Here is a 57,671-nt window from a genome sequence, read left to right on the forward strand (position 1 = left end):
ATCACCAGATCAACGGCGAGCAGCACGAGGGGCGGCACCCATGGGGCATCGGTCATGCGGCTGAGGCTAGCTTTCTGTCAATCTGACAGAAATAGCCGCGAGGTAAGACCTACAGTCCCAAGGTGGCCCCTGGCCCGGCCGTCAGTGAAGGATCAGCTCGTACTCGACCTGCTCGATCGGGTTGCCGTCACCGAAGTCGTGGCCGCGGACCGCACCTGACTCGGCGAAGCCGCTCTTGGCGTAGAAGCGGCGCGACTGAGGCGTGTCACGGAGCGTCCACAGATGGATCCGCCTGAAGCCGTTCTCGCGCATCCTGTCCAGGGAAGCGGTCATCAGGGCGCTCGCGACACCACTTCCCCAGCCATCGGGATGCCCGTAGAAGCCGAAGATCTCCGTCGACTCCGGCCGCGTCGGCGATGAGCCGAAGTAGGAGAAGGCCAGCGGTCGCCCATCCAGCGCGGCCAGCATGACGGTGTCCTTGCCCTCGACGAGCACGTCATGCCATTTGTTACGCCGGTGTCTTACCGCCTCCGCGAAGAATTCCGGAGGGAACAAGTCGGCATAGGCGGCACTCCATGCCCCCGCGTGGATCTCGCCCACTATATCCCCATCGCCAGGTGACGCCGGGAACACGGTGAAGTCTCTGGTCACAAGATCACAGTACTGGACCCTGACTATAGGAGTCGATCTTGAGCCGTGCCGCAGTGCCGAGTCGCTGGCCGCCCGGTTTCAAGCCTGAGGTCTCCCGAGCGGCGTCACGGCTCGTCGTCCTGTCGGTCGCGCTGCCAGAGGCGTTCGCCGTCCTCGATGTGCTCGGTCGGTGTGAGTCCGATCCGGGCGGCCACGGCCATGGAGGCATGATGGCTGGGATGGATGTGGGCCTGGATCCGGGACACTGCCCTGGCGTCGAGCCACGCGACCAGGGCGGTCGCGGCCTCGGTGGCGTAGCCCTGACGCTGCCAGGACAGGCCGACCACCCAGGCGATCTCCGCGCGTCGTCCATCGTCCATGACGGTCGCCTGCATGGTGCCGACGGCCTGACCGTCGGAGCGGCGGCGGATGATCCAGTTGAGCCACTCCTGCCGGCCGTCCGGTGACCGTCCAGTGGCGATTCGGCTATAGCGCGCTCGCAGGTCCGGCAGGGTCGGCGGCGATCCGCCGATGAACGCGTACAGTTCGGGGTCGCCCAGCACCTCGGCCATGTCGGCGGCGTCCGCCATCGTGAGCGGGGTCAGCGCGATCCGCTCCGTCGCGATTCTGTCGTCCTGCCGGGTCGCCAGGTGGTAGGCCCAGCCCGGCTGCCAGTCGAAGGGGTCGCCGACGAGGTCCTCCAACGGCAGGCCGTTCAGCAGGTGGTCCAGGGCCCACCGATTGGCCCTGTGCGCGATCACGAGGACTCGGGCGCCGGGGAATGCGGCAGCGAGGTCGTCGAGAAAGGCGCGGGTGCGGGTGACGACCTGCCGGTAGCTCTCCCCGCCTGGCCACGGCACATCGATGTGCGCGGCCCGTTCGGCGGCGAGCCGTGCGACGGGCATCGCGGTCATGGTGCCGTAGTCGCACTCGCGCAGTCGCGGGTCGTGGCGGATCTCGATGTCGTGGCCCGCGAACGCGATGCGCGCGGTCTCCACAGACCGGTGCAGGTCGGAGGTGAAAACCACCGCGAGCCCGTCATCGCGGCGCCGGGCGCCCAATTCGGCGGCCTGCTCCCGGCCTCGCGCCGAGAGCTCGCCGGGCAGTTGGCCGGTGGCGATCTCGGCCTCGTTGTCGGTCGTGGTCGAATGCGTCTCATAGATGATCGTCACCGCCACAGCGCCTCCCAAATCCGTGTTCCAACCGTGGTTCACCTGCGAGAACTCAGCGACTCAGGATCTCGTCACGTCATACCGGACCACGCCGAGTCTTGTCCGTGCCCGGACCGGCCGCCAATTGGATTTCCGTGAGACGACCTCATGTGACCGCCACCCTGGTGATTCTTGGTGTTCCGATGCGCACGGCCTTTCTCATCTCCGAACCGGCTCTCACGGCATACGTCGAGTCGCTCCCCAAGGACGACGACTCCGTGTGGGTGGACAGGTTCGTGGGCCTCTTCCCCATCCGGAGCGTCAATCGGACCGGGAATGCCGTCCTTCTTGAACGGGCAGGTTAAGGACCTCCCGGTCTCCACGGCAGACCACCTGTCCGGCAACTGGTACGTGACCTGCACCGACTTCGACTGACCTCGCCAATGGCGACCGAGGGCCACAGGCCTGCCGGTTCCGCTGAGTCGCCGGGGGGTATTGCTTCTTGGTTCACGTATCTATGATGTGAAGGGCGACAGAACACAAGATACAGCGGAGGCGTCATGTCCGTACCGACGGGTGCCGAAACGCTCCTGATGGAGCTCATGATGAAGACCCCGGAGACGGTGCGGGACCCGTACCCGCACTATCACGCGCTTCGGGCGGCCGATCCGCACTATCGGCTGGAGATCCCCGGGCAGGGGTCGGGCTGGGTGCTGACCACGTACGACGACTGCCGGTTGTCGATGAAGAGCCCGGCGTTCGACAAGTCGGGCGTACGGCCGAAGCTGGGCAAGGAGCGCGGAGACGAGCGGATCAGGACCCTGCTGTTCCTCGACGGGCCGGAGCACACGCGGCTGCGGGGGCTGATCAGCAGCGCCTTCACCCCGCGCCGGGTGGAGAAGCTGCGGCCCAAGCTGGAAGCCCAGGTGGCCAAGCTCATCGACCCCATGCGCGAGAGCGTCCCGGCCGGTGGCGGTGAGGTCGACCTGGTCAAGGCGTTCGCGCATCCGCTGCCGATCGCGGTCATCGGCGAGCTGGTCGGGGTGCCGGAGGAGGAATGGGCGCGGCTGCGCGAGCTGACCAAGCGGGCCAGCACGGCCGTCGACACGGTCTACATCCACGACCTCGACATGCTGCGCGAGGCGGACGCGGCCATGACCGAGATGGAGGAGTACTTCACCGAGCTGCTCGAACAGCGGCGCAAGGACCCGGAGGACGACCTGATCTCGGGCCTTTCGACGGTCGAGATCGACGGCGACCGGCTCAGCGTCGAGGAGCTCGTCTCGGTGGTCGTGCTGCTGTTCAGCGCCGGATTCCACACGATGACCGACCTGATCAGCCTCGGCACGTCGGCGCTGTGCCAGAATCCCGAGGAGATGGCCCGGCTGCGGGCCGACCGGTCGCTGCTGGCTCCGGCGGTTGAGGAGTTCCTGCGGTACGACTCGCCGATCCAGATCACCGGCCGTAGCGTCATTCAGGACACCACGCTCACCGACGGCACCGCGATCTCGGCGGGGGAGCAGATCGTCGTGGTGATCGGCGCGGCCAACCGCGACCCGGTCAAGTTCAAGGACCCCGACAGGCTCGACCTGACCCGCTACGCGGGCGCGCAGCCCGCCGAGCCGCCGTTGTCGTTCGCGTGGGGCGCCCACCATTGCCTCGGCGTGCAACTGGCCCGGCTGGAGGGGACGCTGGCGTTCGGCGCGCTGCTCGACACGTTCGCCGACATCCAGCTCGCCTCGCAGGACTTCGACTACAAGGCGAGCGGGATGTTCCGGGGGTTCAGCACGCTGCCGCTTCAGGTCGTGCCGAGCTGATCGACGAACTGCAGTCGTAGCTCACTGGTGTACAGCTCGCCCTCGGCGTCGGCCAGCCAGGTCTCGCCGGGGGCGGGCGACATCTCGCTGAAGGTGACGGTGGCCCCCGGCGTCTCGGCGGCGGACCGCACCAGCTGCGCCAGGTTGGCCACCTGCACCTCGCTGCCGAAGTCCGCGAACACCGGCTTCGGCTCGGTGCTGATGGCCGCGAACAGGATCCTCGGCAGGCCGGTACGGCGCAGCCAGCGGTGCGCGGCCACGAACAGCTCCTGGTCGCTCGCCCCGCGCGTCCACTCCAGATCCGCGACCGGGAACGAGCGCGACGCGCGGAACAGCACGAGGCCGTCGATGGTGACCCGGGGCGTCCGCTCGTGCCCACGGACCACCAGCTTGAGCAGGTCGACGATCTCGTTGACCGTCCACATGCCGCAGATCTCGGCCACGTCGAACCAGTGCTCCGAGCCGGGCACGCCCGCTTCGAGCCGGCCGTCGGCGGCTCGCCGTACGCGCAGGCCGCACAGTGGCAGCAGCCGGTCGGTGTCGGGCGCGGGGTACTGCGACACGCAGAGCCACCAGTCGTCGGGTCCCTGCCCGGCGTATGCTCTCGCGACCACCTTGGGGAAGTCCTTGACCGGGCTGAGCATCACCCGCCCGCGCGGGATGATCGTGTCGAACATGCGCCGCCGCTCGACCGGGTCGGGATGCGACCACGACATCGCGCCGCACTCGATCGGGCTGTAGGTCGAGTGCGCCTCGCCGAGGATCGCGTAGAACTCGCCGCGCGCGAACGCCTCCGGGTCGGTCGCGGCCACATGGAGGTCGACGCTGTGGATCCGGCCCCAGGTCCAGCTCGGCGCGGACGCGGGGAACGCCGCGCGGACCAGCGGCCCGAGCGCCTCGCTGGTGTGTGCGATCTCGGGGGCGTCGGTGTCCATGCCGAGCAGGTCACGCCAGCGTCGGGTGAACTCGGCCATCAGCCGGTCCAGCGGCCGGTCGCCGGGGATGAACACCTGGTCGGCGACCGAGAAGACCAGCTCGTTGAAGCCGACGTCCGCGCCTTCCGCGCCTTCCGTGGTTCCCGAAGCGGTCGTCAAGGCGTCGAAGGCGTCCGACAAGGTGGCGCGCAGGGCACGCGCGGCCTCTTCGGCGAACCAGCGGAACCCGGTCAGCAGCAGTCCCAGCGGCTCGGTCACCGCTTCCAGCACCTGCGGGCCGAACGACACCTCGACGTCGCGGGTCGCCTCCAGGTACAGCAGCCGCCGCCCGCCGTACGCCTGGCCGGGGCGGCGGCTGGGGTCGACGCCGGTCAGCTCGGTGAAAACGGTCTCCAACTCCTGCATCCGGGTCACCAGCGCGGCCGGCTCGCGGCACTCGGCGACCGCGCCCACCGCGGCCTCTATCCGGTCGAGCCTGCCGAGCGCCGCCGCGCGGACCCGCGGGTCGCCGATCCGGCCGAGCCGCTCACGCAGGTCCACCTCGGCGCGCTGACGCAGCGAGCATTCCAGGTCCCAGAAGGCGAGCTGCCTGCTCACCAGTCCCTCGATGGCGGCGAAGACCTCTTCCTCCTCGTACGGCAGGGCGGCGGCCACCTCGCGAGCGCTCCGCGTGTGGTCGAGGAGCGCGAAGACCGTCGCCTCGAGCGGCTCCAGCGTGACCGGGCCGCCCAGGGTGAGCAGCGTGACGCCGTCGCCGGCGAGGTGGCAGGCGTGGTGCGGGCGGGGCGCGACCCACGGCCGGATCTCCGGGTCACGGCCCATGACCTGGGCGAGCGTGTCGACCGCCCACGGCTCGAGGAACACGCTGCGCGAGCCCGTCACGGCCGCGCCCGGTTTGATCCGCAGCGGTTCGCCCTCGTCTCGCAGGGCGAACCAGACACTCGGGCCGAAGAAGCCGATGGTCTCGTTCTTGGCGCAGTAGCGCGTCCAGTACTTCGCCAGCAGCCGCTGCCGCTTGCGCAGGCGCTGGTTGCGAGGGGTGTCGCGGCCCGTCTCACCCAACGGCACGATCATGGACTCGACGACGTCCGGGTTCTGCCAGGCGATGGCCTCCAGGACGTCGGCGCGGCGGGCGACCGCGGCCAGCCGCTCGTTCTGGCGCTCTCCGGCGGCCTGGGCCGCCTCGGTCAGCCGGGCCCGGGCCGCTCCGGTGTCGCGACCCTGTTCCTCCGCGTCGAGCAGTTCGCCGACGGCAGTGACATATGCGTCATCGGACAGGCGCAGCAACTGCCCGATCGGGAATCCGGCGCTGCGCAGGACCCCCTGGGACCATAACCCGAAGTTTTGAGGGAGGGAGATCAGCTTGCCGGAGGATGCTCCAGTATCACCGTACATGCCGTCAATCTAGGTAGCCGTTCCGTCGTTGTCTAGATTGTTCTATCTTTGACTAGATAACAGATACAAGATCAATTGGAGGGCGCGGCGATGGCGGACCTTGGGCTGGACACGGACGTCGAGCAGCTCGATGACCTGCGCTTCCGTGCGGTGCTTTCGGAGGACTGGAACGTTTGGGGGCCCATCGGGGGCTACCTCGCCTCGGTCGCGCTCCGCGCGGCGGGCCGAGCCTCGGGGATGGCCCGGCCGGCGAGCATCAGCTGCGACTTCCTCAACGTCGCGCGGTTCGAGGAGGTCGGCATCGAGGTGACCCGGCTGCGGTCCAGCCGGCGGACCGAGGCCCTGCGCGTCAGCATGACGCAGCGCGACCGGGCCGTGCTGGACGCGACGGTGTGGGCCGCCGCGGGCGATCTGGCCGGGCCGGACGAGCGCCTGGCCGCGGCGCCCGACGTGCCCGAGCCCGAGCGGGTGCCGACCATCGAGGAGCGGGCCGCCGAATGGGGGCAGATGTCGTTCCCGCAGCTCGCCAACTGCGAGACCCGGCCGGTTTCGTGGTTCGAGGGCATGCCCGGCGGCTTCGGCGAGGTGAACATGCGCGGCTGGATGCGGTTGCGCCCGCGACCGGTCTTCCCCGGCGACCTGTGGCTGGACGCCTGCCGCGCGCTGCTGCACATCGACACCTCCGCGTTCCCCGCGGTGCTGCTCGCCTGCCCGCCCGGGGTGCCGTTCTTCGTCGCCCCCACCATGCAACTGCAGGTGTCGTTCCACGACGCGGCACCCGAGGCCGAATGGCTGCTGGTCGAGGGCTACGGCATGTCCGTACGGCACGGTCTGGCGGCCGGCCGGGCGGCCGTGTGGTCGCCCGACGGGCGCCTGATCGCGACCGGGGCCCAGCAGATGCTGTGCCGGGTGGTGGAGACCGAGCAGTTCGGTGAGTCGGCCCCGCCCACCAACGCTAGGTCGTAGTCCGGGCGGTGAACCGCCGTACCGCGAGGAGGGCGCACAGCGCGCTCACGCCGAGCGTCCACGCCAGCGTCTGCAGCAGCGGGACGGCCACCGGGCCGCCGCTGGACAGACCGATCATCGCGTTGTCGGCGACCGACAGCGGATTGGCCCGGACGACCGGCCGCACCACCGACGGGAAGTTCTCCACCGGCACGAACCCCGACGACAGGAAGAACAGCAGCAGCGTCGGCCCGTTCAGCGCGTTCAACGGCCCGAGGTCGGTGCGGGCCGCCAGCGCCACGAGCACCGCCACCCACGACATCATCATGGCGAACAGCGCGAACACCCCGAAGTACGCCAGCGCCGCCGGCGTCCCCTGGGTGAACCTGAACCCGGCGGCGTACGCGACGGCGGTGGCCACCACGGCCGTCAGCAGCCCCGAGCAGACATCCCCCGCCACCCGGCCCACAAGCACGGAACCGAACCTGATCGGCAGGGTGCGGAACCGGTCGAGCATGCCGTCGTTCAGGTCGCGGTAGAACCCGACCGACGCCAGGCCCGCGCCCAGCGTGGCCGTGGAAAGAACGATCAGCGGCGCCAGGCGGCCGATGTACCCGAACGTCCCGGCCGAGTCGCCGATCAGTCCGCCGAGCAGCGCCAGCATCATGAACATCAGGATCAGCGGCATGACGAGCGCGCTCAGCACGCGCGCCGGGGAGCGCAGGAACCGGCGCAGGTTCCGGCCCGCCATCAGCGAGGCCTGCAGCGTGAAGGTCATGACATCCTCCGGAACGCCGTCATCGCCGACCAGAAGAACAGCAGGGTCAGCCCGGCGATCCAGGCCACGGCCTGCCACACCGGCGCGTACGAGGGACCGCCCGCCGCGAGGGCGCGCAGCCCGTCGGCGACGGCCGTGAACGGCGAGAGCCGCACGACCGGCTGCAGCCAGCCGGGAAAGCCCTGCACCGGTACGAACGCGGTCGAGAAGTTGATGAGCGGCAGGAAGGGCACGAACAGCATCGCGGTCACCGCGTCGACCCGCCGCATGGCGATCCCGAACGCGCCCGTTCCCGTGGCCAGGGCCACCCAGAACGCGAGCGCGAGCAGCAGGAACCCCAGCGCGCCCAGCGGCCCGCCCTCGAACCGGAACCCGGTCAGCAGCCCCGCCAGCACCACGACCAGCACCGAGATCGCGGCCGGAAGCAGGTCGGCGGCGAGCCGTCCCGCGAGGATCGCCCCCCGATGGATGGGCATCTGCCGGTAGCGGTCGAACAGCCCGCTGCGCTGGTCTCGCCACGCGAACTGGCCGGTCGCGATCGCGCCGAGCCCCATCGCCTGGACGACTATCCCCGGCGGGAAGAAGGCGCCGAAGTCGACGCCGCGGCTCTCGAGCAGGTTGTGCAACACCACGTAGAACGCGACGAAGAACAGCAGCGGGTTGACGACCGCCGCCACCAGCCCCTTCACGTTGAGCACCCGAAGGTTGCGCGCCGCCAGCACACCCGCGCCCCGCACCAGCCCCGCGGCCGGGGTCGCCGCCGTCATCGCGCGCCTCTGGCGTCGGCGGTCAGGGCGAAGAAGGCGTCGTCCAGGGTGGGGCGGCGCAGGGCGATGTCATCGGGCTCGATGCCGGCGGCGTCCAGGATGCGGACGGCCTCGGTGAGGGTCCAGGTGCCCTTGGCGGGGACGACGATCGCGTCGTCGGCGACGCCCGCGTCCGGCAGGCTCGGTCGCAGCGCCGCGAGCGCCTGGGCGCGGACCCCCTCGTCGGCGATCATGACGACACAGAACGAGCCGCCGACCTGGGCCTTCAACATGTCCGGGGTGCCTTCGGCGATGACCCGGCCGTGGTCGATGACGACCACCCGGTCGGCCAGGGCGTCGGCCTCGTCCAGTTGCTGCGTGGTGAGCAGCACGCTCACGCCGAGGTCGCGCTGCTCGCGGATCAGGGCGTGCAGCTCCTGGCGGCTGCGCGGGTCGAGGCCCGTCGTCGGCTCGTCGAGGAACAGCACGGGACGCCGCACGACCAGGCCGACCGCCAGGTCGAGGCGGCGGCGGGTGCCGCCGGAATAGGTGCCCGCCGGTTTGCCGGCGACCTCGCCCAGGTCGAACCGCTCGACCAGTTCGTCGGCGCGTTTCCTCGCCTGGGCCGCCGGCTCGCCGAGCAACCGGCCGAAGAAGACCAGGTTCTCCCGGCCGGTCAGCAGCTCGTCGACGGCCGCCGACTGCCCGACGACCGCGATCTGTCCCCGTACGGCCGGGGCCTCGGCGACGACGTCGTGCCCCATGACCGTGGCGCGGCCCCCGTCGGGGCGGATCAGGGTCGTGAGACATCCGATGGTGGTGGTCTTCCCGGCCCCGTTGGGGCCGAGGACGGCGACGACGTGGCCCGAGGCCACCTGGAACGAGACTCCCGCGACGGCGTCCACCTCGCCGTACCGCTTCCGCAGACTCTCGACGTTGACCGATATCCCTTCCATGGCAGGAACGATATGTGGGTTTGTGGCGCAAATACTAGAGTCAAATAGCAGATAGCATTATCCGGCTCGCATGCTCGCCGATCATCGCGCAGGCCAGCGCGGTGGGGGCGCGCAACGGCACGGGGACGACCGAAGCGTCGGCGACCCGCAGGCCGTCGACGCCGCGCACCCGCAGCCGCTCGTCCACCACCGCCTCGGCGTCGGTGTCCGGGCCCATCGCGCAGCCCCCCTGCAGCGACCAGCGGCTGGTCGTCGTGTGCGTGAGCAGCCCGTCGATCCGCTCGTCGTCGGCCATCGTCGCGTCGTCCACCAGGCCGAACCGGTCGACGTACGCGGTGAACTCGGCCCGGTTGGCCATCTCCCACGCGTGCCGCAGCGCCGCCCGCATCCGGGCCAGGTCGCCCTCGGCCGAGTAGAAGTTCAGCTCGACGAGCGGCTGGTCCTTCGGATCCGGGCCGCGCAGCGTGATCCGGCCGCGCGAGGCCGGCGCGAGGTCGCCGACGCTGACCATGCTCAGCAGGTCACTGCCGATCATCGCGGCCAGCGGCGGGATGTCGATCCCCGAGAAGAACACCAGATACAGTGACCCGTCCTCGTATCCGGGGATCCGGTCGCGCCCGGCGACCTGGTTGGTCTCCCACCAGTCCGCGCCCGCGCTCGCGGCCGGCACCACGGGGATCGCGGCTCCGGGCTGGTCGATGACGCGGCGCCCGACGCCCGGCGCGTCGAGCACCACGTCGATGCCGAGGGTCCTCAGCTCCCCGGCCGGGCCGATCCCGGACCGCAGCAGCAGCGCCGGGCTGTACGGCACGCCCGCGCACAGCACGACCTCGCGGCCCGCGATGAACTCGCCGTCCACCTCGACCCCGGTCGCCCGGCCGCCGGCGACGACGACCCGGCTCACCTCGCAGTCGCCGCGCACCGTCAGGTTGGGGCGCGACCTGGCGGCGTCGAGGAACGCGGTGGCCGACGAGACCCGCGACCTGCCCGCCCGGCTCTGCGGGTAGATTCCCACTCCGGCCGCGTCGGGGGCGTTCAGGTCGGGGAGGTCGGCATGTCCGCAGGCCCGTGCCGCCGCGAGCAGCGCCGCCGCGCCCGGCGCCAGCTCTGACGCGGTCCAGCGCGTGATCGGCAGCGGTCCCCCCGACCCGTGGTACGGCTCATGCCCGAACTCGGCGTCGGTCTCTATCGCCCGGAAGGACTCCAGCACCCGGTCCCAGCCCCACACGGGCAGGCCGAGCGCGGCCCACGCGGCGAAGTCGGACGCCGGAGGCCGGATCGCGCCGCGCGCGTTGGTCTGCGACGACCCGCCGACCACCCGGCCGCGCGCCACGATGCCGCGCCGCTCGCCGACGAGGGCGGCCTCCAGCCCCCAGTCGTAGCGCGGGTCGAGCACCTGGAACTCCTCGCGCAGGGCCGGCGGCAGGCTCGCCGCACCGGCGAAGTCGGGCCCGGCCTCCAGCAGCAACACGTGTCGTGCGGGGTCCTCGCTCAGCCGGGCCGCGAGCACCGCCCCGGCCGTGCCCGCCCCGACGACGATGACGTCGTAGCCGGTCACGGTCAGCCCATCGCCGGGTGATAGGTGCCGAAGCTCCACACGTTGAGCTCCGGGTCGCGGACGGCGTAGCCGGTGCCGCCGTAGGACTCGTCGCGGAGCTCGCGGACCACTTCGGCGCCCGCCGCGACGGCTCGCTCGTAGTGCGCGCCGATCTCGTCGGAGCCGAGGATGACATACACGCCGGCGGGGCCCATGTCCACCGACAGACGGTCGTCGTCGCCGTCGGAGTGCGGACCGAGCATGATCATTCCGGTGCCGTGGGTGAGCTGGGCGTGGCCGATCTGGCCGGAGTCGTCGCGGGCGACGAACACGGCGGCGAAACCGAGCGCGCCGGTCAGCCAGTCGATGGCCTTGTCGACGTCCCGGTAGCGAAGGGTCGGGATGATCGTGGGTGCAGGTGAGCCGCTCATGTGTCTCCTCCATCGTCGGAGCCAGCAGACATCAGATACGAGATAGCTTAGTGTTTGCCGGGTGAGAGGGTCGCGGACAATGCGGCGGAGAATCCGGCTCGCCGTGGACGCCGTGGGTGGCGACCTCGGCCCAGAGCCGGTCGTGGAGGGCGCGCTGCGCCTGGCCGACCGCTACGAGATCGTGCTGGTGGGGCCGCGTGACGAGCTCTCCCGGGCGGCGGGGGGCAGGTTCGCGATCCTGGACGCGCCCGAGCGAGTGGCGATGGACGACGACCCGATCGCCGTCACAAGGGCCAAACGGCGCTCGTCGCTGATGGTGGCCGCGGGCGCGGTCGCCGGTGGGTTCGCCGACGGAATGGTGACGACGGGCAACACGGGCGCGGCGGTGCTCGCCGCCGCTGTGCGGATGCGTCGCGCGCCCGGCGTGCTGAATCCGGCGCTGGCCACGCTGCTGCCCGCGCCGGGCGCGTCCCCGACCGTGCTGCTCGACGTGGGCGCGGCCACGGCGTGCCCGGCCAGCTGGCTGGTCCAGTTCGCCGAGCTGGGCGCCGCGTACGCGCGGCTGCGCCTGGGCGTGGACCGGCCCAGGATCGGACTGCTGTCCAACGGGGAGGAGACCGTGAAGGGCGGTCCCGTGCAGCGGTCGGCGGACGTGCTGATCGCCGCCCTGCCCGAGCGGGTCGGGCGATATGTTGGCCATGTCGAGGCGTACGAGCTGTTCACCGGGCGAGTGGACGTGGTCGTGTGCGAGGGACTCACCGGGGACATCACGCTCAAGACCTACGAGCGGACCCTGGACGCGACAGCCGAAGTGGCGCTGGCCGCCATCAGGACCACGCTCGGCGACGCGGCGAAACCGGTGACATCGGCTGTGTCGTCGGCGATCCGGGCCCAGCTGGCCGCCGAGCCGGGCGCCGTGCTGCTCGGCGTGCGGGGGGTGTGCGTGGTGGCGCACGGTGCGGCGAACGCGGCCGACGTGGCCGGGGCGATCCAGGTCGCGGCGAGCTGCGTGGAGCTGGACGTGGCGGGTCAGGTGCCGAGCTGGGCGACCGGCGCGCCGTCGTCGCGGGCCACGGCGGTCGCGGCCGAGACGTAGCCGGACAGCAGCCGGGCGGCCGTGTCGTCGTCGAGCCGGGGCGTGTAGAACAGGACGGCGCGCAGGCCGCGGCCGCGCGGCGCGATGGCCAGCTCCACGCCGAAGCGGCTGCCGATGCCGTCCGGCACGAGCAGCTCGAACTCCAGCCCCGCCGCGCTCGCCGTGAAGTCCAGCTCGGCCATCATCTGGAACACCACGTCGTCGACCCGCCCGCCGCCCGGGCTCGTCGCCGCCTCCAGGGGGAGGGTCTGGTACGGATGCTCCTGGTAGGCGAGGGCTCCCGCGACCGTCGCGTGCGTGGCGCGCACCAGATCGGGGAATCTCATGCTCTCGCCGAGCCGGGTCCGCAGCACCACCATGTTGGCCAGGAATCCCACAGTGCCACGGGACTCGGGCCGGGCGCGGTTGGCGAACAGCGAGGCGACCGGCAGGTCGTCCTGCCCGCACGCCTGCCGGAGGACGGCGTAGTAGAGGGCCAGCGCCACGGTGAACAGCGTGGTCCCGCAGTCGCGGGCGATCTCGCGCAGGCCGTCCACGACGTACGAGGGCAGATCGGCCGTGACCATGCCGGGCGTCGCGCCGGGCGGCGGCTCGCGATAGGGGAGCCGGGGGACCCGCAGCCCGGACAGGCGGTCCCGCCAGTAGTCGCGATGCCGGTCCAGACCGGGCCCGTCGCACAGGTCGCGCTGCCACTCGACGAAGTCGCGGTACTGCCACGAGGGCGCGGTCAGGTTCGCGGGCCGCCCGAGCGCCCTGGCGTAGCGAAGGCGCAGCTCGGCGAACAGGACCCCCGTGGACCACGCGTCGGTGACCAGGTGGTGCAGGTTCAGGCAGAGCGTGTGGTCGGCCGGCCCGGCGCGCCACAGGGTGGCCCGCGCGGGCCACGACGTGACGTCGATGGGTCGCGCGAGCTCGGCGTCGACCGCGGCGTCGTCACATGAGCCGACCACGGTCAGCGGGAGCGGGCGGGGCGGGTGGACGACCTGCCTCAGCGCCGGACCCCGGCCGGTGAACGTGGTGCGCAGCGACTCGTGGGTCTCGGTCAGGCCGTCCAGCGCGGCCTGGAGCGCCGCGATCTCCAGCGGGCCGCGCAGCCGGCACAGCAATGGGCAGTTCAACGCGCCGTGCCCGGGGCGGTAGTGGCCGATCATCGCGAGCAGCCGCTGGCCGATCGACGCCGGTACCTCGATCACCATGGTGACTGTAGCAAACAACATACAAGAAACAAGATGGAAAGTCTGGTGTCCGGCTCGCGGGTCTGGTTATCTGGGCTTCATGTCCGGCTTGTCGGTGACCACCCCGGTTCAGGCGTGGCTAACCTGGAAATACGAGTCAGAGTCCCCTACGGTGCTGTCGCTGTACGAGCGGGCCAAGCAGGCGCAGTGGAACGCGACGACCGATGTGGACTGGAGCATCGACGTGCCGTTCGGGTGCCCGCTGCCCGACGACTCGTCGTTCGCGATGGCCTCCTTCGCGTCGTCCCCGCTGGCGCGGCGCGGCCGGCCCATGTGGGACACCTTCCGCTGGGAACTCCAGTCATGGATGGTCAGCCAGTTCCTGCACGGCGAACAGGGCGCGCTCGTCGTCGCGGCCCGGCTGGTCGAGGTCGTGCCCGACCTGGACAGCAAGTACTACGCGGCCAGCCAGGCCGCCGACGAGGCCAGGCATGTGGAGGCGTTCTCCCGTTACCTGAACGAGAAGGTGCCGGAGCCGTACCCGATCACGCAGCCGCTGCGCGAGCTGCTGGAGGACCTGCTGTCCGACTCGCGCTGGGACATCACCGCGCTGGGCATGCAGATCATCGTCGAGGCGCTGGCCATGGCCGCGTTCCGGCTGGCGCACAGCACGTTCCACGACGATCTGATCTGCGACATCACCCGGCTCGTCGCCCGCGACGAGGCCAGGCACGTGACGTTCGGCGTCATGTCGCTGTCCGGGATCTACCGGGAGATGACCACGGCCGAGCTGGCCGACCGCGAGGACATGGTCCTGGAGGCCGCGGTGCTCATGCGGCGCCGGTTCCTGCTCGAGGACGTGTGGGAGCGCATCGAGGTCGACCGCGCCGAGGGCGTCGAGTTCGCCGCCCACGACGATCTGATGGTCAAGTACCGCCAGGCGGTCTTCTCCAAGGTGATTTCGGCGCTCAACAACATCGGGCTGCTCACCCCTCGCGTGCGGGACGGCCTGGAGAAGCTTGAACTCATCGGGTTCGCCGATCGGGCGCTGCGCCCCGGCTACCGCAGATAGGGCGGCACATGCTCAGTATCGACGGGATGCGCGGCGACATCGCCGAACGCCTTGGTGAGCCGGTGGAGCGCATCGGGGACCACGACGACCTGCTCGGGCTCGGGCTCGACTCCATCGGGCTGATGAGGCTGGCCGCACGGTGGGGCAAGGCCGGGTCGGGCGTGACCTTCGCCGACCTGATCGAGCACCGCACGCTGGCGCAGTGGTGGGAGCTGATACTCAAATCGGGCGGCGCCCATGAAGACGACGCCCGGGAGCCGGTGGCCGAGCCCGCCCCCGAGATCGACGAGACCGCGCCGTTCGCGCTGGCCACCATGCAGCACGCGTACTGGGTGGGGCGGACCGACGGCCAGGTCCTCGGTGGCGTCGGCGCCCACTTCTACAACGAGTTCGACGGTCACGATGTGTCGCCCGAGCGGCTGGACGCGGGGGTGCGGCGGCTGGTGGCGCGGCACCCGATGCTGCGCTGCCGGTTCCTGCCCGACGGCAGCCAGCAGATCATGGCGGACGGCACCTGGCCGGGTCTCACCGTACGGGACCTGACGGACGTCGCCGACCTCGACGGGGAGCTTGAGCGGATCCGCGCGGAGTTGTCGCACCGCAAGCTCGACGTCGGGCGCGGCCAGGTGTTCGACGTCTCGCTGAGCCTGCTGCCCGGCGGGGCCACCCGTGTCCACGTCCAGATCGAGATGCTGGCCGCCGACGCGCAGAGCTTCCGCACCCTGCTCGGCGACCTGGCCGCCCTCTACCTGTCTCCCGGCGAGGACCTGCCGGCCATCGGCTACAGCTACCCGCGCTACCTCGCCGCGTACGCCGCGAGCACCCGGGCCGACTACGAGCGGGCGCGTGACTACTGGGCCGGGCGGCTGGCCGAGCTTCCGGGCGGCCCGGAGCTGCCGACCGCCGTCGCGCCCGAGCGGCTGGCCGACCAGCGGATCACCCGCCGGTACGTCACGGTGCCGGCCGAGCGGTGGGACAGGCTCGCCGCGCGGGCGCGAGAGCACGGCGTGACGCTGTCGATGGTCTTCCTGACCGCGTTCGCCGAGGCGCTCGCCGCCTGGAGCGCCACCGACCGGTTCGTGCTCAACCTGCCGCTCTACGACCGGCGTCCGCTTCACCCGGACGTGCAGAGCCTCGTCGGCGACTTCACGAGCCTGCTCCTGCTGGACGCCGACATGTCGGGCGAGGAGAGCTTCGCCGCCCGCGCCGCCGCCATCCAGCGCCGGTTCGCGACCGATGTCGCGCACAGCGCGTACTCGGGCGTCGAGGTCCTCCGCGAGATCGCACGCGGCCGCGGAGCCGTCGCCGCGCCCGTGGTCTTCACCAGCGCGCTGAGCCTGGGCGAGTTGTTCGGCCCCGACGTGTGCGCCTGCTTCGGCACCCCCGGCTGGACCATGTCGCAGACGCCGCAGGTGTGGCTGGACTGTCAGGTGACGGAGCGTGAGGGGGGGTTGTTCGTCAATTGGGACGCGGTGGAGGAGTTGTTCCCGGCGGGTGTGCTGGATGGGATGTTCGGGGCGTTTTGCGGGTTGGTGGAGTGGCTGGCGGAGGGTGACTGGTCGGGTCCGGTTCCGGTGTTGGTTCCGGCGGGTCAGGTGGTGGTGCGGGAGGCGGTCAACGCTGGGGTGGGTTCGGTCGGTGGTGGGTTGTTGTATGCGGGGGTGTTCGAGCAGCCGGCTGATCGTCTCGCGGTGGTGGGTGATGGGGTGTGGGTGACGTTCGGGGAGTTGCGGGCGCGGGCGTTGCGGTTGGCGGGGTGGTTGTCGGCTCGGGGTGTGGGGCCGGGGGATGCGGTGGGGGTGTGTGTTCCGAAGGGTGTGGGTCAGGTCGTGGCCGTGTTGGGGGTGTTGGCGGCTGGCGGGGTGTATGTGCCGGTGGGGGTGGATCAGCCGGTGTTGCGGCGGGAGCGGATTTTTGCGCGGGCGGGGGTGCGGTGTGTGGTGGATGAGGCCGCGTTGGGGGTGGATGCGGAGCCGTTGAGCGGGCCGGTGGTGGTGCCGGATGAGCAGGTGGCGTATGTGATTTTCACGTCGGGGTCGACGGGGGAGCCGAAGGGTGTGGAGGTGGCGCATCGGGCGGCGATGAACACGTTGGTGGATGTGCGGCGGCGGTTCGGGGTGGGTCCTGGTGATCGGGTGCTGGCGGTGTCGGCGCTGGATTTCGATTTGTCGGTGTTCGACATTTTCGGGCTGCTGGGGGTCGGGGGGGCGGTGGTGGTGATCGACGAGGACAGCCGCCGCGATCCGCAGGTCTGGCTCGACCTCATCCACCGCCACGACGTCACCATCTGGCAGACGGTCCCCGCCCTGCTCGACATGCTCCTCACCGCCGCCGAGGACGACCCCGGCCGGGGGCTCGGCAAACTGAGGATCGCCCTGCTCGGCGGCGACTGGGTCGGCCTCGACCTGCGCGAACGACTCGTGGCCCGGAACCCCGGCGCCCGCCTGATCGCCCTCGGCGGCACCACGGAGACCGCCATCCACTCCTCCGTCTTCGAGGTGCGCGAGGTTCCCGCGCACTGGACGTCGATTCCGTACGGCGTGCCGCTGGCGGGTCAGGCGTTCCGGGTGGTGGACGGGCGGGGGCGGGACTGCCCGGATCTGGTGGCGGGGGAGTTGTGGATCGGCGGCGCGAGCGTGGCCGAGGGTTACCGGGGCGATCCGGAGCGCACGGCGGCCCGGTTCGTGGAGTATCGGGGCCTGCGCTGGTATCGGACGGGTGACCTGGGGCGGTACTGGCCGGATGGGACGCTGGAGTTCCTGGGCCGGGCGGACTTCCAGGTCAAGATCGGCGGGCACCGGATCGAGCTGGGCGAGATCGAGGCGGCGTTGAAGAGCCACCCGGACGTGGGTGACGCCGTGGTGGTCACGATCGGGGAGACGACCCGCAAGCTGGCCGCCGCGCTGATCACGCGCGGGGAGATCGCCGGGTTGGAGGACCACCTGGCGGACCGGCTGCCGCGGTACATGATTCCCGAGCATGTGATCGTGCTCGACGCCTTCCCGCTCAGCGCCAACGGCAAGATCGACCGGCCGGCGGTCGCCCGGCTGCTTCAGAGCCGTGTCGCGGCCGCGGCCGTCACCGCCGGGCCGCCGCGCGGCAAGGTCGAGACCGCGCTCGCGGAGATCTGGGCCGAACTGCTCGGGAGCCCGGTCCCCGACCGGGAGGCGAGCTTCTTCGCCCTCGGCGGTGACAGCCTGCTCGCCACCCGGCTGCTCGGCCGGATGCGGCGGGCCGGCCTCTACGGCGGCTCGCTGCGCGAGCTGTTCGAACACCCTCGTCTCAAGGACTTCGCGGCGCTCCTGCGCCCGGGCGCGCCGGCCACCGCCACGGCCCCGCTGGAAGCGGATCCGGCGAACCGCTACGAGCCGTTCGACCCGACGGATGTCCAGCGGGCGTACTGGCTGGGGCGCTCGGCCGAGTTCGCGCTGGGCGCGGTCGGGTCGCACTGGTACTGGGAGTTCGACGGCGCCGACGTCGACGTCGACCGGCTGGAACGCGCCTGGAACCTGCTCATCGCGCGGCACGAGATGCTGCGGGCCGTCTTCGACGCCGACGGGCGGCAGCGCATCCAGCGGGCCGTGCCGTACGTGACGATTCCGGTGACCGACGGCGGCGAGGACGAGCTCGCGGAGATGCGCGAACGGCTGTCCGCCCGCATTCCCGACCCGGGGCGGTGGCCGCTGGCGGCGATCGAGGCGGTCCGGCACGGCGACCAGGTCAGAATCGCCTTCAGCTTCGACTTCATCGTCCTGGACGCTCTCAGCATCGTCATCGTCTTCACCGAACTCGCGGCGCTGTACGCCGACCCCGATGCGGCGCTGCCGCCGCTCGGTGTGTCGTTTCGCGACTATTTGCTCAGTGTCGCGCCCGACCCGGCCGACCGGGATTACTGGGCGGACCGGCTGGCCGAGTTGCCGCCGCCGCCCGAGCTGCCGCTGGCCGTCGACCCCGGGCAGATCGGCACGCCGCGCTTCACCCGCAGGGAGGTGAAGATCGACGCCGGGCAGTGGAAGGCGCTGCGCGAACGGGCCCGCGAGCACGGCGTGACCCCCGCGTCGGTCCTGGCCACCGCGTACGCCGAGGTGCTCGCGGCGTGGAGCGCCCAGCCGTCGCTCACGCTCAACCTCACCCTGTTCGACCGCCGCGACGTTCACCCCGACATCCACCGGATCCTCGGCGACTTCACCTCGCTCCTGCTCGTCCCGCACCGGCCCCAGACGGGTGACATGGCCGGTGACACGGTCGTCGACCTCGTCCGGGGCCTGCAGGAGCGGATCTGGGACGGCATGGAACACGGCTCGGTGTCGGCCATCTGGGTCCTGCGCGAGCTGGCCCGCCGCACCGGCAGCCCCATGGCGTCCATGCCGGTCGTCTTCACCAGCGCCCTCGGCGTCAGCGACGAACTCGCGGGTGAGCTGCCCTTCGGGCGGCAGATCTGGGGCATCTCCCAGACGCCGCAGGTGTGGCTGGACTGTCAGGTGACGGAGCGTGAGGGGGGGTTGTTCGTCAATTGGGACGCGGTGGAGGAGTTGTTCCCGGCGGGTGTGCTGGATGGGATGTTCGGGGCGTTTTGCGGGTTGGTGGAGTGGTTGGCGGAGGGTGATTGGTCGGGTCCGGTTCCGGTGTTGGTTCCGGCGGGTCAGGTGGTGGTGCGGGAGGCGGTCAACGCTGGGGTGGGTTCGGTCGGTGGTGGGTTGTTGTATGCGGGGGTGTTCGAGCAGCCGGCTGATCGTGTCGCGGTGGTGGGTGATGGGGTGTGGGTGACGTTCGGGGAGTTGCGGGCGCGGGCGTTGCGGTTGGCGGGGTGGTTGTCGGCTCGGGGTGTGGGGCCGGGGGATGCGGTGGGGGTGTGTGTTCCGAAGGGTGTGGGTCAGGTCGTGGCCGTGTTGGGGGTGTTGGCGGCTGGCGGGGTGTATGTGCCGGTGGGGGTGGATCAGCCGGTGTTGCGGCGGGAGCGGATTTTTGCGCGGGCGGGGGTGCGGTGTGTGGTGGATGAGGCTGCGTTGGGGGTGGATGCGGAGCCGTTGAGCGGGCCGGTGGTGGTGCCGGATGAGCAGGTGGCGTATGTGATTTTCACGTCGGGGTCGACGGGGGAGCCGAAGGGTGTGGAGGTGGCGCATCGGGCGGCGATGAACACGTTGGTGGATGTGCGGCGGCGGTTCGGGGTGGGTCCTGGTGATCGGGTGCTGGCGGTGTCGGCGCTGGATTTCGATTTGTCGGTGTTCGACATTTTCGGGCTGCTGGGGGTCGGCGGGGCGGTGGTGGTGATCGACGAGGACAGCCGCCGCGATCCGCAGGTCTGGCTCGACCTCATCCACCGCCACGACGTCACCGTGTGGAACACGGTTCCCGCGCTGCTCGACATGCTGCTGGTGACCGCCGGTGACCGCGACCTCGGACGGCTCTCCCTCGCTCTCGTCTCCGGCGACTGGGTCGGCCTCGACCTGCGCGAACGACTGGTGGCCCGGAACCCCGGCGCCCGGCTGATCGCCCTCGGCGGCGCGACCGAGGCCGGAGTCTGGTCCAACTTCCACGAGGTGCGCGAGGTTCCCGCGCACTGGACGTCGATTCCGTACGGCGTGCCGCTGGCGGGTCAGGCGTTCCGGGTGGTGGACGGCCGGGGGCGGGACTGCCCGGATCTGGTGGCGGGGGAGTTGTGGATCGGCGGCGCGAGCGTGGCCGAGGGTTACCGGGGTGACCCGGAGCGCACGGCGGCCCGGTTCGTGGAGTATCGGGGCCTGCGCTGGTATCGGACGGGTGACCTGGGGCGGTACTGGCCGGATGGGACGCTGGAGTTCCTGGGCCGGGCGGACTTCCAGGTCAAGATCGGCGGGCACCGGATCGAGCTGGGTGAGATCGAGGCGGCGTTGAAGAGCCACCCGGATGTGGGTGACGCCGTGGTGGTCACGATCGGGGAGGCGACCCGCAAGCTGGCCGCGGCGCTGATCGCGGGTGGGGAGATCGCTGGGTTGGAGGACCACCTGGCGGACCGGCTGCCGCGGTACATGATTCCCGAGCATGTGATCGTGCTCGACGCCTTCCCGCTCAGCGCCAACGGCAAGATCGACCGGGATGCGACGGCCCGGCTCTGCGCCGTGTCCGAACCCGTCGACGAACCACCCCGGCCGGGGCTCGAAACCGGGCTCGCGGCCGTGTGGGCGGAACTGCTGGGTTGCCCGCCGCCCGGGCGCGGGCAGAGCTTCTTCGCCCTCGGCGGCGACAGCCTGCTCGCCACCCGGCTGGTCGCCGTCGTGCGGGACCGGTTCGGGGCCGACGTGCCGCTGCGGGACCTGCTGGCCCGGCCGACCGTCGCGGACCTGGCCGTGGCCGTGGGGGCGCGACTTGATCCTGACCTGGACCACGTGGACTTCGGGGCGGACTTCGAGGAGGGTGAACTGTGACTGCCCGTGGTGGTGCGAGGCTGGTCGAAGAACTGCGGGCGCTCGGAGTGCGGCTGTGGGAGGAAGACGGCAAACTGCGCTTCCGCGCCCCCCGTGGCGTACTCACGGAGAGCAGAAAGGCCGCTCTCTCCGAGCACAAGGACGAGGTGCTCGCGCTGCTGGGTGAGGCGCGCGGGCCCGTCGCGGTCCACCAGGCGGAGCTGCGTCACGAACCGTTCCCGGTGACCGACGTGCAGGCCGCCTACCTGCTCGGGCGTGGCGAGGCGTTCGCGTACGGCGGGGTCGGTTGCCACGGCTACGGCGAGCTGGCCTTCCCGGGCGGCACGCTCGACGCCGACCGGCTGCAGACGGCGTGGAACGACCTGATCGCGCGGCACGACATGCTTCGCGCGGTCATCGAACCGGGCGGGGCCCAGAGGGTGCTGCCCGAGGTGCCCGAGTACGTCATCGAGGTCGCCGAGCGCCCGGCCGTCTTCACCCGGGGCGAGCTGGACCACATGGTCTACCGCACCGACGCCTGGCCGCTGTTCTCGTTGAAGGTGAGCCGCGAGCCCGACCGCAGTGTCCTGCACCTGTCGATAGATTTCCTGATCTGTGACTTCGTCAGCATCCAGGTGCTGCTCGACGAGCTGGCCGCGCGTTACGAGCGGCCGGACGAGCCGCTGCCGCCGCTGGAGATCACCTTCCGCGACTACCTGGAAGCCGAACGCCGCACCCACACCGGCTCCCGCTACGAACGCGACCGTGACTACTGGCTCGACCGGATCGACGACCTGCCCCCGGCCCCGGAACTGCCCGTCCTGCCCCCCGCGCCGGGAGCGGCGAGGTTCGCCAGGCACGAGCTCACGCTGTCCGCGGACGAGTGGTCCGGCCTGCGCGAACGCGCCGCCCGGCACGGGATCACACCGTCGGGCGCGGTGCTCGCCGCGTACACAGAGATCATCGGGCTGTGGAGCGCCAAGCCGCGGTTCACGGTCGACATCACGCTGCTCAACCGGGCGCCCGTCCACCCGCAGGCGGACCTGCTGGTCGGCGACTTCACCTCGGTCAGCCTGCTCGCGGTCGACCAGGACGCGGACGCGCCCTTCCACGACCGGGCCAAGGAACTGCAGGCCACGCTCTGGGCCGACCTGGACCACCGGCTGTACTCCGGCGTCGAGGTCCTGCGGGAGCTGACCCGCCGCCGCGGCGGCGCGGCGGCGCTCATGCCCGTCGTCTTCACCAGTGCCATCGGCCTGCGTGGCGAGAGCACCCAGAGGGCCTTCCCCGATCCCGGGTACGGCATCAGCCAGACCCCCCAGGTCTGGATCGACTGCCAGAACATCGAACGCCAGAACATCGAAGGCGGCGCGACCCTCGTCAGCAACTGGGACGTCCGCGAGGGCGTGCTGCCCGAAGGCGTCGCCGAAGCCATGTTCGCCGCGTACGAGGAACTGTTACGCGCCCTGGCCGCCGGCGACGACCACTGGCTCGAGGCCGCGCCCGCCCGGCTCCCACAGGAGCAACTGCGTCGCCGCTCGGCCGTCAACGCCACGCGCGGGCCCCTGCCCCAAGGCCTGTTGCATGACGGCGTGCTCGCTCAGGCTCTCCGCACCCCCGGCGCTCCCGCCGTCATCGCCGACGGGCGGACCCTGACCTTCGCCGAACTGACCGCCCGCGCCGCGGCCGTCGCCGCGACCCTGCGCGACGAGCACGCCTGCCGGCCGGGCGACCTGGTCGCGGTGGTGGCCGACAAGGGCTGGCAGCAGGTGGTGGCGGTCTTTGGAACCCTGATGGCGGGCTGCTCCTACGTCCCCGTGGACACCTCCCAGCCGCGGGCGCGCCGGGACGGCATCATCACCGCCGCCGGAATCCGGGTCGCCCTCACGCAACGCGACCTCGCGTACGACGAGTGGCCCTGCACGCCCGTCGCCGTCGACGACCTGACGTCCGGGGAGGCTCCCGCGGCCGAGGCGACGCCTGACACGCTCGCCTACGTGATCCACACGTCCGGATCCACCGGCATCCCCAAGGGCGTGATGATCACCCATCGGGCCGCGCTCAACACGGTCCGCGACATCGACGCCCGGTTCGCGGTGGGGCCGGGCGACCGGGTGCTCGGGCTGGCCGGCCTCGGGTTCGACCTGTCGGTCTACGACCTGTTCGGGCCGCTGGCGGCCGGAGGCTGCCTGGTCCTGCCCTCTCCCGACCGGCGCGGCGACCCGGCGCACTGGGCCGAGCTGATCGCCGAGCACGGCGTGACGTTGTGGAACTCGGTCCCCGCGCAACTGCAGATGCTGCACGACTACCTCCGGGCCACCCCGTCCGTCACCCTGCCGACCCTGCGCCTGGCGCTGCTGAGCGGCGACTGGATCCCCGTGCCGCTGCCCGACCAGATCAGGCGGCGGCTTCCCGGGCTGGCCGTGGTCAGCCTCGGCGGCGCGACGGAGGCCGCCATCTGGTCGATCATCTATCCGATCGACGAGGTCGATCCGTCGTGGCGGTCCATCCCCTACGGTGTGCCACTCACCAACCAGACCTTCCACGTGCTGGACGGGCGGATGCGGCCGCGCCCCGACTGGGTGCCCGGTGAGCTCTACATCGGCGGCGCCGGCGTGGCCGAGGGCTACCTGAACGATCCCGAGCGGACCGCCGCGCGCTTCGTGACCCAGGCGGGCGAGCGGCTCTACCGGACCGGTGACCTCGGCCGTTACCTGCCCGACGGGGTCATCGAGTTCCTCGGCCGCGAGGACTTCCAGGTGAAGATCCGCGGTCACCGGATCGAGCTGGGCGAAATCGAAGCGGCCCTGGCAGACCATCCCGATGTGGCCGGATGCGCCGTGGTCGTCGACGGCACGCCGCCCCTCGACCGCAGGCTGACCGCTTTCGCCGAGCCCGCGCGCCGCCTGCCGCCGCCGTTGCCCGCGATCAGCGCGGACGCCGCCGAGCTGCGCGCGGCCGTCGAACAGCCGGGGTACCTCGACTATCTGCGCGTCCTCGACCAGGTGGCGCTCGGCGTGATGCTCGACGCGTTCCGCGCGGCCGGGCTGTTCGAGGGCGGGCGCCACGGGCTGGACGAGATCTACGCCGCGACCGGGGTGCTGCCCAGGCACCGGCGGCTGGTCCGCCGCTTCCTGAACGCGCTGGTCGAGGAGGGCGTGCTGACCGAGCTGGACGGCGCGTACGAACTGGTCAAAGAGCCCGACCGGTCATGGCCCGACATCGAAGGCGATCGGGCACTGCTCGACTACTTCCGCACGGCGGGCGAACACCTGCCCGCGCTGCTGCGCGGCGCTGAGAATGCGGCGGCGCTGCTGTTCCCTGAGGGCCGCCTCGAGATCACCGACACCCTGTACGCCGGAACGCTGTTCAACCAGTGGGCCGGTCGCACCGCCGGGCAGATCGTGGCGCAGCTCGCCGCCGGGCAGCCGGAACCGGTCCGCGTCCTGGAGGTCGGCGCGGGCGCGGGCGGCCTGACGGCCGAGGTGCTGGCCGCACTGGACGACATCTCGGAAGACACGCCCGCGTTCGCCGACTACCTTTACACCGACCTGTCGCCGTTCTTCCTCGGCGAGGCCCGCCGCCGGTTCGCCGGACGCGACGACATCCGGTACGCGGCGTTCGACCTGGACGAGGACATCCGTACGCAGGGACTGACGCCCGGCTGCGCCGACGTGATCGTCGCCGGGGACGTGCTGCACGCGACCCGGGACGTCGCGGCCACCCTCGGCCGGCTGCGCGAGTTGCTCGCGCCCGGCGGCTGGCTGGTGTTCGTCGAGATGACCCGTGACCACCACCAGATCATGGCTTCGCTCGAAGTGCTCGTCCGCCTCGACGAGGAGACCGGCGACTTCCTCGACCAGCGTCGCGGCACTGATCGGACGTTCCTCAGCGCGGCGGAATGGGCGTCCATGGTGGCCGGCGCGGGCGGCGAGCCGGCCGCGTGCCTGCCCACGGGCGACGGCCCGCTGGCGGAGATCGGCATCCGTGTCTTCGCCGCCAGGTTCAAGGCCGACAGGGCCACGCTCGACCCGGTCCACCTGCACGACCATCTCGCCGAGCGGCTCCCCGAATACATGCTGCCGCGCCTGCAGATCGTGGATTCGCTCCCGTACGGCAGCACCGGCAAGATCGACCGGGCCGCGCTGCAGGCGTGGCTCACGCCCGCGGTGGAGCAGGCCACCGCCGCCGGAGGTGAGGAGCCCCGCACCGACCTCGAACGCCGCGTCGCCGCGATCTGGTCCGAGGTCCTCGGCGCCCCCGGCGTGGCCCGCGACCAGGACTTCTTCACCCTCGGCGGAGACTCTCTGCTGGCCGCGCGACTGGTCGGCCGGGTGATCGAGGAGATCCCCGAGGCCGCCCGGGCGTTCTTCGACGAACTCCTTCGCCACATCCTGGAGCACCCGACGGTCGCCGCCCTCGCCACCCACCTGACCAGCCATGTCACGACGTCCACGGCAGGCGCCACCGAGGAGAACGCGGTTCTCACCCCGCTCGGCGGCACCGGCCCGGGGCGCTTCCTCGTCGTCGGCGCCACGGACGAGGTCCTGGAGGCCCTGCGCGACCTGGGCACGGCCTGGCGCGTCACGACCGAAGGCGACGCCGACCGCCTGCTCGCCGACGTCGTGGCCGCGACGCCCGGAGACGCCCCTGTGAGGGTGGTGGGCTGCGCGGCGGGCGCGCCGCTGGCGCTCGAACTGGCCAGGCACCTGTCCGAGGCCGGGCACGACGTGGCCGGGCTGACCCTGGTCGAGCCCGAGATGGGAGCGGCCAAGCCGGACCTGTACGCCGGAGACGTCACGCTCGTGGGAGCCCCGCTGGCCTGGTGGAGCGACGTGTGCCTCGGCGAACTGTGGATCCACGGCGCCGACGACCTGTGGGAGGCCCTGCGATGATCACCGTCATCGGCGGCCACGGCCAGGTCGGCGCCCACGCCGTCGCCCAGCTCCGCGCCTGGGGGGCGGGACCCCTACGCGTCGGCGGCCGCACCGCGCCGGACCGTGTGGACGCACTCGACCCCGCCGGCCTGGCGGCCTTCTGCGCCGGCGCGACGACCGTGCTCAACTGCGCGGGGCCCGCCGCCGTGATCGGCTCCCGCGTCGCCCGGGCGGCGCACGCCGCCGGAGCCCGCTACGTGGACGCGTCGGGAGACGACGCCCTGCACGCGGAGCTGAGCCGGCTCGCCGGGCCGTGGACGGCGGTCGTTTCGGCCGGGATGATGCCGGGGCTGAGCGGGCTGCTGCCGCACGTTCTGCTCTCGGGCTTTCCCGAGGCCGAAACCTTGACGGGCTACGTCGGAGGGCGCGACACGATCACGGAGGTCGCGGCGGTCGACTACCTCGGCGCCGACGCGTACGGCGAGGCCATGGCGGCGTGGCGGGGCGACCGGCGGGTGCCGGGAGCGTTGCGCACGCGGCAGGCCGTTCAGGTGCCGTTCTATCCGGAGCCGATCACCGCTGTGCCGTACCTCAGCACCGAGACGGAGCGCGTGGCCAGGCGGCATGGGCTGCGGGAGGTCGAGTGGTACTCGGCGTACGCGGGGAACCGCGTGCTCGCCGCGCTTTACGGGCGGCCGTCGGCGGACGAGTTGCGCGCGGCGGCGGAGCTGGACGCCTTCGGGCATGAGCGCTACCAGCTGCTGGTCCTCACCGCGAGCAGTGACGACGAGTCCAGGTCGCTCGTCCTGCGCGGGACCGGTGCGAGCGCGCTCACGGGGACGGCGGCGGCCCTCGCGACGTGGGCCGTGGAACAGGGTGACGTGCCGCCCGGGGTGTGGCATCTCGCGGAGATCCCGCACGGTCCATCCCAGATCCTGGACCGTCTGGCCGGCTGCGCCGCCGTCGTGGCCTGTGACCTGCATGTCGACGCCGGTGTCGAGGAGGGCGTGCTGTGAGTGGTCGGCCGAGGGTCGTCGTGGCGGGGACCAAGTTCGGGCAGGTGTACCTGCAGTCGTTCCGGCGGCCGGGGTTCCCGTTCGAGCTGGCGGGAATCCTCGCGCAGGGCAGCGCGCGGTCGAGGGCCTGCGCCGAGCACTACGGCGTGCCGCTGTTCACCCACGTCGACGACGTCCCGCCGGACGTCCGGCTCGCGTGCGTGGTGATCAGGGGCGGGCTGCTCGGCGGGGCGGGCGCCGAGGTCGCCCGGGCGTTGATGGAGCGCGGGATCCACGTGTTGCAGGAGCACCCGCTGCACCACGACGAACTGGCCGAGTGCCTGCGCACGGCGGCGCGGGAAGGCGTCGTCTACCATCTCAACTCGTTCTACGTGCACACCCCGCCGGTCCGGCGCTTCATGGCGGCCGCGGCCGAACTGCTCAGCCGGCAGCGGCCGCGGTACGTGGACGCCGCGTGCGGGTTCCAGGTGGCGTACGCGATGCTCGACATCATCGGGCAGACCCTCGGCGGGGTCCGCCCGTGGGGGCTGGCCGAGCCCGCGCCGCCGTCGCCCGAGCTGGCGAGGCTCGCCCGCACGGGGGCGCCGTTCCGGGCGCTGGACGGGGTGATCGCGGGGGTGCCCGTGACGTTCCGAGTGCAGAACCAGCTCGACCCGGCCGACCCGGACAACCTCGCGCACCTGCTGCATCGGATCACGCTGGGCACCGAAGGGGGGCACCTCACGCTCGTGGGCACCCACGGGCCGGTCACGTGGAGTCCCCGCCCGGACTTCCCGCAGCAGGTCCAGGACTCCAGCACGGGAACCGTCCACTTCGCCGAACCGGACGACGCCGTCGCCGACCATCTCGACGTGCCGAGCGTGTTGCCGCTGGGCGATCCGGTCGCGGCGAGCCATCGGCGGATCTTCGACACCGTGTGGCCGGAAGGCGTCGAGCACGCGCTGACCGAGCTGCGCGACGCGGCCCGCGCGGGGGAGCCGCCCGCCCGCCGTGGTCAGTACCACCTCACCCTTTGCCGGATATGGCAGGACATGACCAGTAAACTCGGGCCACCCGAGCTCCTTCACGGCGAGACCGCCACCCCCCTCTCGCCCGACGACGTCGCCGCCCTCGCCAAGGCCGCGGGGGAGGGGGACGCGTGAACGACTGGCTCCGGGCCTACGCGCCGCGTCACGCGCCGCGCGTCCGCCTCGTGTGCTTCCCGCACGCCGGCGGCAACGCGAGCTTCTACCACTCCTGGCACGCTCACCTGCCGGAACACGTGGAACTCCACGCCGTGCAGTATCCGGGCCGCCATGACCGGGTCTCCGAGCCGCTGGTCCGGCGGATGGACGAGATGGCCGACCGGGCCGCGAAGGCGATCGCGCCGCTGGCCAGGCGCGGGCCCGTCGTCCTGTTCGGGCACAGCCTCGGCGCGTCGGTCGCGCACGAGGTGGCACGGCGGCTCGCCGTGCGCCCGGCCGCGCTGGTCGTGTCGGGGCGGCCCGCGCCCGACCGGCTGCGCGACACCGCCGTCCACCTGGCCGATGACGACACACTGTGGGCCGAGATGGGACGGCTCGGCGGCACCGAGCAGGAGGCGCTCGACCATCCGGTGCTCCGCGAGCTGACTCTGCCGATCCTGCGCGCCGACTACGAGGTGGCCGAGACCTACCAGCCGCCCGCCCGGGAGCGGCTCCCCGCGCCGATCATGGCGTTCATCGGGGATCGCGACGTCGAGGTGAGCGAGGACGAGGCGCGGGCCTGGTCCGAATACACGCGGGGCGGGTTCCGGCTGGCCGTGTTCCCCGGCGGGCACTTCTACCTGGTCCCCCGCGAACGGGACGTGGTCGCCGCGCTCGTCCGGACATGCGCGCCGTGGGGAGGCGACGGCCCGTGATCCCCGCCGCGTTCGGCTACCGGCGCGCCGGCGACCTCGCCGACGCACTCACCAGGCTCGGTCAGGGCGGGGTGACCGTGCTGGCGGGAGGCCAGTCGCTGCTGCCCGCGCTCAAGGCGCGCACCGCCCGCGCCGAGACCCTGCTCGACATCGGGCACCTCGCGGAGCTGTCCCACATCACCGACAACGGCTCGCACCTCGCCATCGGCGCGACCACCAGGCACTGCGACCTGGCGGCCAGCGACCTGCTGCGGGAACGGCTGCCGTCGCTGGCCCGAGCCGCGGCGCTGATCGCCGATCCGCAGATCCGGCACATGGGGACGATCGGCGGGTCGCTCGCGCACGCGGATCCGGCCGCCGACCTCGTCCTGGCCGGAATCGCGCTGGACGCGAGCGTCGTGCTGGCCCGCCGGGACGGCCTCCGCGTCGTCGCGCTGCGCGACTTCGTCCTCGGGGCGGGCCGTACCGCGATCGAACCGGGCGAGCTGATCACCGAAGTGCGGGTCGCACCGGACACCGGGCCGTGGAGTCACCGGAAGTTCCACCGCGACGCGCTCGAATGGGCGATCGTCGCGGTCGCCGTCTCCTCCGGGCGCGTCGCGATCAGCGGCCTGGCGCCGGTCCCCGTGCGCGCGCTCGGCGTGGAGGCGGCCCTCAAGCGAGGCGCGGGAGCGGCCGAGGCCGCCGCGCTCGCCGACGCCGGCACAGACCCCCCGAACGACCGCACGGCGGGCGCCGACTACCGCCGCCACCTGGCCCGCGTCCTGACCCGCCGCGCGCTCATCGAGATCGGAGTCGCCCCGTGACCGAATCCGGCGCCCAAGAAGACGTCGAGATCAAGCTCTCGGTGAACGGACGGCCGGTCGCCGCCGCCGTCGAGCCGCGCACCACCCTCGCCGGGCTGCTGCGGGGCGAGCTCGGGCTGACCGGAACGAACATCGGGTGCGACACCACCTCGTGCGGCGCGTGCACGGTCCTGCTCGACGGACGGGCCGTCAAGTCCTGCACCGTGCTCGGCGCGCAGGTCCACGGGCGGCCAGTCGTCACGATCGAGGGGCTGGCGGACGGTGACCGGCTCCACCCGGTCCAGCGGGCCTTCCACGAGCACCACGCGGTGCAGTGCGGCTTCTGCACACCCGGCATGGTGCTGGCCGCCGTGTCGCTCCTCGGCTCCGCGCCCGGCCCGCTCACCGAACAGGACGTACGGCTCGCGCTCAAGGGCAACCTGTGCCGCTGCACCGGCTACCACAACATCATCCAGGCCGTCCTGGCCGTGGCGAACGGAGATGAGTGACGGATGTACGTCCTGGGGATCAACATCGGGTTCCACGATTCGTCGGCCGCGCTGCTGCACGACGGCGCGCTGCGCGCGCTGTTCGAGCAGGAACGGCTGAGCCGGCGCAAGCACGCGGTCGGGCAGCCGCCCGTCGAGGCCATCGCCGCCTGCCTCGCCATCGAGGGCATCACCCCGCACGACCTCGACGCGATCGCCATCGGCTGGGACTTCCGCGATCTGCCGCTCGGCCGGAACAAGCGGTTCACCCCCGAGGGCCTGCGCGCCATGCTCTTCCCCGGCCACGACGACCTGACCCTCCCCCCGGTCCGGTGGATCGCGCACCACGTCGCGCACGCGGCCAGCGCCTACTTCAGCGCGGGCGTCGACGAGGCGGCCGTCATCGTCGTCGACGGCGCGGGGGAGACCCAGGCCAGCTCGCTCGGAGTGGCCCGGGACGGCCGGATCACGCTCACCCGCGAATGGGCGGTCGACCAGTCACTCGGCTTCTTCTACAACGCCGCCGCCGAATGGGCCGGTCTCGGCTACTGGGGCACCGGCAAACTCATGGGGCTGGCCGCCTACGGCCGGGCCCGGCCGGGTATGCCGCTGCGCGCGGCCGACGGCGGCTACGAGCTGACCGGTGAGCCCCCGGCCGGGCCGGTCAAGGTCGGCATCACCGGACCGCTCACCGCGTACTACCCGGTCGTGTCGGCCGCCGTGAAACCGGCGTTCGCCCAGTTCTTCCCGTACGCCGAGCGGACCGGTGAGGAGCCCGTCGCCTACGCGGACTTCGCGGCCAGCGTCCAGGAGGCACTGGAGGAGGCGGTGCTCTCGATGGCCGAGCACGCGCGCGCCGAGACGAGGCTGCCGGTGCTGGTGCTGGCCGGCGGCGTCGCGATGAACTGCACGATGATCGGCAAGCTGGTCGACAGCGGGATGTTCGAGCGCGTGTACGTGCCGCCGGTGCCGACCGACGCCGGGGTGTCGCTGGGCGCGGCGCTCGTCGTCGCGCAGGAGCAGGACCCGTTCACTCCGACCGCCGTCGACCACGCGTACTGGTCCGGCGACCTGACCACCGAGGAGGCGCGGGTGGCGGCGTCCGCCGCCGGCCTGCCGTACCGGGAACCGGGGGAGGACGGGCTGATCGCCTTCACCGCCGCGCGGATCGCCGAGGGGAAGCTGGTGGCGTGGGCGCGCGGTCGCGGGGAGATCGGGCAGCGGGCGCTCGGGGCGCGCAGCATCCTCGCGGACCCGAGGGACCGGCGCAGCCTCGAACGGCTGAACGTGGTCAAGGGGCGGGAGATGTGGCGGCCGGTCGCGCCCAGCATCCTCGCCGAGCACCTGGGCGAGCTCATCGAGGGCCAGGTCGGCGATCCGGCCAGGTTCATGCTGGCCGCCTCCCGGGTGCGGCCCGACGTTCGGGTGCGCGTCCCGGCCGTCACCCACGTGGACGGCTCGGCCCGGCCGCAGTCCGTCCATCGTGACACCAACCCGGCCTACTGGGCGCTCATCGAGGAGTTCCGGCGGCTCACCGGCGTCCCGGCGGTGATCAACACGTCGTTCAACCTGTCCGACGAGCCCATCGTGAACAGCGCCGCGGACGCGGTGGCCACCTTCGTCCGCGGCAAGGAACTCGACCTGCTGGTCCTGGGCGACCTCCTGGTCGCCCGAAGCGACGAGGAGCTACCGGCGTAGGTCTCCGGTCCGCCAGCGATCGCGCAGGCGGCGGATGAAGAAGTCCCGGTTGACCCAGTAGATCTCCAGCCAGATGCGGTCCGGGTCGCGGAGCCAGATCTGCGACCCGGCCTCGTGCTCCGACGTGGTCACGCCGCTGTGCTCGACCCCGGCCTCGGTGAGGTGGGCGGCCCACAGGTCCAGGTCGTCCCGATCGGGGACGTGGTAGGCGAAGTGGTGCAGCCCGACCCGTGACTCGTCGAAGACGTCACCGTCGATGCCGGCCAACGGACGGCCCAGCACCACCGATGCGAACGACCCCGGGTGGACGAGGGTCACGAACCGGAATCCGGACTCCGGCGGGGTCACGTCGTTGACCTGGATCATCTGGAACACCTTGCAATACCACTCGGTGCTGCGCTCGATGTCGGTGACCGTGAGGTTCAGGTGGGTGCGGCCGTCGAGGCGGAGCGTCACAGCGCCTCCCCCTCGATGACGGACCCCTCGATGACGGACATGGTCGGCGTTTGGGTGACCGACGCCAGCCGCAGGCCCGCCCCGGCGAACAGGCCGGCGAACTCCTCCTCGGTGCGCGTGTGCCCGCCGAACAGCGCCAGCGCCTTGACGTCCATGACCTTGCCGACGTCCCAGCCGTCGCCCGGCGTCCGTACCGACTCGATCACCAGCAGGCGGCTGTCTTCCCGCATCGCGGCCCGTACGGCGCGCAGGATCGCGGACGCCCGCTCGTCCGGCCAGTCGTGCAGGATCGTCTTCATCAGGTACGCGTCGGCGCCCGGAGGTATGTCGCCGGAGAAGAAGTCGCCGCCGCGCGCCTCGCACCGGTCGGCGACGCCCGCCTCCGCCAGGACGGCCGGGGCGTGCTCGGCCACGTGCGGCAGGTCGAACAGGATCGCCGACATCGCCGGGTTGCGCCGGAGCACTCCCGCCACGAACGTGCCGTGCCCGCCGCCCACGTCCACCAATGTCGTGATGCCCGACCAGTCCACGGCCGGGACCACGGTCCGCAGGACCAGCGGGTTCACACTCTCCGCCGACCGCTCGAACCGGTCGCACTCGTACGGATGGTCCGCGCACCAGTCGTAGTAGCCCGTGCCGTACAGGTCGTCGAAGGCCGTGTGGCCGGTGCGGATGGCGCCGGTGAGCCGCGCCCACGACCTGACGTCCGGGGGCATCAGCGGGAAGCACTCGCGGACCGAGAACGGGTGGTCCGAGCGCAGCGGCTCGGCCAGCGGAGTGAGGGCGAACGTGCCGGGGTCGAGCTCGGTGAAGATGCCCCGGCCCGCGAGGGCCCGCATGGCGCGGAGCAGGGTCGGCGCGTGCGCTCCGGTGGCCGCGGCGATCTCCTCGACGGGGCGCGGGCCGTCCACGAGCTGGTCGGCCACGCTCATGTCGCACATGACCCGGATGGCGAACGGGACGATGTAGTCGGCCAACTCCGTCAGCTCGGTGACCGCCTGGATGTCGACGCGGGGCCGTACCGGCATGAACCCTCCCGTTCACAGCGAAAAATACTGGTTACAAGATACGAGAAACGACGGTTTTGGGATAGCGTCGAGAGCATGCACATCAACGTCTTCACGCAGTGCTCCCCGTCCCCTCAGTTCAAGGGTTTCTGGCGGCACCGGGCTGACCGGACGGCCACCGGCTACCGGTCGCTGACCTACTGGGTGAGCCTTGCCAGGAAGCTGGAGCTGGCCTGCGTGGACGCGCTGTTCTTCGCCGACGTGCACGGCGTCTACGACGTCTACGAGGGCTCGTGGGCCCCGGCCGTGCGGCACGCGGTGCAGATCCCGTCGATCGACCCGGTGCTGGTCATCCCGGCCGCCGCGGCGGTCACCGAGCATCTCGGGTTCGCGGTGACGTATTCGACCACCTACCACCCGCCGTACGAGTGCGCGCGGCTGTTCAGCTCCCTGGACCACCTGACCGGCGGCCGGATCGCGTGGAACATCGTCACGTCCTATCTCAGCTCGGCCACGCTCAACGGGCTCGGCGAGTATCTCGACCACGACGACCGCTACGACCGCGCCGACGAGTACCTCCAGGTCGTGCGGGCATTGTGGGAGGACAGCTGGGACGATGACGCGGTGGTGCGCGACCCGGACAGCGGCACCTTCGCCGACCCGGACCGGGTGCGGGAGATCGGGCACAAGGGTCGCTGGTTCGAGGTGCGCGGGCCGCACCAGTGCGAGCCGTCGCCGCAGCGCACCCCGGTGCTGTACCAGGCGGGCGCGTCGGCGCGCGGGCTGACCTTCGCGGCCCAGCACGCGGAGGTCGTCTTCCTGACCCTGCCCGACCCGGCCGGGGGCGCGCCGCAGGTCGCGGCGCTGCGCCGGCGGGCCGCCGAGCTCGGCCGCGACCCGCGATCGATAAAGATCCTGCAGGGGTCGATGGTGATGGTCGGCGAGACCCGGCAGGAGGCCCGCCGCCGCGCCGAGGAGTACGTGAAGCTGTGGGACGGCGAGGGCCAGCTCGCCAAGTGGTGCGGCTGGATGGACTTCGACCTGGCCGCGTTCCCCGGCGAGACGCCCGTGTCGGAGATCGCCTCGAAGGGGAGCCACAGCTTCGTCGGCTTCCTCAAGCGCCTCGGCCCCGAGCGCGAGTGGACGGTGGACGACGTGCGCTACCTCGTGTCCACGGCCCGGCGGCCCCGGCGCAACAGCCCCGTGACGCTGTTCGGCACGGTCGAGGAGGTGGCCGACCGGATGGAGGAGTGGCAGAGCGTCGCCGGCGTGGACGGGTTCAACCTGATCCCGTGCCCGACCACGCAGGGCATCGACGACATCTGCGACCTGCTGATCCCCGAGTTGCAGCGGCGCGGCCTGTTCCGCACCGCCTACGACCCCGCGCAGGTCACCCTGCGGCAGCGTTACACCAGCTCGTAGAGGCGGTGGAAGCGGTCGCCGATCGGCAGTTCGCGGGCGTCGGCGAACCCGGCGGCCCGCGCGTAGCGGCGGACCGTGTCCGGCCGCATCACGGTCCCCGTGCCCGCCGAGTCCTCCCCGGCCAGGCATGCCGGCAGGCAGTGCAGCACGCTCGTGCCGTACTGGAACCGCTCGATCTCGTCGCCCGGGGCCGTGAACCGCGGCGCGACGCGGGCGTCCAGCACGAGCGCCACGCCGTCTTCGGCGCGCAGCGCGCGGCAGGCCGAAAGGACCGGCACGGGACGGCTCATCTCGTGCAGCGTGTCGAACACGCAGACCAGATCGTAGGAGCCGGAGACGGTCGCGGCGTCCGCCGCCTCGAACGTGACACGGGACGACACCCCCGCCTCCGCCGCGTTGCGCTCCGCGTCGGCCAGGATCGGCTCGTCCAGATCGAATCCGTGTACGGTCGCCAGCGGATACGCGGACGCCAGCGCGATGGCCGCCCACCCCGCCCCGCACCCGACGTCCGCGATCAGCGCGGGCGCGGAACTCAGCCGGGCGTGCAGCGACGGCAGCACCGAGGTGAGCCAGCCGGGCAGGAAATGGGTGAACAGCGCCCGGTTGGCCCCGGAGTGCCCCGCTCGCCAGTCGTCGCCGTAGACGTCGTCCGGGACGCCCTCGCCGGTCCGGAACGCCTCCAGCAGGCTCGGCAGGGCCGCCGCGACCCCGCCCAGCGGAAGGGTCGTCAGCGACACCATCGACAGCGGGCTGCCGGACGACAGGAGAACGACGGCGTGCTCGGGTGGCAACGCGTAGCAGCGTGACCGGTCGCCGGCGAGGGCGTCCTCCACGGTGAGGAACCCGGCGACGGCCTGCTGCTCCAGCCACTCTCTGGCGTACCGGGGGGCGATCCCGGCCCGCGCGGCGAGTTCGTCCGGGGTCGCGGGCGCCTTCGCCAGGGCCTCGTACAGCCCGAGCCGCACCCCGAGATAGCAGGCCAGCAACTCCTGCGTGTGCAGCATGGCCGTGAACAGCCGGACGCTCAGCGCCCGGGAGGACGCCGTCACGCGGCCGCCACGTCTCCGCGTTCGCCGAGCACGTTGACGACGTGTCCCGCCACCGACTCCACCGTGGTGATCTGGCGCGCCGTGGCCTCGTCGATGGGGGGCAGGTCGAACTCGTCCTCCAGCGTGAACGCCAGCTCCAGCAGCGCCAGCGAGTGGTAGCCGAGGTCCTCGACGAGCCGCGACGCGCCCGCGACGGCGACCCCGTCGGGGTTGGGGGCGAGCTCGCCGACGATCTCGGCGACGTAGTCGTGGATCTCCTGCTCTGATCGGACGGTCGTGGACTCGGTCATGAGATCTCCTCAGCTATAACGGTTCCGGGAAGGCGGTCCTCGGTGAAGTCCCGCCACAGGCGTCGGCGCTTGGGTTTGCCGCTTGAGGTGCGGGCGATCGAGCCGCGTGGCGCGTCGAAGAACACCACCTCGGCTCCTTCGGCGCGGCGGCGCAGCAGCGGTCCGGCGGCCGCCAGCCACTCGGCCCGCGCCTGCTCGAAGACGACGGCCACGGTGGGCACGCCCGAGCGGTGGCCGAGAAGGGCCGCCATCCGCAGCGGCGGCACCCCGGCCTGGCTCAGCGCCAGCTCCAGGTCCTCGGCGAACAGCGCGCGCCCGCGCAGCTTCAGGCTGTCGCCGAGCCGCCCTATCACGTAGAGCTGCCCGTCATGGACGAACCCGGCGTCGGCCGTGCGCAGCCCGTCCTCGTGGCCCCTGGCCACGTTGGGGCCCCGGACGACGATCTCGCCGACCTCGTCCTCGCCCAGCACGCGCGCGTCGTCGTCCTCGATGGTGACCTGGACGCCGGGGAGCGGACGGCCGCAGCCGGTGATCGGCTGGAGGTCGTCTCCTTCGAGCTCGGTTCCGTCGCGCTCGATCCGGCCGCCGACGCGCAGCGAATGGGGGCGTACGCGCAGGGTCGTCCACTCCTCGTCCGGGTCGAGCCCGGTGACCGCGAGCGTCGCCTCGGCCAGGCCGTACGCGGGCTGCAGGGCGCGCCGGTCCAGCCCGTACGGGCCGAGCAGGGCGCAGAAGCGCTCCAGCGCGGCGTCGTCGACGCGTTCCGCCCCGACGATCACCGTGCGCAGCGCGGAGAAGTCCATGCCGCGCAGCTTCTCCGGCGTGACCCGGCGGGCGACGTACCCGAGCCCGAAGTTGGGCATCGACGTCAGCACGGCGCCGGATTCGCCGAAACAGCGCAGATAGCGCGCCGGGTCGCGGACGAAGTCCTCAGGTCGCATCAGCCACAGGTCGCTCCCGTTGACGATGGGCGTGATCAGGCACCCGATCAGTCCCATGTCGTGGTGGACGGGCAGCCAGGAGGCGGTCGCGTCGTCCGGGGTCATCCGCAGCCAGGCGCGGATCGAGGCCACGTTCGCCGCGAGCGCGGAGTACGGGATCTCGACGGCCCCGGCGGGACCGCTCGACCCGGACGTGAACTGCAGCAACGCGAGCTCGCCCATGGCCGGTTCGAATGACGGCTCGCCGGGCGAGGAGGCCGTCATCTTCTCCACCGGCAGCAGCGGGATCGTGCCGACCTGGCCGGTCAGGGATTCGGCCACGGCCAGGTCGGTGACGAGCAGGGCCGGTTTGGCGGTGGCCAGCAGACCCGTCAGATGCGCCTGGTATGCGGCGCGGTCGCCGAACGCCTGCGGTGGTGCGATCGGCGAGGGCGTGGCGCCGGCGAGCATCGCGCCGAACAGCGTGCCGACGAAGTGCGGCCCCGAGTGCTGGATGATCGACACGACGTCGCCCGGCCCGGCCGACCGCTCCCGCAGCGCCGCGGCCACCGACCGGGCCAGCGCGGCCAGCCGGGGATAGGGCCACAGATCCCAGCCGCCTCCGGGGTCGGCGAACCGGATGCCATGCGAGGGGTCGGGGTCCGAGATCCAGCCCAGCAGGGCGTCCTGAGCCTGCATGTCCCCCCCAACAGATGCCAAATACAATATACAACGTCTATCGGATCAACTTACTAGATACAAGAACTTACGGCGGATGTCGCTGACCGGTATCATCCGGAGCGGTGAACGAGACACTGTCCCGGACGACCGCGCTGGCCGCTGTGATCGCCAAGACCGCGGACGAGACCGAACGCGCCCGTCAGGTTCCCGCCGCCCTGATCGACCAACTCGCCGCCGCGGGATGCCTGCGCATGATGGTCCCCGTACGGCACGGCGGCGACGGCCTCCCGCTGCCCGACGCCCTCCGGGTCCTTGAGGAACTCGCCCGGGCCGACGGGTCCACCGGCTGGCTGGTCGGGCAGATCACGCTCGCGCAGCTCGTCTTCGCCTGCTTCCCCGAACGCGCCCAGCAGGAGATCTACGCCGGCGGGCCCGACGTGCTCGGCGCGGGGGCGGTCGCCCCGAAGGGCCGCGCGTCGGCCACCGGCGACGGTTGGAAGGTCACCGGCCAGTGGCCGTACGTGACCGGCTGCCCGCAGGCGAGGTGGGTCTATCTCAACTGCGTGGTCCTCGACGGGCGCACCCCGCGCGTGCTGCCGGACGGCACGCCGCAGACCAGGATCGTCCTGGTCCCGGCCGCCGAACTGACCATCCAGGACACCTGGCACGTGCTGGGCCTGCGGGGCACGGCCAGCCACGACGTGCGCGCCGGCGCGCTCGACTGCCCCGGCTGGCGCAGCTTCAGCCTGCGCGGCGACGACCCCGGCGACCGGCGGGCCATCTTCTCCATCGCCCAGGCCGGGCTGCTGATCGCCGCCGTGGGGCTCGGCATCGCCCAGGGCGCGTTGGACGAGATCGCCCAGCTCGCCGCGGACGGCCGCAGGCGCGCCTTCAGCCGCACCCCGCTCGGCGCGTCGCAGGTCTTCCAGGACCGCCTCGGCGACGCGTACGTGACGCTGCGCGCGGCCCGGGCACTTCTCCACCAGGAAGCCGCGACGGCCTGGGCGATCGTCTCCGCCGGGCGGCCCGCCGAACCGCTCGACCGGGCCTGCCTGCGGGCCGCCTCCGCCCGGGTCACCGGCTTCGCGACCGCCGCCGTGGACACCGCCCACGCCCTCGCGGGCGGCGCCTCGGCCTACGAGTCCTCCCCGCTGCAGCGCCGCCTCCGTGACATCCACACCGCGACCCAGCATTTCGTCAACGGCAGGGACTTCTACGCCACGGTCGGGGCGCTGCTCGCGGGCGAACAGGTGGACCCGAACACCTTCTGAAGCGCCGCCCAACCTCCAGCGTGATCATGCACGCGTTCCCGGAGGCTCCGTCCTGCCTCACGTCTTGCGCCGCGTGATCACGCACGTGTTCCGGCACCCGCCGCTCTGCCTGGTGTTTCGCACGGCGTGATCATGCAATGTCGAGGGTGGGGTCGCCGGACGGACATCGCATGATCACGAACAGCGCCGGCCCTGATCAGACCATGTACGGCGGAGTCCATGCATGATCACGATTCGCGAAACCCCACGTCACGGGGCTTCCCGGGAAACCCTGCATGATCACGCGCCTAGTCGGCCACCGAGAGGACCTGTTTCGGGCAGCGGGCGACGGCGGACAGCACGCGGGTCTCCAGCCCCGCGGGCACCTCGTCGCCCGCCACCAGCATGACCCGGTCGTCGTCGTCCGACACGTCGAACAGCTCGGGGACCAGGCCGACGCAGACGGAGTGGCCCTCGCACACCTTCCTGTCGAGGCTCACGCGCATCGCACGACCTCCAGGATCGGGAACATCATCGTGGGCACGGTCCGCTCAAGCCGGAGCCCGGCCCGCTCCAGCAACTCGCAGATGTGCTCTTCGGTGCGCGCGCCGCCCCCGACCATGCACAGCAGCAGCAGGTCGTAGAGTTTGCCCACGTCGAAGTGGTTGCCGGGCCGTACCACCGGCTCCAGGATGAGCAGGCGGCTGTCAGGGCGCATGGCGGTGGCGACCGCGCGCAGCAGCACCACGGCCCGCTCGTCGTCCCACCCGTAGAGGATCCGCTTCAGCAGGTAGGCGTCGGCCCCGGCGGGCACCGGGTCGGTCAGGAAGCTGCCGCCGACACACGCGCAGCGCTCGGTCACGGCGTACTCGGCCAGCCGCTTGGGCGCCCCGGCGACCACGTGCGGCAGATCGAAGATCGTCCCGTGCAGGCTGGGGAACCGGGCCAGGATGCCGCCGAGGAACGCGCCGTTGCCGCCTCCCACGTCGACCAGCGTCTTGAACGCCTTCCAGTCATAGGCGGGCAGGCTCGTGCGCAGCTCCAGCCGGGTCGCCGCCTGCTGGGAGGCGTCGAACGCGGCGCTGTCCTCCGGGTTCGCGGCCATGTAGGACCAGTAGTCCTCGCCGTAGACCTGGTCGAAGGCCGCCTCGCCGGTGCGGATGCTGTGGTCGAACCTGGCCCACGCCTCCACGTCGGGGATGAGCAACGGGTAGGCGTCTCGCAGCGAGACCGGATGGTCGGAGCGCAGCGGCTGGGCGCGCGGCGTCAGGTCGAACAGGCCGGGAGCGGTCTCCGTGAAGATCCCCTTGGACGCCAGGGCCCGCAACGCCCGGTGCAGCGAGGGCGCGTGCGACCCGGTGGCGGCCGCCAGGTCCTGCACCGTGCGGGGCCCCTCGGTCAGGTGGTCGGCGACTCCGAGGTCGCAGACGGCGCGGATGGTGAAGGGGATGATGTAGTCGGCCAGTTCCGTAAGCCGGAACACCGACTCGATGTCCACCCGGGGACGTCCCGTCATACTGGTTCTCCTTCCACGAGCGTGAGCGTGGCCGTAGGGGTGATCCGCGTCAGTCTGAATCCGGCGCGGTCCAGCAGGTGCGCGAGCTCCGCGCTGTCGCGGTGCCGCCCGCCGGTCACGGCGAGGGTGTGCACGTCGACGAGTTTCGCCACGTCGGAGCCGTCACCCTGGGCGATGACGGCCTCAAGCAGGAGCACCCGCGCGCCGGCCGTCCTGACGTTGCGGAGGATCCTCTCCGCATGCTCGTCGTCCCAGCCGGGCAGGACGGTCTTCAGGACGTACAGGTCGCCGCCGGGCGGCACGGTGTCGAAGAAGCTGCCGGCGACCACCTGGAGGCGGTCGCCGCCGGCCACCGCGTGCCGCACCACGTGGGGAAGGTCGAACAGCACGCCGCGCAGAGCGGGGAAGCGGGCCAGCAGCCCGGCGAGGAACGCGCCGTTGCCGCCGCCCACGTCGACCACCGTCGTGACCGCCGGCCAGTCGTAGGCCGGCATGACCGTGCGCAGGTGGATGCCGTTGAGGCCGGCCATCCACCGGTCCACGGCGAGGCTCTGCGCCGGGTCGGCCGCGAGATGGTCCCAGTAGGCCGCGCCGTAAGCGGGACGGCCGGTGCGCAGCGCGGTGGTGAGCTGTCCGAGGGCGTGGATGTCGGCGGGCAGCAGGGGATAGGCGGCGCGCAGCGACAGCGGGTGGTCGGTGCGCAGCGGCTCGGCCAGCGCGGTCAGCGTGAAGACCCCGGGATCGGTCTCCGCGAAGATCCCGTGCGAGCTGAGGGCGCGCAGCGCGCGGGTGAGCGCGCCCGGGTGCGCGCCGACCGCCGCCGCGAGTTCGTCGGCCGTACGGGGACCCGCGGCCAGGTGGTCGGCCACGCCCAGGTCGCAGACGACCCGCAACGTGAAGGGGACGATGTAGTCGGCCAGTTCGGTCAGCTCGGTGATCGCCTGGATGTCGATACGGGGAGGCATCTGACCCTTACTCGTATCTTGTGTTTGAATTCAGGAGAGACACTAGCTTGTATCTCTTCTCTTTTGGAGGCCTGATGCTGCCCGGATGTGTCCCCTGGCCCGAGAATCTGGCGCAGCGCTACCGCGCGAAGGGATACTGGCGAGGCGAGGTCCTCGGCGACCTCACCCGTGGGGCCGACCCCGCCAGGACCGCGGTCGTGACCGCCGGGGGCCGGTACACCTACGGGCAGCTCGACGACTGGGCCGACCGGCTCGCCGCCGGGCTCGCCGATCTCGGCGTGCGGGCGGGGGACCGGGTCGTCGTGCAACTGCCGAATTCGATCGAGTTCGTGGTGACGTGCCTGTCCCTGTTCCGGCTCGGCGCGCCGCCCGTGCTCGCGCTGCCCGCGCACCGGCGCAGCGAGATCGGCTATCTGTGCGAGCACACCGAGGCCGTCGCCTACATCTGCCCCGACGCGCTCGGCGGCTTCGACTTCCGGGAGCTGGCGGCCGAGGTCGGCACGCCGCACCTGAAGCAGGTGATCGTCATCGGAGACGCCGGGCCGTACACGCCGTTCGAGGAGGTCACCGGGGAGCCGCGGGACCTGCCCGCGCCCGACCCCGGCGACGCCGCGTTCTTCCTGCTGTCCGGGGGCACGACCGGCCTGCCGAAGCTGATCCCCAGGACCCACGACGACTACGCGTTCCAGCTTCGCGCCACGGCCGAGGCCATGGGGTTCGGCGCGGACGGGGTCTATCTGGCCGCGCTGCCCGCCGCGCACAACGCCGCCCTCGGCTGCCCCGGCGTGCTGGGCGCGCTGCGCGCGGGCGGCACCGCCGTGCTGGCGTCGAGCCCGAGCCCCGACGAGGTGTTCCCGCTGATCGCCCGTGAGGGGGTGACGCTGACCACGCTGATGCCCGCGTTCCTGCCGCTGTGGATGGAGCTGGCCGAGCTGTACGAGACCGACCTGTCCGGCCTGACCATCGAGGTCGGTGGCGCGCAACTCCCTCCCCACGTCGCCGAACGCGTGCGCCCCGAGCTGGGAGCGACCCTCACCCACTGGTTCGGCATGGCCGAGGGCGTGCTCTGCTTCACCCGGCCCGGCGACCCGTCCGAGCTGCCCGTGCGGACGCAGGGCACCCCGCTGTGCCCCGACGACGAGCTGAGGATCGTCGACGACGAGGACCGGGACGTCCCCGACGGGGTGGTCGGCGAGCTGATCGTCCAGGGCCCGTGCACGCTGCGCGGCTACTACCGCGCGCCCGACTACAACGCGCGCGCGTTCACGCCCGACGGGTTCCTGCGCACCGGCGACCTGGTCAGGCGCACGCCCGGAGGGGAGCTCGTGGTCGAGGGCCGGATCAAGGACGTCGTCAACCGGGGCGGTGAGAAGGTTCCCGCGGCCGAGGTCGAGGAGCACCTGCTGGCCCACCCCGCCGTGAAGGACGTCGCCGTGATCGCGGTCCCCGACCCCACGCTGGGCGAGAAGACCTGCGCCGTGGTCGTCGCCGCGCCGGGTGAACAGCCCACGCCGGCCGAGCTCCGGGACTTCCTGACCGAGCGCGGCCTCGCCGACTACAAACGTCCCGACAACGTCAGGTTCGTGGGCGCGCTGCCGTACACCGGAGTGGGAAAGGTGGACAAGCCCGCGTTACGTGCCGGCTTCGAGTGAGCGTTGGAGTGAGCGCCAGACCTTCTCAGGGGTCGCGGGCATGTCCAGGTGCCGTACACCGAGGTGGGCCAGGGCGTCCACCACGGCGTTCTGCACGGCGGGTGGCACGCCCACCGCGCCCGACTCTCCGAGCCCCTTCACCCCCAGCGGGTTGCCCGGGGCCGGGGTCTCCAGGGTGACGGTTTCGAAGGACGGCAGCTCGGCGGCGGTGATGAAGGCGTAGTGGGCAAGTGTGGGGTGGAGCGGCCGCCCGTCGCCGGCGTAGGAGACCTCCTCGGTGAGGGCCTGCCCGACCCCCTGCGCCAGCCCGCCGTGGATCTGCCCCTCCGCGAGCAGTGGGTTGAGAATCGTGCCCGCGTCGTCCACGGCGACGATCCTGCGGACGCGCACGCGCCCGGTTTCGGTGTCCACCTCGACCACCGCGAGATGAGCTCCCGAGGAGCAGGTCCCTCCGGAGGGGGTGTAGGTGGCTTCCGCCCGCATAGGCGGCACCTCCGCCCACGGCAGGTGCTCGCGGGCCTGGTCCAGGAGGGCGAGCGCGGCCGCGCGGACGGCCAGGCCGCCGGTCTGCAGCGAACGGGAGCCGCCGGTGCCGCCTCCGGCCGTGAGCGCGTCCGTGTCGCCCTGCCGTACGTCGACCAGGTCGACCGGGACGCCGAGGACGTCGGCGGCGAGCATGGCCCAGCTGGTCTCGTGGCCCTGCCCGGTGCAGCCGGTGCCGGCCCACACCTCGAAGCGCGTGCCGTCCCAGGCGGCGGTGGCGTGCTCGGGACGGGCGTCCGCGCCGGTCATCTCGGCGAAGACCGACAGGCCCACGCCGAGCTGCAGGGGGTGGCCACTCTCCCGGCGCCTGGCCTGCTCGGCGCGCAGCCCGGCGTATCCGGAGGCGGCCAGCAGCCGGTCGAGCAGCGCGTGGTAGTCGCCGCTGTCGTAGGCGGCCCTGGTCAGCGCCGTGTGCGGGAACTCGTCGATCAGGTTGCGCCGCCGCAGCTCGGCCGGGTCGCAGCCGATCTCGGCGGCGAACCTGTCGACCATACGCTCCAGCGCCGCGACCGCCTCCGGCTGGCCCGCCCCACGGTAGGACCCGACCGGCGCGGTGTTGGTCACCACGCACTGCGCGGTGAACCTGGCCTTGGCGATCCGGTAGGGACCGGTCAGCATGGTGCGCGTCCAGAACGGCAGGACCGCCGCGATCCTGGGGTACGCGCCGACGTCCTGCAGCACATTGAGCTGGTAGGCCAGCAACCGCCCGTCCCGCGTCCCCCCGAGCGTGGCCTCCTGCACCTGGGCCCGGCCGTGCCCGCCCGCCACCAGGTTCTCGCTTCTGGTCTCGGTCCACCGCACGGGCCGGCCGAGCCGCCGGGCGGCCCAGGCGGTGAGGATGTCCTCAAGGCCCGGGAACGCCTTCGCCCCGAACGCGCCGCCGACGTCCGGGGTCACGACGCGTACCGACTCCTCGGCGACGCCCAGGGCGGCGGCCAGCTTCTCCCGCCACAGATGCGCCGCCTGGCCCCCCGCCCGGTAGGTCAGGCGTCCGTCGTCCCAGCGCGCCACCCCGCCCCGCGTTTCGAGCGGCGCGGCCGACAGCCGCTGGTTGACCATGCGCAGGCTGACCACGACCTCGCAGCCGGCGAAGATGTCGGCCCGCCCGGGCGGCCGCGCGAAGGTCAGCTTGAGCGCGACGTTCGTCCCCGCGTCCGGGTGCAGGAGGACTCCGCCGCCGGCCGACTCGGCCGGGTCGACCACGACCGGAAGGTCCTCGTAGCCCACCTCGACCAGCGCCGCGGCGTCCGCCGCGACCGCCGCGGTGGTGGCGACCACGGCCGCGACCGGCTCCCCCACGTAGCGGACGACCTGCCCGGCCAGCAGCGGCTGCGGCATGGCCTGGTTGATCGTCCCGACCTCGGGCGGCACCGGCGGCACGTCCACGTCGTCGCCGGTCAGCACCGCGACCACCCCGCCGAGCGCCTCCGCGCGGGCCGTGCCGACGCTCACCCGGGCGTGCGCCCGCGCCGACCGCACGAGCACCAGATGCAGGCACCCGGGCTCCGCGAGATCAGGCGTGTACGTTCCCCCCGAGGTCAGCAACCGCCGATCCTCCACCCGCCGCACCGGCTGCCCGATCAGGCTCATCCTTCTCAACCTCCTGTACGGCTATCGCGGTCAACGCCAGCCCTGACGACACCAGGAACCGCCCCGAATAGGTGGGGAACGGCGGCACGAGCACAGAGGCCTCGAACCGCCCGGCGGGCGGGTCGAACCGGACCTCGGCCTCGTCGAAGCCGAGCCACCTGCCGGTGGCGGGCGCCCACACCTTGTAGACGCTCTCCTTCGCGGAGAACAGCAGGCGGCCCCAGGCGGCCCCCGTGGGAAGGGCGCGGAGCTCGGCGGGGAGCGCGATCCGGCGCAGGACCACGCTGGGCAGGGGCTCGTCGGGCTCCGCGTCGATGCCGATCGCGGTGAACGCGGAGGAGCGGGCCACGGCCGCCGCGCAGTAGCCGCGGCAGTGCGTGATCGAGCCCACCACGCCCTCCGGCCAGCGCGGGGCCCGGTCGGGACCGCGCGGCACCGGGGCGGGGGCGACCCCGAGCCGGGTCAGCGCCGTCCGCGCGCAGTGCCGCCCGGCCCGGAACTCCAGAGCACGCGACGCCCCCGGTGGGCGCCCGTCCGGCGGGGCCGCGCTCTCCTCCGGCAGCGGGAGGCCGGCGAGAGTGAAGTCATCGAGCCACGCGGTCGCGACCTTGTCCGGCAGCAGGGCGCCGATCACGGCTTGACCGCGAGCGGGATCGTCGCGTACGCGCGGAACAGGGCGCTCGGGAGCCGGACCGGCTCGCCGGCCGGTTCCAGACGCGAGAATCGCGCGGCGAGCCGCCGGAAGACCTCGCCGCCCTCGACCCGGGCGAGCGCGGCCCCCAGGCAGCCGCGGACGCCGCCGCCGAAACCCACGTGCGGGTTGGGGGTGCGGCCGATGTCGACGCGTTCGGGACGGTCGAACACCGACTCGTCGTGATTGGCGCAGCCGAGCAGCAGCAGCACGGTCCGGCCGGGGCGGATCACCCGGTCGCCGATCTCGATCGGTTCGAGTGCCAGCCGGGCCGTGTACTGGATCGGCGCGTCGAACCGGACGAACTCCTCGGCGGCCGTCGTGGCCAGCTCGGGCCGGTCGCGCAGCCGGCGCCACTCCTCCGGCTGCCGGGCCAGGGCGGCGCAGCCGGTGCTGACCATGTTCATCGTGGTCTCGTAGCCGGTGAAACACAGGAACACCACGTTGTCGACGATCTCCTCGCGTTCGCCGCCGGCGTGCAGCAGCCGCGCGAGCAGGTCGCCGCCGGGGTCGGGGCGGCGCGTGTCGAGCAGGTCCTCCACGTACGCGCGCAGCCACGCGAGCGCGGCGTCCGCCTCGGCCCGGTCGCCCTCGGGCAGGAACGGAGTGAACGCCTTGCCGAGAGCGGCCGACCTGGGCCAGATCTCGGCCCGCGCGCCGCCGGGGATGCCGATCAGCTCGCACACCACGCTCAGCGCCAGCGGGAACGCCAGGCCGGCGACCGCGTCGAGTTCGCCGGTGTCGAGGCCGGATTCCAGCAACTCGTCGGTGAGAAGGCCGATCCGCTCGCGCATCCGCCGGGCCGTCCCCGGGCTGAAGGCGCGCACCATGACCGTGTGCACGCGGCTGTGATCGGCCACGGACATGGTCGGGATGATCCGGCCGAACACCTCGCCGGCCAGGTTGGCGTCCATCTGGAACTGCGGGTCCTCGCGCGGGAACTCGTTGCCCAGCCGCCGGTCGCGCAGCAGCGCGGCCACGTCGGCGTGCCGGGTGACCCCCCAGCTCGCGGGGCTGACCCGGCACAGCCGCCCACCCGCCCGCAACTCGCGGTACACCGGGTACGGGTCGGCGATCACGGCCGGGTCGAGGACGTCGAATCGGGGCGGAAGAGGCATCAGCGTGGGTCCGCCGTCACCGGGACCGACGCGTACGACCGCAGCGTGCCCCCGGTCTCCCGCACGGGCGGGGCACCGGGCGACAGCGGGCCGAACCGGCGGAGCAGCGCGCGGAACGCGACGTCGGCCTCCACCCGCGCCAGGCTGGCGCCCAGGCAGAGGTGGGTGCCGCCGCCGAAGGCCAGATGCGGGTTGGGCGACCGGTCGACACGCAGGCCGTCGGGATCGTCGAACCGGGCGGGGTCGCGGTTGGCGCTCCCGATCAGCAGGACCAGCACCCGGCCCGCCCGGATCGCGCGGCCTCCGACCTCGACGTCCTCGCGGACGAGCCGGGCCACGCCCTGGATGGGGGAGTCGTAGCGCAGGAACTCCTCCACGGCCCCGGGGGTGAGATCAGGATCGTCGCGAAGGAGCTTCTGCTGGTCAGGATGGTCGAGCAGGGCCGCGCAGCCGGTCGAGATCAGGTTCGTGGTGGTCTCGAAACCCGCGAAGAACGCGAAGACGGCGTTGTCCACGATCTCGTCGTGGCTCAGGCGGGCGCCGTCCTCCTCGGCCGCGAGCAGCAGCGACAGCAGGTCGTCGCCGGGGTCGGCGCGCCGCCGCGCCAGCATGTCCCCGAGGTACGCGCGGAGTCCCTCGACGGCGACGTCGGCGGCCGCGCGGTCGGGTTCGGCCACGATCGCGGCGAAAGCCCGGCTCAGGTCGAGGGCGAGCGGCCTGATCAGCGCGTCGTCCGACTCGGGGATGCCCATCAGCGCGCACACCACCATCACCGGCAGCGGGAACGCGAGATCGGTGACGGCGTCGAACGCGCCGCGCTCGGCCGCCGGGTCGAGCAGCGCGTCCACCATGCGCTCGATGCGCGGCCGGGTCCGCCGGACCAGGGACGGGCTGAACGCCTTGCCGATCAGGCGGCGCAGCCGGGTGTGTGCCGGTGGGTCCCGGTAGAGGATGATCCGGCTGAAGAACCGCCCGGCTGGACCGTCCCCCGCCGACATCCGGTGGTACTGCTCGGGGAACTCGCTGCCGAGCCGGGGATCGCGCAGCAGCGCCGCGACGTCGTCGTAGCGGGTGACGCCGTAGCTGGCCGGGCCCATCCGGCACAGCGGCCCGGCTGCCCGCAGGTCTCGGTACGTGGGGTACGGGTCGGCGAGCACGGCCGGTTCACGGGCGTCGAACTTCGGTGGCAGGCCCGCTGCGAGCGAAGGCATGGTTGCCAGTATCAGCGTTCCGCTTTTCCTGAGCAATGGGGAAGAAATACAAGAAACAAGTACTACTCATCTCCGACTCACGTCGCTAGGCTCGTGGCCAGATGCAAGATTCAAGATAGGGGGGAGGGGACCGTTGGGGTCTCCTGTCATCGTCGAAGCGGTCCGGACTCCGATCGGTAAGCGCGGTGGCGCCCTGTCCGGCCTGAAGGCGGTCGAACTCCTCCGGCACGTCCAGATCGAGGTGATCAACCGGGCCGGGATCGACCCCAGCGAGGTCGAGCAGATCATCGGCGGCTGTGTCACCCAGGCGGGCGAGCAGAGCCTGAACGTCACCCGTAACGCGTGGCTGAGCACCGGCCTCGACTACGGCGTGGGCTGCACCACCGTGGACACCTCGTGCGGCTCGGCACAGCAGGCCAACCACCTCATCGCCGCGCTCATCGCGGCCGACGCGATCGACGTCGGCATCGCGTGCGGCGTCGAGTCGATGAGCCGGGTCCCCGTCGGGGTCAACCTCTACCAGGGCCCCGGACATTACAAGACCGCGGACTACCCCTGGGACGACCCGCCCAAGGCCCAGTTCGGCGGGGCGGAGCGGATCGCCGCCCGGCAGGGCCTCACCCGCCCGGACCTCGACGACTACGGGGTCATCTCGCAGCGCCGCGCGGCGGCCGCCTGGGCGGAGGGCAGGTTCGACCGCGAAGTGACCCCCATCGCCGGGGTCACCCGCGACGAAGGGCTGCGCGAGACCACCCGGGACGGGCTGGCCGGGCTCACCCCCAACGTCGAGAACGGCCTGCACACGGCCGGCACGACCTCGCAGGTGTCCGACGGCGCGGCGGCGATCCTCTGGATGTCGCAGGAGTACGCGCGAGCGCGCGGCCTGCGCCCGCGCGCTCGCCTCCTCCACCAGGTCGTGGCCGGCGCCGACCCCTATTACCTGCTCGACGGCCCCACCGCCGCCACCCGGAAGATCCTTGAGAAAGCGGAGATGTCGATCGCGGAGCTGGACCTGTTCGAGGTCAACGAGGCGTTCGCGTCGGTCGTCCTGTCCTGGGCGGACGCGCACAAGGTCGACCTGGACCGGGTCAACGTCAACGGCGGCGCGATCTCCCTCGGCCATCCGCTCGGCTGCTCCGGCACCCGCCTGCTCGTCACCGCGCTGCACGAGCTCGAGCGCGCCGACCTGTCCATGGCCCTGGTCACCATGTGCTGCGGCGGCTCGCTCGGCACCGCCTCCATCCTGGCGAGGACATGATGGCCGCCTTCGACCAGGACGCGCTGCCGGACGGGCCGCTGACGGGGCTGCGGGTGCTCGACGTCACCAAGGTGTGGGCCGGGCCGACGGCCACCGCGCTGCTCGCCGATCTCGGCGCGGACGTGATCCGGGTCGAGATGCCGGGCAACCGGGAAGGGCTGTTCCCGCCCGAGATCCCCGGCACCGGCCTGGCCTGGTTCCGCCAGACCACGCAGCGCGGCAAACGCAGCCTCGCCCTGGACCTGCGCGCCGAAGGCGCCGCCGACACGCTGCTCGGGCTGGTCGCGGACGTCGATGTGCTGGTCGAGAACTACCTGCCCGGCACACTCGCGAGACTCGGCCTCGGCTACGCGCGCTGCCGCGAGGTCAACCCCGGCCTGGTGTACGTGTCGATCTCCGGATTCGGTCAGTACGGCCCGCAGTCGCGCCGCCCCGGCTACGACCCGATCATCCAGGCGGCCTCCGGCTGGATGGCGCTCAACGGCGAACCAGGCGGCCGGCCGCTGCGCTCCCCGACGTTCATCGCCGACGACCTGGCCGCCCTCTACGCGGTGATCGGCGCCCTGTCCGCGCTGCGCCACCGGGACGCGACCGGAGAGGGCCAGCACGTGGACGTGGCGCTCCTCGACGCGCTGCTCGCCACCAGCGACGGTTACCTCACCCTGGCCGCCGCGGGAGCTCAGCCCGGACGGCAGGGCGACCAGACCGACATGGTCGTCCCGGCAGGGGTGTTCCGCTGCGCCGACGACGCGTACGTCTACCTGGCCGTCGCGCTCGACAAGCACTGGCGGCTGTTCGCCCAGGTCATCGACCGGCCTGAGCTGGCCCGCGCCCCCGGCTACGCCACCAACGCCGAACGCGTGGCCAACCGCGAGGCCGTCAACGCCGTCATCGGCGCGTGGTGTGCGACCAGGACCGCCGACGAGGTCCAGGCTCTGCTGGACGCGCGGGGCCTGACCGCCCAGCGCGTACGGGATCTGGCGGAGGCGGCGAAAGACCCGCACGTGCTCGAACGCGGCATGTTGTGCGACACGACGCTGTCCAACGGCACGGTGGCCCCCCTCACCGGGCCCGCGATCAAGTTCTCCCGCACCCCCGCCCGGATCAGGTCGGGCGCCCCCGAACCCGGCGCGCACACCGACGAGATCCTCGCCGATCCCTGGAGGACGCCATGACCGACGACCGGATGGCACTGGTGACCGGAGCGTCCCGCGGCATCGGCCGCGCCGTGGCGCTGCGCCTGGCCGCCGAAGGCTACGCCATCGCCGGCTGCTCGACCAGCGACGGCGAGGCCGCCCGCAAGACCCGGGCCGAGGTCGAGTCCATGGGCGTGCCCGCCTGGTTCGCGCCCTGCGACGTGCGTGACGTGACCCAGGTCGAGGAGTTCGTCAAAGCGGCCGAGACCGCACTCGGCCCGGTGACCGCCCTGGTCAACAACGCGGGCATCACCCGCGACCGGCCAGCGGTGCTCATGTCGCCGCAGGAGTGGGGCGACGTCGTCGACACCAACCTCACCGGAACCTGGAACACCTGCCACGTCGTCGCCTATCGCATGCTGAAGCGCAAGACCGGTTCGATCGTCAACCTGTCGTCCATCGCCGGTGTGTACGGCAACGCGGGCCAGACCAACTACGCCGCGACCAAGGCCGGGATCGTCGGCCTCAGCAGGTCGCTGGCCAAGGAGGTCGCCCGCTACGGGATCCGGGTCAACGTGGTCGCCCCCGGGTTCATCGACACCGACATGACCGCCGAGCTCGGCGAGAAACAGCGCACGCAGGCCCTCGGCCGGATCCCGCTCGGCCGGTTCGGCGACCCCGCCGACGTCGCCGATCTGGTCGCGTTCCTGCTGTCCGGCCGCGCCGCGTACATCACCGGCCAGGTCGTGCAGGTCGACGGCGGGATGGTCCTGTGAGCACGGCGACACCGCTGCGCGCGATCGACAGCGCCGAGGTGACCGAGGGCACGGTCCGCGCCGTGAAGAAGGTCGCGGCCGACGACCCCTACATGCCGGGCCACTTCCCCGAGCTCACCGTCTATCCGGGCGTGTTCACGCTGGAAAGCGTCCAGCAGGCCGTGGCCGAGGCCGTCGGTCCCGTACGGCTGGCCAGACTGCGCTCGGCCCGGTTCCTGGCGCCGCTGCTGGCGGGCGACAGCCTGGTCGTCGAGGCGGCGATCGAGCGTGCGGACGACGGGCTCGAGGTGAGGGCGCGCTGCGCCGACGGGACAGGTCGGACGACCGCCAAGGTCAGCGCCCGCTACGAGCAGGGCTCCAGGGCCGCGACGGACGCGACGGCCGCTACGGGCGTGGGGGACCGGCTCGACAGTCACCGGCCCCGGTCCGGGGAGCTCCGTATCGACCACGATGCGATCCGGGCGATCCTCCCGCACCGGCACCCGATGATCCTGCTGGACCGGATCGAGCACGCGGCGCCCGGGGAGCGTCTGGAGGCCGTCAAGGCGGTCAGCGGCTGCGAGCCCTGTTACCGGGGCGACCAGCCCGGCAGCGAGTACCCCGCCAGCCTGCTCCTCGAGTCGTTCGGGCAGGCCGCGGCCGTGCTGTGGCTCCTGGGAGCCACGGAGTCCGGGCTGCCCATGTTCACCGCCGCCAAGGACGTCGTGTTCGAACGGCCGGTCCTGCCGGGCGACGTCGTGCGTCATCTGGTCCGGCTCGACCAGGTGGTGGACGGTGCGGCCTTCGCGAGCGGGGAGAGCTTCGTCGGTGCGGACCGCGTCGCCGTCGTCACCTCGATGATGGCGGTCGTCCGCCCGGCGCTGACCCTAACCAACGGCAACGGAAGGAACCATCATGAGTGACCACACCGAACACCTGGAAGAGCTGCGCGAGATCGTCGCCGAGGTGCTGGAACTCGAACCCGAGGAGGTCGCCGACGCGGCCGACTTCGTCGACGAGTACGACGCCGACTCGCTGCGCGCGATCGAGATCCTCGCCCGGATCGAGAAGAAGTACAAAGTGGACATTCCGCAGTCCGAGCTGAACGACATGCGGTCGCTCAAGGCCGTCTACACCGTGGTGGCCCGTTACGCCGGATGGCGGGACTGACCTTGCGCGCCCGTGTGGTGGTGACGGGCCTCGGGCCGGTGTCCAGCATCGGCATCGGGGTCACGGCCTTCCGCGCCGCCCTCAGGGAGGGCCGGTCCGGGATCTCGCCGATCGAGAGTTTCGACGCCGAGGGGTTCCCCTACCGCGACGCGGGCGAGGTCAAGGACTTCCGCCCGGAGACCTACCTCACCCGCCTCAGCCCCGCGGCCTGGGGCAGGTCGGCACAGCTCGCCGCGGCCGCCGCCAGGCTGGCCGCGGCCGACGCGGGGCTGCCGGACGACGCGTGCGCGGACGCGGGAGTCGTCATCGGCACGACGAGTGGCGAGTCGCAGGTCGTCGAATCGCTCGTGGCGCAGCAGGTCGCGGGCGGCTTCGCGGCGATGGACCCGGGCACCCTGCGGCAGTTCCCCGCCGAACGGCTGGCCGCCGGAGTCGCCACGGAGCTAGGCCTCGCCGGCGAGGTGCTCACGCTCGCCACGGCCTGCTCGGCCAGCAACTACGCCATCGGGTACGCCTTCGACTGCGTCGCGCGCGGGGACGCCGACCTGATGTTCGCCGGGGGCGCCGACTCGGTGTGCCGATGGGCGCAGGCCGGATTCCACCGCCTCGGCGCGCTCACCGAGGGCGCCTGCCGCCCGTTCGACAAGGGGCGGGCCGGGATCATCACCGGCGAGGGCGGCGCCGTGCTGCTGCTGGAGAACGCCGACCACGCCCGGGCCCGCGGCGCCCGCGTCTACGCCGAGGTCCTCGGCTACGGCGTCAACTGCGACGCCCGGCACATGGTCGCCCCCGACGAGGACAGCATCGCCGCGTGCATGCGCATGGCGCACGAGGACGCCGACGTGAAAGCCGACGAGATCGACTACATCTGCGCGCACGGGACCGGCACCCCGGCCAACGACCTGGTCGAGGCCCGTGCCGTACGGCAGGTGTTCGGCGAGCGGATTCCCCCCGTCAGCTCGATCAAGTCGATGCTCGGCCACACCATGGGCGCCGCCAGCGGCTTCGGCGCGATCGCGACCACGCTGGCCATCGCCGACGGATTCCTGCCGCCCACGATCAACTGGACCACCCAGGACGACGAACTGCCCTGGATCGACCCGGTGCCCAACGTGGCCCGGCCCGCCACCGTGCGCGTCGCCCAGAACGACGGTTTCGCCTTCGGTGGCAACAACGCCATCACCGTCTTCGGAGCCGCCCGATGATGATCACCGGTCGTGCCGTGCTGGCTCCCGCCGGCGATGCCGACGCGACCCCCCTTTACGACGATCTGCCCGTCCACAGCGCCCCCGTGCTCGCCGGCTTCAGCGTGCGCGAGCGGCTCGGCCGCAAAGGGACCAGCACGTTCGACCGGGCCACCGCGCTCGCCGTGGTCGCCTGCGGCGAGGCCCTGCGCGACGCCGGCGTCGACCTCACCACCGTCGACCCCGCCCGAGTCGGCCTGGTCCTCGGGACCACGGTCGGCAGCCTCGCCTCGACCATGGACTTCTCCAGGGAGACCCTGGTCCAGGACAAACCGTACCTGGTCAACCCCATGCAGTTCCCGAACACCGTGATGAACTGCGCCGCCGGCCAGTCCGCCATCTGGTACGGCCTCCGCGGCGTCAACGCCACCGTCGCCGGCGGACCGATCGCCTTCCTCCAGGCGATGAGGTACGCCGTACGAGCCATCGAGAAGTCCCAGGCCGACACGGTCCTCGTCGGCGCGGTCGAGGAATTCACCCCGCACACCGCCTGGTCGTCGGCGCTGAGCGGGACGGTGACGGCGGGGGAGGCCGCCACCGTGTTCGTCCTCCGCCGCGCGGTCACCGGCATGGCCGAGGTCCTCGCCACCGCCGCGGGTTTCACCCCCGCGGACGGCGCCGACGCCCTCCCCGGCTGCGTACGGCGAGCCCTGGCGCAGGCGGGGGCCTCGCCGGAGCGGGTCTGGGCCATGGCCACCGGCGATCACCCCAGCGATCCACAGGGTGACGACGGCGAAGCCGGCGCGGTCGAGGCGGCGCTCGGTCGCCGCCCCCTCGACCTCAGCCCGCGCGGCCGTTACGGCGACTGCGGCGCGGCGGCCGGCGGCCTGGCCCTGGCCGCGGTCCTCGACCGGCGCGCCGACGCCCCCGCGGACGCCGTCGCCGTCGTGACCGGCCGAGCCCGCGACGGCGCGGTCGCGGCGGCCGTGATCCGGACGGTGCCGGAATGAGTGTGCGTGTCGCGGCCACTGCCGTACGGACCTGCTTCGGGGACGGGCCGAGCACGTTCGCGGCCCTGTCGCGGGGCGCGTGCGGGGCTGCCCCGTTGCGGCTGTACGACCCGGCGGAGACCCGTGTCACCCATGGCTACGAGATCGAGGGCGGGCCACGGCTGTTCCGGGCGAGCCGGTGGCTGACCACGTGCGTCGACGAAGCGCTCGCCGAGGCCGGGATCGACCGATCTCAGCAGCGGGTGGTCGTCCTGGCGGGGACGGGGCTGCGAGAGCTGTCCGCCGTCGAGGCGTTCGCGACCGGCGGCGCCGGGGCGGAGGGCTTCCCGGCGGAGCGGCTGCACTTCGGTCCGGCCCTGACGCTGGCGGGGGCGTGCAGCGCGGGCGGGCACGCCTTGGCGCTCGCGCAGGATCTGCTCGAACTGGGGGAGGCGGACGCCGTGGTGGCGGCCGGCGCCGACGCCATGACGGCGTCCATGCTGGCCATGATCGGCCGGGTCGCGGCGGAACCGACGACCCGGGTCCGCCCCTTCGACCGGAACCGCACGGGTGTGCTGCTCGGAGAGGGCGCGGCGGCCGTCGTGCTGGTGCCGGACGCCCACACCACCGGGGCCCCGGGCCCGCGCGTGCTGGCGACGGGGCTGTCGTGCGACGCGGGACACGAGACCGCTCCGGACCGGGCCGGAATCCTGCGGGCCATGCGCGACGCCTTCGCCCGCGCCGGACGCGCTCCCGGCGAAGTGGACCTGGTCGTCGCGCACGGCACCGGCACCGAGCTGAACGACCCGGTCGAGGCGCTGGCGCTGACCGAGCTGATGGCCGGACACGCGCCGCTCGTCACGGCGATCAAGGGCGCGGTCGGGCACACTTCCGGCGGATCGGCGCTGCTCAGCCTCGTCATGGCGACGTACTGCATGGAATCCGGCGTCGTGCCGCACATCGTCGGCCTGCGCGACCCGCTGCCGGAGGCGGCGGCCCTCAACCTGGTCCGCGACCGGCCCGTCGCCGCGCGGCCGCGCCTGGTCCAGATCGACGGTTTCGGCTTCGGCGGGGTCAACGCCGTCACCCTCCTGGAGGCGACGTGATCGAACTGGACGTGCACGCCGCCGTCGCCGGCTCCGCGGACGTCGATCCGGCGGCGATGCTCGGCCGCAAGGGCCTGTTCGGCAAGGACCGCGCGACCCTGCTGGCGCTCTGCGCCGTCCACGAGGCGCTGGACCTGCCGCCGAAGACCCCCCGCTCGCCGGCCGAACCCGACCCCGGCGTCGCGGTCGTCGTCAGCTCGAACCTCGGAAACGTGGGGGTCGTCAGCGAAATCGCCCGCGGCCTGCGCGCCGACGGCGTCCGATCGGTCAGCCCGATGCTCGCGCCGGGCGCCTCCAGCAACGTCATCGCGGGGGCCATCGCCATCTGGTTCCGCTTCGGCGGCCCCAACCTCACGGTGTGCTCAGGCGCCGGCGCCGGGTTCGACGCGATCTGGCTCGCGGGCGCCCTGCTTCAGCGGGGCCGGGCCCGGCGGGCCGTCGTCGTCGGCGTCGAGCCCGACGACGAGGACGCGCAGGCGTTGCACAGCCTGCGCCACGCCGGACCCGCCGAGAAGCTGACCGGCGGCGCGGCGTGCCTGATCCTCTCGGCGGGCGCAGGCACATCCGCGGCGGCCGCCACCGTCACGTTGCGGGACTACGGGTCGCCCCCGGCGTCCCCTGCCGTGGACGCTGCCGCGGATGTTCACCCCGACACGCCGGCGGACAGCGCGCGTTACGGCGCGGCGGGCGTCTTCGCGGTGTGCGCGGCGGTGGCCGACGTCAGGGCGGGCGGGCCGCCCAGGGACCTGTCCTGCGGGGACGCCGCCGACGGATACCGCACGCTCCGCGTGGGCGGGTCATGACGACGACGCACCAGCTCACGCCCGGCTCGCCCGGCGGCCGGACCGTCATCCTCGTCCACGGGATGGAGGACAACTGGCGGTCGTGGCTGCCGCTCGCCCGGCACCTCGATCCGGCGTGGCGGGTGCACGCGCTCGAACTGCCGTGGAACGCCGGGTCGGACCACGCGTGGCGTCGCCACGGAAGTCCGGGGGCCGTGCTCGGCGAGCTGCTCGGGACCGCCGAGGCCCGGCGGGCGTTCCCGCACGTCGACCTGCTCGTAGGACACTCCATGGGGTCCAGCGCGGTGCTCGAGCTGCTCACCGAGGTCACCATCCCGGCCATGCTGATCGCGCCGTTCTACTGCCCGCCCGAGATGGCCGTCACCTGGTCGGTCTTCGACCGGGCGCGGGCCGACTTCTCGCGCATCATCGACCAGAGCCTCGAACTGCGGCTCTCCCGGCGGCTCAGCCGGGTCGAGCCGGACGTGGGCGAGGCCATGCTGGCGAAGATCCGCGACCGGATCGGGCCGATCGGCTTCATGGCGATGTTCGAGGCGTTCCTGCACACGGCACGGCTCGACCTGGGAGCCGTGACCGGGCCGGCACTCGTGCTCGCGGGGGATCGCGACCACGCGATGGGGCCGGCCCGCGCCGCCGCGCTGCGCCGGGAGCTGCCGCACGCCGAGTTCGTCGTGGAGCCCGGCTTCGGCCATTTCCTGCACGTACGGCATGCCGAGGTGGCCGCGGCCCATCTCCGCGCCTTTCTGAAAGAGGTGACCTCATGACCGCCATGCTCATCCCGGGGCTCGGCCGCCCAGGGTACGAAGGTGCGAATATCCGGACCTGGGTTGGATTCAAGCACTTTGACTACCTGGTCGAGGAAGCCGTCCTGCACTGGTTCCGCGACCGCGGGCTCGGCCCGGCCCGGCTCTACCACGATCGCGGTCTCGGCCTGGAGCTCGTCGACTGCTCGATGCTACTCCCGGCCGTGCTGGACGTGGACGACGTCGTCTCGGCCGAGGTGTCGCAGACCAAACCGGGGCGTTTCGCCGTACGACTGTCAACCACCCGCGACGGCGGCACCGTGTCCGTCTGCCGGGCCAAGGCGACGGTGGCGCTCGTCCGCGAGGCCGGCGCGCC

Annotated in this window: 48 protein-coding genes (2 of these 48 cut by a window edge); 26 read left to right on the top strand and 22 right to left on the bottom strand. The window is 72.2% G+C overall.

The features are described 5' to 3' along the window. The 3 genes from ABH927_RS12425 to ABH927_RS12435 form a co-directional block, all read right to left on the bottom strand. On the bottom strand, nt 1–56 hold the 5' portion of the coding sequence (locus ABH927_RS12425; RefSeq protein ID WP_370021002.1) for an NrtR DNA-binding winged helix domain-containing protein. It extends 670 nt beyond the left edge of the window; 56 of the gene's 726 nt are visible here — the first part of the coding sequence; it begins with the start codon at nt 54–56; the stop codon falls past the left edge of the window. Nucleotides 57–141: 85 nt separating this feature from the next. After that, nucleotides 142–651 carry an N-acetyltransferase family protein gene (locus ABH927_RS12430; RefSeq protein ID WP_370021004.1) on the bottom strand — a complete coding sequence of 170 codons (510 nt, stop codon included), beginning with the start codon at nt 649–651 and terminating at the stop codon, nt 142–144. Between the two features lie 104 nt (nt 652–755). Then, a complete protein-coding gene (locus tag ABH927_RS12435; protein WP_370021006.1) occupies nt 756–1,802 on the bottom strand; it encodes a GNAT family N-acetyltransferase in 1,047 nt (348 codons plus the stop codon). Between the two features lie 539 nt (nt 1,803–2,341). On the opposite strand from ABH927_RS12435, the gene ABH927_RS12440 reads away from it, so the two are divergent. Beyond that, nucleotides 2,342–3,598, top strand: a complete 1,257-nt coding sequence (locus ABH927_RS12440; RefSeq protein WP_370021008.1) for a cytochrome P450 — start codon at nt 2,342–2,344, stop codon at nt 3,596–3,598. Here ABH927_RS12440 and ABH927_RS12445 read toward each other — a convergent pair. Further along, entirely contained in the window at nt 3,580–5,928 is a 2,349-nt protein-coding gene (locus tag ABH927_RS12445; protein ID WP_370021010.1) for a lantibiotic dehydratase, read from the bottom strand. The two genes, ABH927_RS12440 and ABH927_RS12445, sit on opposite strands and share 19 nt — an antisense overlap. Before the next feature lie 90 nt (nt 5,929–6,018). On the opposite strand from ABH927_RS12445, the gene ABH927_RS12450 reads away from it, so the two are divergent. After that, on the top strand, nt 6,019–6,894 hold the full coding sequence (locus tag ABH927_RS12450; protein WP_370021012.1) for an acyl-CoA thioesterase: 876 nt from the start codon (nt 6,019–6,021) through the stop codon (nt 6,892–6,894). Here ABH927_RS12450 and ABH927_RS12455 read toward each other — a convergent pair. Genes ABH927_RS12455 through ABH927_RS12475 form a run of 5 tightly spaced genes read right to left on the bottom strand, consistent with a single transcriptional unit; the run spans nt 6,884 to nt 11,321 of the window. After that, nucleotides 6,884–7,651: an ABC transporter permease gene (locus ABH927_RS12455; protein ID WP_370021014.1), complete on the bottom strand. Its 768-nt coding sequence runs from the start codon at nt 7,649–7,651 to the stop codon at nt 6,884–6,886. The two genes, ABH927_RS12450 and ABH927_RS12455, sit on opposite strands and share 11 nt — an antisense overlap. Next, nucleotides 7,648–8,418, bottom strand: a complete 771-nt coding sequence (locus ABH927_RS12460; protein WP_370021016.1) for an ABC transporter permease — start codon at nt 8,416–8,418, stop codon at nt 7,648–7,650. Before ABH927_RS12460 ends, ABH927_RS12455 begins: the two co-directional genes overlap by 4 nt. Next, nucleotides 8,415–9,353, bottom strand: coding sequence for an ATP-binding cassette domain-containing protein (locus tag ABH927_RS12465; protein ID WP_370021018.1), 939 nt, complete (start codon nt 9,351–9,353; stop codon nt 8,415–8,417). Before ABH927_RS12465 ends, ABH927_RS12460 begins: the two co-directional genes overlap by 4 nt. Before the next feature lie 40 nt (nt 9,354–9,393). Further along, a complete protein-coding gene (locus tag ABH927_RS12470) occupies nt 9,394–10,911 on the bottom strand; it encodes a GMC family oxidoreductase (protein ID WP_370021019.1) in 1,518 nt (505 codons plus the stop codon). Nucleotides 10,912–10,913: 2 nt separating this feature from the next. After that, nucleotides 10,914–11,321, bottom strand: coding sequence for a VOC family protein (locus ABH927_RS12475; RefSeq protein WP_370021020.1), 408 nt, complete (start codon nt 11,319–11,321; stop codon nt 10,914–10,916). 79 nt (nt 11,322–11,400) lie between these two features. Here ABH927_RS12475 and ABH927_RS12480 point away from each other — a divergent pair, with 79 nt between their 5' ends. Next, entirely contained in the window at nt 11,401–12,417 is a 1,017-nt protein-coding gene (locus ABH927_RS12480) for a phosphate acyltransferase (RefSeq protein WP_370021021.1), read from the top strand. On the opposite strand, the gene ABH927_RS12485 is transcribed toward ABH927_RS12480, so the two are convergent. After that, nucleotides 12,351–13,610: a condensation domain-containing protein gene (locus tag ABH927_RS12485; RefSeq protein WP_370021023.1), complete on the bottom strand. Its 1,260-nt coding sequence runs from the start codon at nt 13,608–13,610 to the stop codon at nt 12,351–12,353. The genes ABH927_RS12480 and ABH927_RS12485 overlap by 67 nt on opposite strands. 154 nt (nt 13,611–13,764) lie before the next feature. Between ABH927_RS12485 and ABH927_RS12490 the strand changes: the two genes are divergently transcribed. Genes ABH927_RS12490 through ABH927_RS12530 form a run of 9 tightly spaced genes read left to right on the top strand, consistent with a single transcriptional unit; the run spans nt 13,765 to nt 31,790 of the window. Continuing rightward, on the top strand, nt 13,765–14,664 hold the full coding sequence (locus tag ABH927_RS12490; RefSeq protein ID WP_370021025.1) for a ferritin-like domain-containing protein: 900 nt from the start codon (nt 13,765–13,767) through the stop codon (nt 14,662–14,664). 8 nt (nt 14,665–14,672) lie between these two features. After that, on the top strand, nt 14,673–21,068 hold the full coding sequence (locus ABH927_RS12495) for an amino acid adenylation domain-containing protein (protein WP_370021027.1): 6,396 nt from the start codon (nt 14,673–14,675) through the stop codon (nt 21,066–21,068). Next, nucleotides 21,065–25,942 carry an amino acid adenylation domain-containing protein gene (locus ABH927_RS12500; protein WP_370021028.1) on the top strand — a complete coding sequence of 1,626 codons (4,878 nt, stop codon included), beginning with the start codon at nt 21,065–21,067 and terminating at the stop codon, nt 25,940–25,942. Before ABH927_RS12495 ends, ABH927_RS12500 begins: the two co-directional genes overlap by 4 nt. Then, on the top strand, nt 25,939–26,940 hold the full coding sequence (locus ABH927_RS12505; RefSeq protein WP_370021030.1) for a hypothetical protein: 1,002 nt from the start codon (nt 25,939–25,941) through the stop codon (nt 26,938–26,940). The genes ABH927_RS12500 and ABH927_RS12505 overlap by 4 nt, the downstream gene beginning before the upstream one ends. Continuing rightward, a complete protein-coding gene (locus ABH927_RS12510; protein WP_370021032.1) occupies nt 26,937–28,082 on the top strand; it encodes a Gfo/Idh/MocA family oxidoreductase in 1,146 nt (381 codons plus the stop codon). Before ABH927_RS12505 ends, ABH927_RS12510 begins: the two co-directional genes overlap by 4 nt. After that, nucleotides 28,079–28,819, top strand: a complete 741-nt coding sequence (locus tag ABH927_RS12515) for a thioesterase II family protein (protein WP_370021034.1) — start codon at nt 28,079–28,081, stop codon at nt 28,817–28,819. The genes ABH927_RS12510 and ABH927_RS12515 overlap by 4 nt, the downstream gene beginning before the upstream one ends. After that, a complete protein-coding gene (locus ABH927_RS12520) occupies nt 28,816–29,625 on the top strand; it encodes a xanthine dehydrogenase family protein subunit M (protein WP_370021036.1) in 810 nt (269 codons plus the stop codon). The genes ABH927_RS12515 and ABH927_RS12520 overlap by 4 nt, the downstream gene beginning before the upstream one ends. Then, complete coding sequence (locus ABH927_RS12525; RefSeq protein WP_370021038.1) at nt 29,622–30,113, top strand: (2Fe-2S)-binding protein; 492 nt, start codon at nt 29,622–29,624, stop codon at nt 30,111–30,113. Before ABH927_RS12520 ends, ABH927_RS12525 begins: the two co-directional genes overlap by 4 nt. Before the next feature lie 3 nt (nt 30,114–30,116). Continuing rightward, nucleotides 30,117–31,790 (top strand): carbamoyltransferase, encoded by a 1,674-nt coding sequence (locus ABH927_RS12530; RefSeq protein ID WP_370021040.1) that lies wholly within the window; start codon nt 30,117–30,119, stop codon nt 31,788–31,790. Here the strand turns inward: ABH927_RS12530 and ABH927_RS12535 are convergent. Together ABH927_RS12535 and ABH927_RS12540 are read right to left on the bottom strand one after the other, a co-directional pair. Further along, complete coding sequence (locus tag ABH927_RS12535; protein WP_370021042.1) at nt 31,779–32,246, bottom strand: VOC family protein; 468 nt, start codon at nt 32,244–32,246, stop codon at nt 31,779–31,781. The genes ABH927_RS12530 and ABH927_RS12535 overlap by 12 nt on opposite strands. Then, nucleotides 32,243–33,274 carry a methyltransferase gene (locus tag ABH927_RS12540; RefSeq protein WP_370021044.1) on the bottom strand — a complete coding sequence of 344 codons (1,032 nt, stop codon included), beginning with the start codon at nt 33,272–33,274 and terminating at the stop codon, nt 32,243–32,245. Before ABH927_RS12540 ends, ABH927_RS12535 begins: the two co-directional genes overlap by 4 nt. Nucleotides 33,275–33,349: 75 nt before the next feature. Here ABH927_RS12540 and ABH927_RS12545 point away from each other — a divergent pair, with 75 nt between their 5' ends. Continuing rightward, nucleotides 33,350–34,675: an LLM class flavin-dependent oxidoreductase gene (locus tag ABH927_RS12545; protein ID WP_370021045.1), complete on the top strand. Its 1,326-nt coding sequence runs from the start codon at nt 33,350–33,352 to the stop codon at nt 34,673–34,675. Here ABH927_RS12545 and ABH927_RS12550 read toward each other — a convergent pair. The 3 genes from ABH927_RS12550 to ABH927_RS12560 are packed head-to-tail and all read right to left on the bottom strand — an operon-like array spanning nt 34,660 to nt 37,633. Then, nucleotides 34,660–35,724 carry a class I SAM-dependent methyltransferase gene (locus ABH927_RS12550; RefSeq protein ID WP_370021047.1) on the bottom strand — a complete coding sequence of 355 codons (1,065 nt, stop codon included), beginning with the start codon at nt 35,722–35,724 and terminating at the stop codon, nt 34,660–34,662. The two genes, ABH927_RS12545 and ABH927_RS12550, sit on opposite strands and share 16 nt — an antisense overlap. Continuing rightward, nucleotides 35,721–36,014: a phosphopantetheine-binding protein gene (locus tag ABH927_RS12555; RefSeq protein WP_370021049.1), complete on the bottom strand. Its 294-nt coding sequence runs from the start codon at nt 36,012–36,014 to the stop codon at nt 35,721–35,723. The genes ABH927_RS12550 and ABH927_RS12555 overlap by 4 nt, the downstream gene beginning before the upstream one ends. Further along, nucleotides 36,011–37,633: an AMP-binding protein gene (locus tag ABH927_RS12560; protein WP_370021051.1), complete on the bottom strand. Its 1,623-nt coding sequence runs from the start codon at nt 37,631–37,633 to the stop codon at nt 36,011–36,013. Before ABH927_RS12560 ends, ABH927_RS12555 begins: the two co-directional genes overlap by 4 nt. Nucleotides 37,634–37,737: 104 nt before the next feature. On the opposite strand from ABH927_RS12560, the gene ABH927_RS12565 reads away from it, so the two are divergent. Beyond that, nucleotides 37,738–38,886 carry an acyl-CoA dehydrogenase family protein gene (locus tag ABH927_RS12565; protein ID WP_370021053.1) on the top strand — a complete coding sequence of 383 codons (1,149 nt, stop codon included), beginning with the start codon at nt 37,738–37,740 and terminating at the stop codon, nt 38,884–38,886. 287 nt (nt 38,887–39,173) lie between these two features. Here ABH927_RS12565 and ABH927_RS12570 read toward each other — a convergent pair whose 3' ends face one another. From ABH927_RS12570 to ABH927_RS12580, 3 genes are read right to left on the bottom strand one after another with little or no spacing between them, the layout of a single operon-like run. Continuing rightward, nucleotides 39,174–39,365, bottom strand: a complete 192-nt coding sequence (locus ABH927_RS12570) for a ferredoxin (RefSeq protein ID WP_370021055.1) — start codon at nt 39,363–39,365, stop codon at nt 39,174–39,176. Further along, nucleotides 39,362–40,381, bottom strand: a complete 1,020-nt coding sequence (locus ABH927_RS12575) for a methyltransferase (RefSeq protein WP_370021056.1) — start codon at nt 40,379–40,381, stop codon at nt 39,362–39,364. The genes ABH927_RS12570 and ABH927_RS12575 overlap by 4 nt, the downstream gene beginning before the upstream one ends. Continuing rightward, nucleotides 40,378–41,346 carry a methyltransferase gene (locus ABH927_RS12580; protein ID WP_370021058.1) on the bottom strand — a complete coding sequence of 323 codons (969 nt, stop codon included), beginning with the start codon at nt 41,344–41,346 and terminating at the stop codon, nt 40,378–40,380. Before ABH927_RS12580 ends, ABH927_RS12575 begins: the two co-directional genes overlap by 4 nt. Nucleotides 41,347–41,420: 74 nt before the next feature. On the opposite strand from ABH927_RS12580, the gene ABH927_RS12585 reads away from it, so the two are divergent. After that, nucleotides 41,421–42,998 carry a (2,3-dihydroxybenzoyl)adenylate synthase gene (locus ABH927_RS12585; protein ID WP_370021060.1) on the top strand — a complete coding sequence of 526 codons (1,578 nt, stop codon included), beginning with the start codon at nt 41,421–41,423 and terminating at the stop codon, nt 42,996–42,998. Here the strand turns inward: ABH927_RS12585 and ABH927_RS12590 are convergent. From ABH927_RS12590 to ABH927_RS12605, 4 genes are read right to left on the bottom strand one after another with little or no spacing between them, the layout of a single operon-like run. Further along, nucleotides 42,978–45,131, bottom strand: coding sequence for a xanthine dehydrogenase family protein molybdopterin-binding subunit (locus ABH927_RS12590; RefSeq protein ID WP_370021062.1), 2,154 nt, complete (start codon nt 45,129–45,131; stop codon nt 42,978–42,980). The genes ABH927_RS12585 and ABH927_RS12590 overlap by 21 nt on opposite strands. After that, nucleotides 45,055–45,765: a 4'-phosphopantetheinyl transferase gene (locus ABH927_RS12595; RefSeq protein ID WP_370021064.1), complete on the bottom strand. Its 711-nt coding sequence runs from the start codon at nt 45,763–45,765 to the stop codon at nt 45,055–45,057. Before ABH927_RS12595 ends, ABH927_RS12590 begins: the two co-directional genes overlap by 77 nt. Next, nucleotides 45,762–46,940 carry a cytochrome P450 gene (locus ABH927_RS12600; RefSeq protein WP_370021066.1) on the bottom strand — a complete coding sequence of 393 codons (1,179 nt, stop codon included), beginning with the start codon at nt 46,938–46,940 and terminating at the stop codon, nt 45,762–45,764. Before ABH927_RS12600 ends, ABH927_RS12595 begins: the two co-directional genes overlap by 4 nt. After that, on the bottom strand, nt 46,940–48,151 hold the full coding sequence (locus ABH927_RS12605; protein WP_370021068.1) for a cytochrome P450: 1,212 nt from the start codon (nt 48,149–48,151) through the stop codon (nt 46,940–46,942). Before ABH927_RS12605 ends, ABH927_RS12600 begins: the two co-directional genes overlap by 1 nt. A 133-nt stretch (nt 48,152–48,284) precedes the next feature. Between ABH927_RS12605 and ABH927_RS12610 the strand changes: the two genes are divergently transcribed. The 11 genes in view from ABH927_RS12610 to ABH927_RS12660 are tightly spaced (each overlapping or abutting the next) and all read left to right on the top strand, a layout consistent with a single transcriptional unit that may run on beyond the window. Then, a complete protein-coding gene (locus ABH927_RS12610; RefSeq protein ID WP_370021070.1) occupies nt 48,285–49,409 on the top strand; it encodes a steroid 3-ketoacyl-CoA thiolase in 1,125 nt (374 codons plus the stop codon). Further along, on the top strand, nt 49,406–50,584 hold the full coding sequence (locus ABH927_RS12615; RefSeq protein WP_370021072.1) for a CaiB/BaiF CoA transferase family protein: 1,179 nt from the start codon (nt 49,406–49,408) through the stop codon (nt 50,582–50,584). The genes ABH927_RS12610 and ABH927_RS12615 overlap by 4 nt, the downstream gene beginning before the upstream one ends. Then, nucleotides 50,581–51,321 (top strand): 3-oxoacyl-[acyl-carrier-protein] reductase, encoded by a 741-nt coding sequence (gene fabG, locus ABH927_RS12620; RefSeq protein WP_370021074.1) that lies wholly within the window; start codon nt 50,581–50,583, stop codon nt 51,319–51,321. The genes ABH927_RS12615 and fabG overlap by 4 nt, the downstream gene beginning before the upstream one ends. After that, entirely contained in the window at nt 51,318–52,223 is a 906-nt protein-coding gene (locus tag ABH927_RS12625) for a hypothetical protein (protein ID WP_370021076.1), read from the top strand. Before fabG ends, ABH927_RS12625 begins: the two co-directional genes overlap by 4 nt. Continuing rightward, on the top strand, nt 52,216–52,470 hold the full coding sequence (locus tag ABH927_RS12630; RefSeq protein ID WP_370021078.1) for an acyl carrier protein: 255 nt from the start codon (nt 52,216–52,218) through the stop codon (nt 52,468–52,470). The genes ABH927_RS12625 and ABH927_RS12630 overlap by 8 nt, the downstream gene beginning before the upstream one ends. Then, nucleotides 52,458–53,675, top strand: a complete 1,218-nt coding sequence (locus ABH927_RS12635; protein WP_370021080.1) for a beta-ketoacyl synthase — start codon at nt 52,458–52,460, stop codon at nt 53,673–53,675. The genes ABH927_RS12630 and ABH927_RS12635 overlap by 13 nt, the downstream gene beginning before the upstream one ends. Then, nucleotides 53,672–54,664: a beta-ketoacyl synthase N-terminal-like domain-containing protein gene (locus ABH927_RS12640; RefSeq protein ID WP_370021082.1), complete on the top strand. Its 993-nt coding sequence runs from the start codon at nt 53,672–53,674 to the stop codon at nt 54,662–54,664. The genes ABH927_RS12635 and ABH927_RS12640 overlap by 4 nt, the downstream gene beginning before the upstream one ends. Beyond that, complete coding sequence (locus ABH927_RS12645; RefSeq protein ID WP_370021083.1) at nt 54,661–55,749, top strand: beta-ketoacyl synthase N-terminal-like domain-containing protein; 1,089 nt, start codon at nt 54,661–54,663, stop codon at nt 55,747–55,749. The genes ABH927_RS12640 and ABH927_RS12645 overlap by 4 nt, the downstream gene beginning before the upstream one ends. Then, nucleotides 55,746–56,552, top strand: a complete 807-nt coding sequence (locus ABH927_RS12650) for a beta-ketoacyl synthase N-terminal-like domain-containing protein (RefSeq protein ID WP_370021085.1) — start codon at nt 55,746–55,748, stop codon at nt 56,550–56,552. The genes ABH927_RS12645 and ABH927_RS12650 overlap by 4 nt, the downstream gene beginning before the upstream one ends. After that, complete coding sequence (locus ABH927_RS12655) at nt 56,549–57,316, top strand: alpha/beta fold hydrolase (RefSeq protein ID WP_370021087.1); 768 nt, start codon at nt 56,549–56,551, stop codon at nt 57,314–57,316. The genes ABH927_RS12650 and ABH927_RS12655 overlap by 4 nt, the downstream gene beginning before the upstream one ends. After that, nucleotides 57,313–57,671 carry the 5' end (the start) of an acyl-CoA thioesterase gene (locus ABH927_RS12660; RefSeq protein ID WP_370021089.1) on the top strand. It continues 496 nt past the right edge of the window, so the window shows 359 of its 855 coding nt (coding positions 1–359); its start codon is at nt 57,313–57,315; the stop codon falls past the right edge of the window. Before ABH927_RS12655 ends, ABH927_RS12660 begins: the two co-directional genes overlap by 4 nt.

Origin of the sequence: Planotetraspora sp. GP83 (assembly GCF_041262585.1) — a bacterium.
Lineage (GTDB): Bacteria > Actinomycetota > Actinomycetes > Streptosporangiales > Streptosporangiaceae > JAOEGB01.

Excerpts from the sequence above, each read along its gene's own strand:
- ABH927_RS12585 (WP_370021060.1), top strand. The coding sequence starts at position 41,421 with ATGCTGCCCGGATGTGTCCCCTGGCCCGAGAATCTGGCGCAGCGCTAC.
- ABH927_RS12630 (WP_370021078.1), top strand. The coding sequence starts at position 52,216 with ATGAGTGACCACACCGAACACCTGGAAGAGCTGCGCGAGATCGTCGCC.
- ABH927_RS12465 (WP_370021018.1), bottom strand. The coding sequence starts at position 9,353 with ATGGAAGGGATATCGGTCAACGTCGAGAGTCTGCGGAAGCGGTACGGC.
- ABH927_RS12605 (WP_370021068.1), bottom strand. The coding sequence starts at position 48,151 with ATGCCTTCGCTCGCAGCGGGCCTGCCACCGAAGTTCGACGCCCGTGAA.
- ABH927_RS12440 (WP_370021008.1), top strand. The coding sequence starts at position 2,342 with ATGTCCGTACCGACGGGTGCCGAAACGCTCCTGATGGAGCTCATGATG.
- ABH927_RS12475 (WP_370021020.1), bottom strand. The coding sequence starts at position 11,321 with ATGAGCGGCTCACCTGCACCCACGATCATCCCGACCCTTCGCTACCGG.
- ABH927_RS12530 (WP_370021040.1), top strand. The coding sequence starts at position 30,117 with ATGTACGTCCTGGGGATCAACATCGGGTTCCACGATTCGTCGGCCGCG.
- ABH927_RS12580 (WP_370021058.1), bottom strand. The coding sequence starts at position 41,346 with ATGCCTCCCCGTATCGACATCCAGGCGATCACCGAGCTGACCGAACTG.
- ABH927_RS12575 (WP_370021056.1), bottom strand. The coding sequence starts at position 40,381 with ATGACGGGACGTCCCCGGGTGGACATCGAGTCGGTGTTCCGGCTTACG.
- ABH927_RS12645 (WP_370021083.1), top strand. The coding sequence starts at position 54,661 with ATGAGTGTGCGTGTCGCGGCCACTGCCGTACGGACCTGCTTCGGGGAC.
- ABH927_RS12460 (WP_370021016.1), bottom strand. The coding sequence starts at position 8,418 with ATGACGGCGGCGACCCCGGCCGCGGGGCTGGTGCGGGGCGCGGGTGTG.
- ABH927_RS12495 (WP_370021027.1), top strand. The coding sequence starts at position 14,673 with ATGCTCAGTATCGACGGGATGCGCGGCGACATCGCCGAACGCCTTGGT.
- ABH927_RS12455 (WP_370021014.1), bottom strand. The coding sequence starts at position 7,651 with ATGACCTTCACGCTGCAGGCCTCGCTGATGGCGGGCCGGAACCTGCGC.
- ABH927_RS12450 (WP_370021012.1), top strand. The coding sequence starts at position 6,019 with ATGGCGGACCTTGGGCTGGACACGGACGTCGAGCAGCTCGATGACCTG.
- fabG (WP_370021074.1), top strand. The coding sequence starts at position 50,581 with ATGACCGACGACCGGATGGCACTGGTGACCGGAGCGTCCCGCGGCATC.
- ABH927_RS12655 (WP_370021087.1), top strand. The coding sequence starts at position 56,549 with ATGACGACGACGCACCAGCTCACGCCCGGCTCGCCCGGCGGCCGGACC.
- ABH927_RS12540 (WP_370021044.1), bottom strand. The coding sequence starts at position 33,274 with ATGCCGGTACGGCCCCGCGTCGACATCCAGGCGGTCACCGAGCTGACG.
- ABH927_RS12590 (WP_370021062.1), bottom strand. The coding sequence starts at position 45,131 with ATGAGCCTGATCGGGCAGCCGGTGCGGCGGGTGGAGGATCGGCGGTTG.
- ABH927_RS12505 (WP_370021030.1), top strand. The coding sequence starts at position 25,939 with ATGATCACCGTCATCGGCGGCCACGGCCAGGTCGGCGCCCACGCCGTC.
- ABH927_RS12560 (WP_370021051.1), bottom strand. The coding sequence starts at position 37,633 with ATGCAGGCTCAGGACGCCCTGCTGGGCTGGATCTCGGACCCCGACCCC.
- ABH927_RS12600 (WP_370021066.1), bottom strand. The coding sequence starts at position 46,940 with ATGCCTCTTCCGCCCCGATTCGACGTCCTCGACCCGGCCGTGATCGCC.
- ABH927_RS12640 (WP_370021082.1), top strand. The coding sequence starts at position 53,672 with ATGATGATCACCGGTCGTGCCGTGCTGGCTCCCGCCGGCGATGCCGAC.
- ABH927_RS12615 (WP_370021072.1), top strand. The coding sequence starts at position 49,406 with ATGATGGCCGCCTTCGACCAGGACGCGCTGCCGGACGGGCCGCTGACG.
- ABH927_RS12635 (WP_370021080.1), top strand. The coding sequence starts at position 52,458 with ATGGCGGGACTGACCTTGCGCGCCCGTGTGGTGGTGACGGGCCTCGGG.
- ABH927_RS12480 (WP_370021021.1), top strand. The coding sequence starts at position 11,401 with ATGCGGCGGAGAATCCGGCTCGCCGTGGACGCCGTGGGTGGCGACCTC.
- ABH927_RS12545 (WP_370021045.1), top strand. The coding sequence starts at position 33,350 with ATGCACATCAACGTCTTCACGCAGTGCTCCCCGTCCCCTCAGTTCAAG.
- ABH927_RS12445 (WP_370021010.1), bottom strand. The coding sequence starts at position 5,928 with ATGTACGGTGATACTGGAGCATCCTCCGGCAAGCTGATCTCCCTCCCT.
- ABH927_RS12555 (WP_370021049.1), bottom strand. The coding sequence starts at position 36,014 with ATGACCGAGTCCACGACCGTCCGATCAGAGCAGGAGATCCACGACTAC.